At 42.8% G+C, this 43,174-nt stretch carries 47 protein-coding genes (1 of these 47 only partly in view); 1 reads left to right on the plus strand and 46 read right to left on the minus strand.

Annotated features, from left to right (window positions below; genetic code table 11):
• The 34 genes from fliD to flhA form a co-directional block, all read right to left on the minus strand.
• A protein-coding gene (gene fliD, locus G327_RS0102645; protein WP_019613216.1) for a flagellar filament capping protein FliD crosses the window boundary here: on the minus strand, positions 1-1,206 show its 5' portion. Its footprint begins 849 nt before the window's first position; only the first 1,206 of its 2,055 coding nucleotides appear in the window; it begins with the start codon at positions 1,204-1,206; its stop codon lies beyond the left edge, outside the window.
• Between the two features lie 247 nt (positions 1,207-1,453).
• Complete coding sequence (locus tag G327_RS23900; protein ID WP_019613217.1) at positions 1,454-1,837, minus strand: flagellar protein FlaG; 384 nt, start codon at positions 1,835-1,837, stop codon at positions 1,454-1,456.
• Between the two features lie 92 nt (positions 1,838-1,929).
• Positions 1,930-3,912, minus strand: a complete 1,983-nt coding sequence (locus G327_RS0102655) for a flagellin N-terminal helical domain-containing protein (RefSeq protein WP_019613218.1) — start codon at positions 3,910-3,912, stop codon at positions 1,930-1,932.
• A gap of 295 nt (positions 3,913-4,207) precedes the next feature.
• The gene (locus tag G327_RS0102660; protein ID WP_019613219.1) at positions 4,208-4,894 is read right to left on the minus strand and encodes a MaoC family dehydratase; all 687 of its coding nucleotides are present in this window, start codon (positions 4,892-4,894) and stop codon (positions 4,208-4,210) included.
• A gap of 69 nt (positions 4,895-4,963) precedes the next feature.
• Complete coding sequence (pyrF, locus tag G327_RS0102665; RefSeq protein ID WP_019613220.1) at positions 4,964-5,668, minus strand: orotidine-5'-phosphate decarboxylase; 705 nt, start codon at positions 5,666-5,668, stop codon at positions 4,964-4,966.
• Positions 5,669-5,725: 57 nt separating this feature from the next.
• Positions 5,726-6,898: a lipopolysaccharide assembly protein LapB gene (gene lapB, locus G327_RS0102670; RefSeq protein WP_026339154.1), complete on the minus strand. Its 1,173-nt coding sequence runs from the start codon at positions 6,896-6,898 to the stop codon at positions 5,726-5,728.
• A 6-nt stretch (positions 6,899-6,904) separates the two neighbouring features.
• A complete protein-coding gene (locus tag G327_RS0102675) occupies positions 6,905-7,192 on the minus strand; it encodes a LapA family protein (protein ID WP_019613222.1) in 288 nt (95 codons plus the stop codon).
• A 325-nt stretch (positions 7,193-7,517) separates the two neighbouring features.
• Positions 7,518-7,805, minus strand: a complete 288-nt coding sequence (locus tag G327_RS0102680) for an integration host factor subunit beta (protein WP_019613223.1) — start codon at positions 7,803-7,805, stop codon at positions 7,518-7,520.
• Between the two features lie 86 nt (positions 7,806-7,891).
• On the minus strand, positions 7,892-9,562 hold the full coding sequence (gene rpsA, locus G327_RS0102685) for a 30S ribosomal protein S1 (protein ID WP_019613224.1): 1,671 nt from the start codon (positions 9,560-9,562) through the stop codon (positions 7,892-7,894).
• Between the two features lie 104 nt (positions 9,563-9,666).
• Positions 9,667-10,353 (minus strand): (d)CMP kinase, encoded by a 687-nt coding sequence (cmk, locus tag G327_RS0102690; protein ID WP_019613225.1) that lies wholly within the window; start codon positions 10,351-10,353, stop codon positions 9,667-9,669.
• A 38-nt stretch (positions 10,354-10,391) separates the two neighbouring features.
• Positions 10,392-11,081: an MlaA family lipoprotein gene (locus G327_RS0102695; RefSeq protein ID WP_245542667.1), complete on the minus strand. Its 690-nt coding sequence runs from the start codon at positions 11,079-11,081 to the stop codon at positions 10,392-10,394.
• Positions 11,082-11,272: 191 nt separating this feature from the next.
• A complete protein-coding gene (gene ccmI / locus G327_RS0102700) occupies positions 11,273-12,565 on the minus strand; it encodes a c-type cytochrome biogenesis protein CcmI (protein WP_019613227.1) in 1,293 nt (430 codons plus the stop codon).
• Positions 12,562-13,074 carry a cytochrome c-type biogenesis protein gene (locus G327_RS0102705; RefSeq protein WP_019613228.1) on the minus strand — a complete coding sequence of 171 codons (513 nt, stop codon included), beginning with the start codon at positions 13,072-13,074 and terminating at the stop codon, positions 12,562-12,564. The genes ccmI and G327_RS0102705 overlap by 4 nt, the downstream gene beginning before the upstream one ends.
• A 3-nt stretch (positions 13,075-13,077) precedes the next feature.
• A complete protein-coding gene (locus tag G327_RS0102710; RefSeq protein WP_019613229.1) occupies positions 13,078-13,620 on the minus strand; it encodes a DsbE family thiol:disulfide interchange protein in 543 nt (180 codons plus the stop codon).
• A gap of 1 nt (position 13,621) precedes the next feature.
• Positions 13,622-15,595, minus strand: coding sequence for a heme lyase CcmF/NrfE family subunit (locus tag G327_RS0102715; protein WP_019613230.1), 1,974 nt, complete (start codon positions 15,593-15,595; stop codon positions 13,622-13,624).
• A gap of 12 nt (positions 15,596-15,607) precedes the next feature.
• A complete protein-coding gene (gene ccmE, locus G327_RS0102720) occupies positions 15,608-16,078 on the minus strand; it encodes a cytochrome c maturation protein CcmE (RefSeq protein WP_019613231.1) in 471 nt (156 codons plus the stop codon).
• Positions 16,075-16,281: a heme exporter protein CcmD gene (gene ccmD / locus G327_RS0102725; protein ID WP_019613232.1), complete on the minus strand. Its 207-nt coding sequence runs from the start codon at positions 16,279-16,281 to the stop codon at positions 16,075-16,077. Before ccmD ends, ccmE begins: the two co-directional genes overlap by 4 nt.
• The gene (locus G327_RS0102730) at positions 16,282-17,046 is read right to left on the minus strand and encodes a heme ABC transporter permease (protein ID WP_019613233.1); all 765 of its coding nucleotides are present in this window, start codon (positions 17,044-17,046) and stop codon (positions 16,282-16,284) included.
• A gap of 33 nt (positions 17,047-17,079) precedes the next feature.
• Positions 17,080-17,748, minus strand: a complete 669-nt coding sequence (ccmB, locus tag G327_RS0102735) for a heme exporter protein CcmB (protein WP_019613234.1) — start codon at positions 17,746-17,748, stop codon at positions 17,080-17,082.
• A complete protein-coding gene (ccmA, locus tag G327_RS0102740; RefSeq protein WP_019613235.1) occupies positions 17,741-18,376 on the minus strand; it encodes a cytochrome c biogenesis heme-transporting ATPase CcmA in 636 nt (211 codons plus the stop codon). The genes ccmB and ccmA overlap by 8 nt, the downstream gene beginning before the upstream one ends.
• A gap of 265 nt (positions 18,377-18,641) precedes the next feature.
• Positions 18,642-19,034 carry a DUF2802 domain-containing protein gene (locus G327_RS0102745; RefSeq protein ID WP_019613236.1) on the minus strand — a complete coding sequence of 131 codons (393 nt, stop codon included), beginning with the start codon at positions 19,032-19,034 and terminating at the stop codon, positions 18,642-18,644.
• A gap of 20 nt (positions 19,035-19,054) precedes the next feature.
• Positions 19,055-19,543, minus strand: a complete 489-nt coding sequence (locus tag G327_RS0102750) for a chemotaxis protein CheW (RefSeq protein ID WP_019613237.1) — start codon at positions 19,541-19,543, stop codon at positions 19,055-19,057.
• 75 nt (positions 19,544-19,618) lie between these two features.
• On the minus strand, positions 19,619-20,320 hold the full coding sequence (locus G327_RS0102755) for a chemotaxis protein CheW (RefSeq protein ID WP_019613238.1): 702 nt from the start codon (positions 20,318-20,320) through the stop codon (positions 19,619-19,621).
• The gene (locus G327_RS0102760; protein ID WP_019613239.1) at positions 20,321-21,094 is read right to left on the minus strand and encodes a ParA family protein; all 774 of its coding nucleotides are present in this window, start codon (positions 21,092-21,094) and stop codon (positions 20,321-20,323) included. It lies immediately after the preceding gene.
• 2 nt (positions 21,095-21,096) lie between these two features.
• Positions 21,097-22,023: a flagellar motor protein MotB gene (locus G327_RS0102765; protein ID WP_019613240.1), complete on the minus strand. Its 927-nt coding sequence runs from the start codon at positions 22,021-22,023 to the stop codon at positions 21,097-21,099.
• Positions 22,023-22,775 (minus strand): flagellar motor protein, encoded by a 753-nt coding sequence (locus tag G327_RS0102770; protein WP_019613241.1) that lies wholly within the window; start codon positions 22,773-22,775, stop codon positions 22,023-22,025. The genes G327_RS0102765 and G327_RS0102770 overlap by 1 nt, the downstream gene beginning before the upstream one ends.
• A complete protein-coding gene (locus tag G327_RS0102775) occupies positions 22,768-23,958 on the minus strand; it encodes a protein-glutamate methylesterase/protein-glutamine glutaminase (protein ID WP_019613242.1) in 1,191 nt (396 codons plus the stop codon). The genes G327_RS0102770 and G327_RS0102775 overlap by 8 nt, the downstream gene beginning before the upstream one ends.
• Before the next feature lie 18 nt (positions 23,959-23,976).
• Positions 23,977-26,244, minus strand: a complete 2,268-nt coding sequence (locus G327_RS0102780; protein ID WP_019613243.1) for a chemotaxis protein CheA — start codon at positions 26,242-26,244, stop codon at positions 23,977-23,979.
• Between the two features lie 11 nt (positions 26,245-26,255).
• The gene (locus tag G327_RS0102785) at positions 26,256-27,014 is read right to left on the minus strand and encodes a protein phosphatase CheZ (RefSeq protein ID WP_019613244.1); all 759 of its coding nucleotides are present in this window, start codon (positions 27,012-27,014) and stop codon (positions 26,256-26,258) included.
• Positions 27,015-27,026: 12 nt separating this feature from the next.
• The gene (gene cheY / locus G327_RS0102790; protein WP_026339155.1) at positions 27,027-27,410 is read right to left on the minus strand and encodes a chemotaxis response regulator CheY; all 384 of its coding nucleotides are present in this window, start codon (positions 27,408-27,410) and stop codon (positions 27,027-27,029) included.
• A 157-nt stretch (positions 27,411-27,567) separates the two neighbouring features.
• The gene (locus G327_RS0102795; protein WP_245542668.1) at positions 27,568-28,185 is read right to left on the minus strand and encodes an RNA polymerase sigma factor FliA; all 618 of its coding nucleotides are present in this window, start codon (positions 28,183-28,185) and stop codon (positions 27,568-27,570) included.
• An 87-nt stretch (positions 28,186-28,272) separates the two neighbouring features.
• The gene (locus G327_RS0102800) at positions 28,273-29,142 is read right to left on the minus strand and encodes a MinD/ParA family protein (protein ID WP_019613247.1); all 870 of its coding nucleotides are present in this window, start codon (positions 29,140-29,142) and stop codon (positions 28,273-28,275) included.
• Between the two features lie 46 nt (positions 29,143-29,188).
• On the minus strand, positions 29,189-30,652 hold the full coding sequence (gene flhF, locus G327_RS0102805) for a flagellar biosynthesis GTPase FlhF (RefSeq protein ID WP_019613248.1): 1,464 nt from the start codon (positions 30,650-30,652) through the stop codon (positions 29,189-29,191).
• 22 nt (positions 30,653-30,674) lie between these two features.
• Complete coding sequence (gene flhA, locus G327_RS0102810; RefSeq protein WP_281167213.1) at positions 30,675-32,729, minus strand: flagellar biosynthesis protein FlhA; 2,055 nt, start codon at positions 32,727-32,729, stop codon at positions 30,675-30,677.
• On the opposite strand from flhA, the gene G327_RS27015 reads away from it, so the two are divergent.
• Positions 32,665-32,835 carry a hypothetical protein gene (locus G327_RS27015; protein WP_019613250.1) on the plus strand — a complete coding sequence of 57 codons (171 nt, stop codon included), beginning with the start codon at positions 32,665-32,667 and terminating at the stop codon, positions 32,833-32,835. The two genes, flhA and G327_RS27015, sit on opposite strands and share 65 nt — an antisense overlap.
• Positions 32,836-32,942: 107 nt before the next feature.
• Here G327_RS27015 and flhB read toward each other — a convergent pair whose 3' ends face one another.
• The 12 genes from flhB to fliH all read right to left on the minus strand — a co-directional run bounded on the left by flhB (position 32,943) and on the right by fliH (position 42,921).
• Positions 32,943-34,082 (minus strand): flagellar biosynthesis protein FlhB, encoded by a 1,140-nt coding sequence (flhB, locus tag G327_RS0102820; protein WP_019613251.1) that lies wholly within the window; start codon positions 34,080-34,082, stop codon positions 32,943-32,945.
• 111 nt (positions 34,083-34,193) lie between these two features.
• Entirely contained in the window at positions 34,194-34,985 is a 792-nt protein-coding gene (gene fliR, locus G327_RS0102825; protein ID WP_019613252.1) for a flagellar biosynthetic protein FliR, read from the minus strand.
• Positions 34,985-35,254, minus strand: a complete 270-nt coding sequence (gene fliQ, locus G327_RS0102830) for a flagellar biosynthesis protein FliQ (protein WP_019613253.1) — start codon at positions 35,252-35,254, stop codon at positions 34,985-34,987. The genes fliR and fliQ overlap by 1 nt, the downstream gene beginning before the upstream one ends.
• A 9-nt stretch (positions 35,255-35,263) precedes the next feature.
• On the minus strand, positions 35,264-36,007 hold the full coding sequence (gene fliP, locus G327_RS0102835; protein ID WP_019613254.1) for a flagellar type III secretion system pore protein FliP: 744 nt from the start codon (positions 36,005-36,007) through the stop codon (positions 35,264-35,266).
• On the minus strand, positions 36,000-36,413 hold the full coding sequence (gene fliO, locus G327_RS0102840) for a flagellar biosynthetic protein FliO (protein ID WP_019613255.1): 414 nt from the start codon (positions 36,411-36,413) through the stop codon (positions 36,000-36,002). The genes fliP and fliO overlap by 8 nt, the downstream gene beginning before the upstream one ends.
• The gene (gene fliN / locus G327_RS0102845; RefSeq protein WP_019613256.1) at positions 36,410-36,808 is read right to left on the minus strand and encodes a flagellar motor switch protein FliN; all 399 of its coding nucleotides are present in this window, start codon (positions 36,806-36,808) and stop codon (positions 36,410-36,412) included. The genes fliO and fliN overlap by 4 nt, the downstream gene beginning before the upstream one ends.
• A 57-nt stretch (positions 36,809-36,865) precedes the next feature.
• Positions 36,866-37,894, minus strand: a complete 1,029-nt coding sequence (gene fliM / locus G327_RS0102850; protein WP_019613257.1) for a flagellar motor switch protein FliM — start codon at positions 37,892-37,894, stop codon at positions 36,866-36,868.
• A gap of 141 nt (positions 37,895-38,035) precedes the next feature.
• On the minus strand, positions 38,036-38,563 hold the full coding sequence (gene fliL / locus G327_RS0102855; RefSeq protein WP_019613258.1) for a flagellar basal body-associated protein FliL: 528 nt from the start codon (positions 38,561-38,563) through the stop codon (positions 38,036-38,038).
• An 87-nt stretch (positions 38,564-38,650) separates the two neighbouring features.
• Positions 38,651-40,021, minus strand: coding sequence for a flagellar hook-length control protein FliK (locus G327_RS0102860; RefSeq protein WP_019613259.1), 1,371 nt, complete (start codon positions 40,019-40,021; stop codon positions 38,651-38,653).
• A gap of 160 nt (positions 40,022-40,181) precedes the next feature.
• The gene (fliJ, locus tag G327_RS0102865; RefSeq protein WP_019613260.1) at positions 40,182-40,628 is read right to left on the minus strand and encodes a flagellar export protein FliJ; all 447 of its coding nucleotides are present in this window, start codon (positions 40,626-40,628) and stop codon (positions 40,182-40,184) included.
• Between the two features lie 78 nt (positions 40,629-40,706).
• Positions 40,707-42,038 carry a flagellar protein export ATPase FliI gene (gene fliI, locus G327_RS0102870; protein WP_019613261.1) on the minus strand — a complete coding sequence of 444 codons (1,332 nt, stop codon included), beginning with the start codon at positions 42,036-42,038 and terminating at the stop codon, positions 40,707-40,709.
• A complete protein-coding gene (gene fliH, locus G327_RS0102875; RefSeq protein ID WP_019613262.1) occupies positions 42,031-42,921 on the minus strand; it encodes a flagellar assembly protein FliH in 891 nt (296 codons plus the stop codon). The genes fliI and fliH overlap by 8 nt, the downstream gene beginning before the upstream one ends.
• Positions 42,922-43,174: the final 253 nt, after the last annotated feature.

Genomic DNA, 43,174 nt, shown 5'->3' on the forward strand with positions numbered 1-43,174 from the left:
GATAAATGAATCACTGGCGGCACCCGATGCAGTAAAGAAATCAGCCACTCCATCCATATCGCCTTTTAATACATCGGCAAATTTAGTCGCATCTAATTCCAGAGTGCCATCTCGATTAGTTAAAATACCCAGATCTGCAAAACTATGCACCGAACCTTCAATATGATCAACAGTTGTATTTAAAACGCCGCGCATCAGGCTCTCTATATTTCGCACCGTCGCATCACCGTTCAAAATACCGTTTGTCTGCCCCTGGCCGTTAAAGACAGTTAACTCGTTCATTTTTGTAATAGTGCTATTGTAATTATCTACAAATGCCTGAATCTGATCTTCTACTTTACTGGTATCTTTACTGATATTTAGTTTTACTGTTTTACCAACTTCTGTTTCACCATTAATGTTAAGCGTTACCCCTTCAATAACACTGCTGATCTCATTGCTGTCACGGGTAATAGTTATACCGTTCATAACAATTTCTGCATCTTGTGCTTCTGAGGTCTGCTCTAAATTTTTATCTGCAGCGCTATATACAAAGCGTGATAATCCCGATGTATCAGTATTATTACCGTCATCGTCCGTTACCGTTAACTCAACCGCATTCTGCTCTCCAGTCTCTTTGCTGGTCAGTACTAGGCGGTAGTTTGTTCCGTCATTAATAATTGAGGCGCTGACGCTATAATCCCCTTCATTAATCGCATCACGCATGCCGGTCAGTGAGTTATTGGTATTATCAATGGTTAACTTTTCAATGGGTTTATCAGCATCAACAGCAAAAGCAGTATTACCAACGCCGCTGTAACTGCCGTAACGCAGCTGTATTTCACCAGTACCAACAGGGTCATTGACACTGGAGAAAGAACTCGCTGAAGATGAGACAAGTGTATGGGATTGAGCACGCTGATTAACTTCAAACTCCCAGCTTCCTGTTTCTGCGCCAATACCTAATTTTGCATCAAGAATATCACTGTCACTAGTGGTTGAGCTGGCAGCTGAAAAAGTTGAACTCAGCGCGAGATCTTTATAGGAGGATTTAAAAGTAGATAGTTCACTGTTAAGCGTGCCGTAAGCTGAAATCTGTGCAGTAGCTTCAGCGGCAGATTTAGTCATTTTAGCCAGAGCCGGATCTTTTTCCGCGCCTACAATCGCTTGAACGATACTGTTGATATCAAGCCCGGAACCTAGACCCGTTGAGGTGATTGAAGACATAAACACTCCTTACTTACTTAACAGAAAACGATCAGCACTTAACTTATTAAATGCAGACAACATTTTACTGCAAGATTCAGACCATATAACATATTTTAATAACATAAAGGCGAATAATATAATTAAGGAATATTATTTAACTTTATCCTATCAAGTATAGTTACTTACACTATTCCCGGGGCTCACTTTAACCTTTTCATTATCTGAGAAGTGAAGGATAAAACCTCTGCCCCGCGCATTACAAAAATCATACTTTGGTATCAAACAAAATACCGGCAACATCATCCATTTTTTTAAGCAGTACCATTAAATCTTCCGACGGAATCTGGCGAATGACCTCCTCCGTTTCGACATCTGTTACCGATACAATATCTTTACCTAACTGTTCATCCACACTAAATGACAGATTACGCTGCATGCTCTGCATAAAGGCATTCATCTCTTCAACAACATGCTCAACCTCTTCCGGTACAGCCTGCTTCTTTTCCTGATCAGGTTTTACTTCCGCGGCCGGTTTTAATTCCGTAACACTTTTTTCCACCTCGACAGGTTTCACCGTTGGCTCTGAAGCTGTATTTTTTTCCATACCAGTCATGTTGGGCGATGCTGCAGTAACATTTAAATCAGACATATAACCTCCTATTTATTCAACCCGTTAATGGCAAAAAAGCCCCCTATTACTAGGGAGCTAAATTATTGCCTATTTTAACTAGCTACCCCAACTTAGCCAAGAAGAGAAAGTACACTTTGTGATGACGCATTTGCCTGCGCTAACATTGATGTACCCGCTTGTTGTAAGATCTGCGATTTACTCATTTTTGACGTTTCAGCCGCGAAATCCGCATCCTGAATTCGTGAGTTTGCCGCCGAGATGTTCTGCGATACATTCTCTAAGTTAGAAATAGTAGAGCCTAGACGGTTTTGAATCGCACCAAGGTTTGCTCGAGATTCAGTGATTTTATTCAGTGCATCATCGATACGGTCAATACTGTTTGACGCATTGGCGGCCGTAGTAACACTTAGACCAATACCTACGGCTGTATCACTACCGCCCATATCAGTAACACCCAGTTTAGCTAGTGCTGTATCTTTAAGCGCTTCGGTGTTTGCAGAACTGGTAACAATCACATCTTTACCGTTTTCACCAGTCAAGGTAACCGAACCAGCAGTGAACCCTGTCACGGCGGAAGTATCAACACCGCCTTGTGTAATATCGCCGTCGGTGGTTTCTAAAGTAATATCTTGACCTGATGATGAGGTTAATATCAATGAACCGGTATCTTCATTAGTTGATGCAACAACCCCTTGCACCCCTGAATTGTTGATTGCTCCAACTAACGCATCCATTGTTGCTTGACCAGACATTGCGGTTGTCATATCAATTGATACACCATTAATAATAACTCCAGTGTCCTCATTAGCCGCTGAGATAAGGATCTCCATCTCTACCGTAGTTGTTGCCGAAGCTGTTACCCCGGTTTCTCCAGAAATAGCATTGATGGCAAAGGCTTTATCAGCAGCCGTTGTACCTGTTACCGCGCCTAAATCAACACCGTTTACCTGGATACTATCATTTGCAGTAATGGCCGTACTGGCAACAGCCCCGCCTTTGACAACATCCGATCCGGTTGATTCATTAAAGCCCATCTGCTGCAGCTGTGTGGTACCCGTTGTACCAACAGTGCTGCCGGCAGCGCTCGCATCAACTAAACCAACTTCAATTGCACTTCCGTCAGCACTGGTTAATGATACATAACCTTGATAATCGCCTGCCACCATACCAGAGCCTGCAAGTACACCGTCAACATCAATCTGTTCACCGGTATCATTACTTAAAACTAAACCACCTTCACTGCTTAATGATGCGGTCACACCAGCAACATCACGGTTAATCGTATCAACTAAATCACTCGAACTAGATGTCGTTCCTAATGTTACGCCGTTAATCTCAAGGCCATTTGTAACACCAGAAATATCACCAGTCCCTTCTACCGTATTATAGGCAGAGGCTGTAACTCCGGTTAGGCCTGTTTGAACATTAATCATATCTTTTACAACGACCGCAGCATCACCGGCAGCTGTAACATCAGCACCGGTTAAAGCAACACCATTAACTGTTACAGATGCAGTTAAAATAGCTGTAGCGGTATTTGCACGCCCGCCGTTCAGATCACCCGTACCAGATACGGCATTCAGGTTAAGGTCTTTAGTGGTTACCGCATCAATCGAGAAAGACAGGGTTTCACCTGAGTTTGCACCGATCTGCAGTGTTGTTGATGAATTTGAACCGTCTAATAGTTTAGTCCCATTGAACTGTGTTGTGTCAGCGATACGGTCAAGCTCAGAGTAAAGCTGATCCACTTCTTTCTGGATTGACGCTCTGTTTGAAGAGGAGTTAGTATCATTGGCAGCCTGCACAGACAGTTCACGCATACGCTGCAGGATGTTAGTCATTTCATCCATTGAACCCTCTGCGGTTTGTGCCATTGATATACCGTCATTAGCGTTACGCACGCCCTGGTTGATACCTTTAATCTGCGACTGCATACCTGTTGAGATAGCAAGACCGGCAGCATCATCTTTTGCGCTGTTGATACGTAAGCCAGAAGATAAACGTTCCATAGCCTGGTTACTAACTGATTGTGATTTGTTTAACTGACGTTGTGCATTCAGCGACATTACGTTGGTGTTTACTACTGCAGCCATGATGTGCTCCTTGGTTATTTATTTTCTGACTTAAGTTTTCTAAAAACTTACGAATCAGTTTGATTAAGTATGTATCTCTTATCGACCGCTTAAAAAATAACTTTAAAACTTTTTTAATTTATTTAACGGTTCATTTCAAAACAGTCGAATGTTCAGACTTAATAAGGTTATCGACAGGTCAAAAAATAACTTTAGGAAAAATGGGGAATTAATTTAACTGCTTCAGCAGGGAGGCAATAAATGTTTCCGGCCTAAGCAGGCCGGAAGCAAAAAACGAGTGAAGAATCAGCTGGATTTAGAAATAAACCCGCACTACAGAAACAGCAACACAGCCGGGACGACGGGTATTTTTGATTTCAATGGAAATCTCTTTTTCAATCTCCAAACCGCGCTTAATCGGTGTCACTTTAATCAGGCGACTGTGTGCGCGCACCACACTGCCGGTTTTGACCGGATAGGGAAAGCGTACTTGGTTTAAGCCGTAATTAACCGTCATCTTAGCACTTGGATAGAGTGGTTTCTCCGGATTAACACTGTCGGTTAAACGCGGCAGCAGCGACAGCGTTAAAAAACCATGGGCGATAGTGGTTTTAAAAGGCGACTCTTTTTCGGCTTTTTCTACATCATTATGCAGCCACTGATGATCTTCAGTGACATCTGCAAAACGGTCAATGCGATCCTGTGTAATCTCCAGCCAGTCTCCCACATGCACCTCTTCCCCAATCTGTGCCCGCAGCTGCAGGAACAGTTCTCTTGCTTCAGGAGAAAGCTGTACCGGTTTTTGTGCCACGCTTATTGAGCGGCCGTCTTTTAAAATGGAGTACTCTTTAACCCAGGAAAGAAGCTGGCTTTTATTAGTATGTGCTTTTTTAATAAATAATGAGTAATAATCACGAATCGTCGGTGACATCCACTCTTTAAATTCAAAAGCAAATTTTTCCATAAATTCGACTTTATATTTATTAATATCGATTTTTTTCATTGAACAGTTCCAGCTTTTAAACCGCAGGAGAGCTCTTCCGGTTTAAAAGGTTTTTAACTTACAGGATGATTAATTCAGCGTTGCGTTTATTTCACTAAGCACTTGAGCAGGATCCGAAGCCTGGGTTATCGGACGGCCGATCACTAAATAATCCGCTCCGGCATTAACTGCCTGTTCAGGCGTCATAATACGACGCTGATCACCAGCATCTGAGCCTGCAGGGCGAATACCAGGGGTGATCAGCTTAAACTCATCTCCTAGCAAGGCTTTTAAGTCCTGCGCTTCATGAGCTGAACAGACGACACCGTCAAGGCCGCTGGATTGAGTTAAACTTGCCAGACGTTTAACCTGTTCAGCCGGTGACAATTCAATACCCAGCTCTTTTAAATCTGATTCATCCATACTGGTTAAAACAGTGACTGCTATTAGCAGCGGTGCTTTATCGCCGTAGGGCTCCAATACAGCTTTAGCGGCTTCCATCATACGGCGCCCGCCGCCGGCATGAACATTTACCATCCATACACCTAGATCAGCAGCTGCTTTAACAGCTTTGGCGACAGTATTAGGAATATCATGAAATTTAAGGTCTAAAAATACATCAAAGCCTTTCTCTACAAGTCTTTTTACGAAATCAGGTCCAAAATGAGTAAACATCTCTTTCCCTACTTTTAAGCGACAAGCTGCGGGATCAAGTTGACTGATAAAATCCAGCGCCTGCTGCTGATCTGCATAATCTAAGGCAATCACTACTTTGGGATCTACTAACTGGCTCATTTTTTTTCCTATTTTGATTCTATTTTTTAGTTCCCAGTCTTTGTCTAGGAGATTATATTATTCGCCGTCAAGACCGCGAATCGGTTTAATTCGTCCCCAGCTTTTACAGGAAGGACACTGCCAGAAAAGCTTTTTACTAGCATAGCCGCATTTCTGACAGCGGTACTGAGGACGAAGTGTAATCTGCTCTGATACTAATTTTTGTAAGAAAGACAAACTGTCTATCTCATTTTTCGACTCTGCCAGCTGCAGGTGATAAGTCATCAGATGGTTAAAACCTTTCATGGTCGGGTTACGACGCAGCTCCTGGAGCATAAAGGCCTGAGCTTTATCAACACTGCGGTATTGAGCAATCAGTTTTGACAGCAGGATAACGGTACTCGCTCCGGCCCCTAAACTGACAATACGGTACAGATAATTAATCAGCTCTTCTTCACTGCCGAGCTGATGATGGAGCTGTAATAATTTATCTAATATCACTTCACTAAAATCGATATCTAGTTCAGGGATCATCTGCAGTGTTTTTAACGCTTTTTCCGGTTTATTATTTATCTGGTAGTACTCAGCAAGCTCGATACTTGCCAGAATGCAGTTAGGGAAAACTGCTAGTGCTTTCTGATACAGCTTAACTTTCTGTTTTTCGTCGCTCGGGGTGGTTAACTGCTCAGCTAGGCTGCAGTACAAATAAGCAAGTGTTCTACGCTTAGCTTTGCCTTTAGACAGTTTGTTTAAGGTCTCGGTCACCGCAACGGCATCTTTCCACTCTTTAAGCTGCTGATAAATATTCAGCAAATTTTCCAATGCAACCGTTTGATATTCAGGTGACTCTTTTAACTGAATGAATATATCTTCGCTTCGGTCAAACAGTCCTGACTGGTAAAAATCTTTGCCTAACTGTAACAGCGCTAAATCTCTCTGTTCTCGCGTAAGTGTCGGTCTGGCAATTAAATTCTGATGGATACGAATAGCACGCTCTACCTCGCCGCGCTGGCGAAACAGATTGCCTAAGGCGAGATGGGTTTCGATGGTTTCGCTGTCAACTTCTAATAATGCAATAAAATGATCAACCGCTTTATCGGGCTGATCACCTAATAAAAAGTTTAAGCCCTGCACATAATCACGGCTTAATTTATTACCTTTTTTCTGATTTTTCTGATGAACGCTCCGCACTCCCATATACCAGCCGTAAAAGGCAGCAACGGGAAGTAAGAGAAAGAATATTTCCTGCACTAAGGGTTAGGCTTTTACTGGCAAAGTGCGCAGTTGATTAAGCTCTTTACGCTGTTTTTTATTCAGTTTACGCAGCTTTCTGTTTTTCATTTTTAATTTCATATAAAAAAATGTGCCGATCAGAGAAGACACCACAAAGCCGATTAAAAATATAACGGCAAACAGGGTAGAAAGACGCATCTCACTTTGAGCAACTAAATAATTAATATTAACTAACTCTTGGTTTTTAAGGCCAAGAATAACCGCAATCGCAAACAAAAAGATTGTCACAGACAGAGTGAAAAAAAGTTTCATAGCAGACCTTAAGAGTAAAAGATGAGTTAATCAGTTTATTATATATTAACCTGGGAATAAATCATTGATATGGGTAGTTTACAGATTTTGTCTAATAAAGGTAAGCAAAGTATATGCAGATATCGCCCCAGAGATAACAGACGCTCTTTTATTCAAAGCGATAGCCTATTCATCCAGCGGCTTACAACGCTATCCTACGGGCCTGCCAGCAGGCGACGAATCATTCATACTATATTTACAAACACACAGATACTGCCGGCCTGTTGTATAAACCGGTAAACAGCAGAAACAAAAAAGGTGCTTTTAAAGCACCTTTTTATTTCACTTATGCATTGGCAGCATTTACTCGCTCTCTCAATGCTTTGCCTGGTTTGAAGTGAGGAACATACTTACCACCCAATTCAACTTTATCTCCCGTTTTGGGATTACGTCCAACGCGTGGTCCGCGATAATGCAAAGAGAAACTGCCAAAACCTCTGACTTCAATACGCTCGCCTTCAGCAAGTGAATTGGTCATCAACATTAGTGTTTCTTTTACACTGTCTTCAACTTCTTTAACCGACAATTGAAAGTGCTTGCTGGTTAGTCTTTCAATCAGATCAGACTTAGTCATAACTTACCTCGTTTTCATAAATGAATGCAGTAAACCGACTCCAGTTAATGCTAATTAATGGCGACAGTAAACTGACGCCTTATTAATTACTTGCCTTTAGCTGCATTAAACGCGTCAAGCATTGCATTACCCATGCTTGCTTCATCTTGTTGTTTTAACGTATCAATTGCTTCTTTCTCGTCAGCTTCATCTTTCGCTTTAATAGAAAGGCTAATTACGCGGTTTTTACGATCAACACCAACGAATTTAGCTTCAACAGATTCACCAGCTTTTAACACTGTAGATGCATCTTCGATACGGTCACGAGAGATATCAGCAACGCGGATATAACCTTCAACAGTATCAGCAAGAGTAACAGTTGCACCTTTAGCATCAACTTCAGAAATAGTACCTACAACAATAGACCCTTTCTTGTTTTCTGCTAAGTAATTGTTGAACGGGTCAGCAGCAATTTGCTTGATACCTAGAGAGATACGTTCACGCTCTGGGTCAACTTGTAGTACAACAGCTTCGATTTCGTCGCCTTTTTTGTACTCTTGAACTGCTTTCTCGCCTTCAACATCCCAGCTGATATCAGAAAGATGTACTAGACCGTCGATGTTGCCGTCAAGACCGATGAAGATACCGAAATCTGTGATAGATTTGATCTTACCAGAAACTTTCTGACCTTTATCGTGAGTTGAAGAGAACTCTTCCCAAGGGTTAGCTTTACACTGTTTAAGGCCTAGAGAGATACGACGACGTTCTTCGTCGATATCAAGAACCATAACTTCAGCCATGTCACCAAGGTTAACAACTTTAGACGGGTGAATGTTTTTGTTAGTCCAGTCCATTTCTGAAACGTGTACTAAACCTTCAACGCCTTCTTCAATCTCAACAAAACAACCGTAATCAGTTAAGTTAGTCACTTTACCAGTTAAACGAGTTGATTCAGGGTAACGCTTAGCGATTGCTACCCATGGATCTTCACCAAGCTGCTTAAGACCTAGAGAAACACGAGTGCGCTCACGGTCAAATTTTAGAACTTTAACGTTGATTTCATCACCAACGTTTACGATTTCACTTGGGTGCTTAACGCGTTTCCAAGCCATATCTGTAATGTGTAGCAGGCCGTCTACACCACCTAGGTCTACGAAAGCACCGTAGTCAGTTAGGTTTTTAACGATACCTTTAACGTCTTGACCTTCTTGAAGATTTTCAAGCAGCTCTTCACGTTCTGCACTGTTTTCAGTTTCGATAACAGCACGACGAGACACAACAACGTTGTTACGTTTCTGGTCAAGTTTGATCACTTTGAATTCAATATCTTTGTTTTCAAGGTGAGCAGTGTCACGTACAGGACGTACGTCAACTAATGAGCCAGGTAAGAATGCACGAATACCGTTTAATTCAACAGTGAAACCACCTTTAACTTTACCGTTGATAACACCGATAACAGTTTCTTGGTCTTCGTATGCTTTCTCAAGCTGGATCCAAGCTTCATGACGTTTCGCTTTTTCACGAGAAAGTTTAGTTTCACCGAAACCATCTTCAACCGCGTCAAGTGCTACATCACATACATCGCCAACAGCAACTTCGATTTCGCCAGCAGCGTTCTTGAATTCTTCAGCTGGGATTGCAGCTTCAGATTTAAGACCAGCATCAACGAATACTAGGTTGTTACGAATTCCTACGATTGTACCTTTAACAATCGTACCCGGGCGAGTTTCTACCTGTTGAAGAGATTCTTCAAATAGTTCAGCAAAAGATTCCATCATCTATTTATTCACACTTATTTTATACAACCCAACACAATCCATTCGCGAGGGAGGCAAGAAAGATAACCACTTCATCCATAAAGTAGTGTTTTTACAGCAGGAGATTATTCCCCTGCCAAATTTAATTTCAGCTTAGTCAGTTCAAGAACCTGATTCACAACCTGATCAATTGTTAATGAAGTTGAGTCGATCACTAATGCGTCTTCTGCCGGCCTTAACGGCGCAACAGCTCGGTTTCGATCTCGAAAATCCCGCTCTTTGATTTCGCTTAAAATTTGCGCGATGCTAACATTAAAACCCTTATCTTGCAACTGATTAAAACGACGCTGCGCCCGTTCTTCCGCGCTGGCATCTAAAAATACTTTAACCGGAGCATCCGGGAAAACCACCGTGCCCATATCTCGACCGTCTGCAATTAAACCGGGAGCCTGGCGAAAAGCAATCTGTCTTTCTAATAACGCTTCTCTGACCAGCTCAATCGATGCTATCTGAGAAGCCGCCTGGCCGACAGTTTCTGTTCTTAATTTATCACCGACATTTTCACCCGCTAATAAAGTATCAACGCCTTGACCATTCGATTTAAAAGACACCTGCAGGTTCAACGCTAGTGCCGCCAGCCCTTTTTGATCATCTAAATCAATTTTTTCCTGAAGCGCGGCAAACGCTAATATTCGGTATAAAGCCCCGCTATCGAGTAAATTCCAATTTAGTTTTTTGGCCAGTATATGGCATACCGTGCCTTTACCAGATCCGCTTGGACCATCGATAGTAATTAAATTAATGTTAGACACATACCCTCCTAAGGTAAATAAAAAAAGGTGTTAAAGCGTTAATCAATTTCATCCATAAAGTCCTCTAAATTAGAGTCAAACTCTTCTTCTTTTATGACTGTTTTTTCTTCTATAAACAGATTCATATCTTCGCTGTTTGCATGAAATTTAAATGCTTCATACTGGATATAGGCTTCCTTAACAAACATATAAGGATCCAGTGACTGTTCGAGCAGCGCTTCCTGACCTAATAAACTTGCCCGTTTCTCTAACCCGTCAACGCCCCACAGGGTCAGTGTCTGCCAGAAAGTTAAGTAGCTTCCGGGAAAATACAAAGCATCTACAAAGTCACCGACCAACTTTCGAGTACTTCTAGGCCCCATTACAGGAACCATTAAATAGGGACCGTTAGGTACATACCAGCGGCCGAGGACGTTACTGAAACTTTCCCGGCGGCGCTCAATACCACCTTTAGCCGCAACATCGAATAACCCCAATAATCCAACGGTCGAATTGACAGAAAATCGTAAAAATGCATCCGCGGAGTGTTTAAATTCCAGCTGGATTAAATTATTAACCATGGTTGAAGGTTCTTCTAAATTCAACACAAAATTATTAACAGCCTCACGCCCTCCCATGGGTACCCAGTCAACATAACTTGTGGTTACCGGACGATATATATAATTATCTAAGATCTGGTAATTGAAATCCCATATTACCCGGTTAACCGGTTCAAGAGGATCGCTCATGTGATACTCGCGCCCGCCGTTAGCTGTCTGAGCGGACAAAGTGTTTGAAAACAGCAGAAAAATAATAAAACAAGGTAATCGCATCTGTAAGTATATCGGCCTGAATGTAAAGATAGATAAAGCAAGCATAAACAAAAAACAAAAAAAACACACGCTCAATGATTATTCAGCGTGTGTTTTTTTGGGGAGTTTTATAATTGTTGAGAAATGAACAGTTTAATATCTGTATCCTGACCCGCTTTAATGATCGGGCTCTCACCCTGCCAGCGCTCTGATTTGCTGTTAATATTTCCGTCAGATGAAATACGAGCTTTAATAATAAACTCAGGATAGTCGCTTAACTTAACACCTTCCATCATAGAGTTAGCATCAGAGAGCTCAACCGTAACAGGGAAGCCGCTTATGTTCATTTTTAGAGCAGCAATAGGCATAGCCGGGCCGCCGGTTGACTGCGCATAGACAAATAAGAATCCGTTTTCAGGGACCGCTATTTTTTGATCGACGGATATCTGTACCTGATAAGCTTCACCAACCGCCTGGATGGTTTTCTCAGTTTTGTGCACTGTGGCTGTCTTATGCCCTTGAACTTTATCTCCTTCGACAACAGCACCATTTATCTGCTTCAGAGCATAAGCAATACTGTCCTGCAGAATAGCAGCCTGTTCAGATTCTGGTTCAACCAGAGTCTGCATCTTTTTCCAGCGCTCGACTGCAGAGACATAATCCTGCTTCTCAAGTGCCATAAAAGCATACATTGACCAGGCTTCCAGCTCATTAGGATAATCCTGAAGGACTTTTGCCAGCATAGTCTCAGCTTGATTTTGAGAGTAATCATCTCCCATCTGCATTTTTAACTGAATATAAACAAGACGAATATCAAGAGATTCCGGATCTAGCTGATGCGCTTTTTTGACTGCGCTTAAACCTAACTCTCCATCTTTGAATACCATCGCTAAACGGCTGTACAGCAGCCATCCGTCAGCATCATTGTCATTCGCAGCCAGCTGCGTACGCAGCCCAAGCATCATGTCTCGTAAATCCTGCTCGCTCGGCTGGCTGCTGCGGTCATTAAATAATTTATTCTGCAGTGCAGGGTAACGCTGTAACACATTTTCCCAGTCTGTAGTCTTCTGATATGCCCCAACAGACAAGTACATGCTGATACTGCCGAAAATAAGAACAACTAGACCAGGGATCCATATCCAGCTGCTTTTTTTAACAGCACTCTTCATCTGCTGCTCATTTACATCATCAAGCAGATTGTGCTGCAGTTCAGTAATAATTTTATCTTTATCAGCCACCAGCCCCTGTTCTTCATCCTGCTCCAGTTCTGCTAAACGAACTTCATATAATGATTTATTAAGCTGGTTTCTACTCGCTGCATTTTCCTGCGTTTTGTTTTTTTTCCGTACAAAAGGAAAAACAAAAACGGCACCTGCAATAATAAGCATCAGTACAGCCGCTAACCAAAACTGTAAAATCATTGTTTTTTCCCCTGTTTAGTTTTTATTTTTACCGAGGTCTTACTGCCAAGTATCTGCTGCAAACGCTCTGACTCCTGTGAATCTAAATAATCGTCCTGTTTCTTCTGGCTTTTTAATTGTGTGTATAAAAAGTAAAAGCCAATAAAAATAAAAATAAGCGGACCTAGCCATAAGAAAATTGTCGCCGGCGTCAATGGTGGATCGTAACGAACAAAGTTGCCGAAACGTGCAACCATATAGTCAACAACCTGCTGCTCACTATTTCCCTGTTTGACTAACTCATAAGTTTTATTACGTAAATCCTGAGCTAGAGGCGCGTTTGAGTCAGAAATATTCTGATTCTGACATTTAGGACAGCGAAGCTGTTTAGTCAGGTCATGAAAAACCTGTTCCTGCTCAACATTATCAAATGCAAATGCTTCAATCGCACTGTTAGCCGCAGTGCTGGTCAGAGAGAGCAATAAAATACCAATAGGGATCAAGTAATAACGAAATGAACTTAGCTGCATTATCTACTCCATCTCGTTAAAAATTGGTAATACGGTCTCGTACCAGTTTTTTTCATTCAGATCACCAACATGACGATACTGAATGATGCCTTTGCTATCGATTAAATACGTTTCAGGTGCACCGTAAACTCCGAGATCAAGCCCAAGCATACCGTCTTTGTCAAACAGACTGATCTGATAAGGATCTTTGAGATCGGTTAACCATTTTATCGCTTTAGTACGATTATCTTTATAATTCATACCAACAATATACATACCCTGGCCGGCTAATTTATTTAAAAATTTATGCTCGGCATAACATGTAGGGCACCAGGTAGCCCACACATTAAGCAGCATCTTTTGACCTTCAAAGATTGAAGCGTCATATTGTTTCTGCGGGTCATAAATATCCTGCAAAGTAAACTCAGGCACCTTTTGTCCAATCAGTGCAGAGTCAAGTTTTCTTGGATCACTGCCTTTCAAAAGAGGTGTAGCTAAAAACAATGCCAGGATGATGAACGCGGCAAAAGGCAATAATAGTGTTAAAATTTTACGTTTATCTGCCATTTTATTTTACTCCCTGCACTTCAGCCGAATCATTCTCGGTTGTATTTTTAACACGATAACGACGATCCATCATCATCAGCATGCCGGCAAAGCCCATCATTAACGGACCAAACCAGATCCAGCGAATAAACGGTTTATAATAAATTCGTACAGCCCATGCGCCGTCAGGCAGTACCTCGCCCATTGCAATATATAAATCCCGTGTAACTCCGGCATCAATAGCAGGTTCAGTCATCGGCATTCTCTGTACGGTGTAAATGCGTTTTTCAGCTTTCATCGTGGCAACAAATTTATCATCTTTTAACACCGTAAAAACGCCCGCGGTAGCGGTAAAATTCGGACCGTCTGCATTTTCCAACGCATCAAAATGAAAATCGTAATGTTCAAAAGCAATACTTTCACCAACCGCTAGTTTAACATCTCGTTCGATTGAAAAATTCTGCGTCATGGTTACACCAATGATCATCACCGCAAAACCTGCATGACCGATGCTCATCGCCCAATGGCTGTAACCTAACTTACTCAGACCTTTTAAAAGCGTAAAACGAAAAGTTGCACGTAAATAGAGTTCGTAACAGGTGGTCACCAATATCCAGAAACCGAGGAATACACCTAATAATGCCATCCAAGTAAACTTAGATGAGTACAGGAATATAAATAAAACGGCTATAGCAGTACTGATAACCAGCGATAATGATAACGGCTTCAACAGCTCATTAATTTTTTGACGTTTCCAGCGAACCAAAGGTCCCACACCTATAAACAGTGCAAATGGAACAATCAGGATACTAAACATTTTGTTGAAAAACGGTTCGCCGATAGAAATACTGCCTAAGCCTATTTCCTTATGTACCAGTGGTAAAAGCGTGCCCAGTAAAACCACAATCAGTGCCGCAATTAACAATATATTGTTAATCAATAACATACTTTCACGTGAGAGCAGATCATAACGGCCACGGCTTTTAACTTTTGATGCTTGAACCGCATATAGCAGTAATGAACCACCAATCACTAAAACTAGAAATGCCAGTATAAACAAACCACGAGAAGGATCACTGGCAAAGGCATGTACTGATACTAAAATGCCGGAACGAACTAAAAAGGTCCCTAATAAACTCAAAGAAAATGCACTAATTGCCAGTAACACTGTCCAGGATTTGAAAACACCGCGCTTTTCACTAACGGCTAATGAATGGATCAATGCAGTACCGGCAATCCAGGGCATAAAAGAAGCATTCTCAACAGGATCCCAGAACCACCAGCCGCCCCAGCCTAATTCATAATAAGCCCACCAGCTGCCCAGTGCGATACCTAACGTTAGAAATACCCAGGCGGCCATTGTCCACGGACGAGACCACTTAGCCCAAGCACTGTCTAACCGCCCTTCCATCAATGCGGCAATAGCAAAAGCAAAAGCAACAGAAAAACCAACATACCCCATATACAGCATTGGCGGGTGCAGTATCAAACCAACATCCTGCAGCAGCGGGTTAAGGTCTCGCCCATCAACAGGGAAATAAGGCAAAGTACGTAAAAACGGATTCGAAGTTAATAAAACAAACAGGTAAAAACCTAATGATAAAAGCCCCAGTATAGCGAGTACTCGAGCGATTGACTCAACCGGTAAACGCTTACTCATTACCGCAACCGCAGAGCTCCACAATGACAGTAAAAACGCCCATAAAAGCAGTGAACCTTCATGCGCTCCCCAGACTGCAGATAAACGATAATACCAGGGTAGTGCCGAGTTCGAGTTTGTCGCGACATAAACCACAGTAAAGTCATTCGCGATAAACAAATAAGATAAAATAAGAAGCGAAACAGTAACAAATACAAACTGCAGATTAGTCAGTATTTTTGCAGATTCAATGGCACTTTGATTACGGGCGTAAATACCATAAAGCGGATAAACTGTTTGTAATAGCGACAACATACAGGCTATTGCTAATGAGAGTTGACCAATTTCAGCGAGCATTAAATTGTCCTTTTATATTTTCTTTTCAGTTTTTAAATGATCCATACCTTCCAAAGCATCAGCAACTTCTGGAGGCATATATTCTTCGTCGTGTTTCGCAAGTACTTCAAAAGCATTTATCTGCGTGGCGCTGGTCAGTTCCCCCTGCGCAACAATGCCCTGACCTTCTCGAAACAGATCCGGTAAAATACCGTCGAAGAAAACGGTCACAATGCCGCCGCCGTTATCAATAAGATCAAAACTTACTTTTAGACTTTCAGGATCCCGTTTTACAGTACCGGCTAAAACCATACCGCCGATACGCAAACGCTGACCAACTTCAGGTTTGATTCCCGTTTCATTCTTACCCTTCACTATTTCTGTGGGAGTATAAAATAGATCAATATTCTGCTGTAAGGCAAAGAGAACCAGACCAACAGCGAGTGATAAACCAAGCACTAATGAAGAAGTAATTATTAAGCGTTTTTTACGTCTAGGGTTCATAACGTTCCTTCCATATTACTTGCATTTTTAATACGCTGCTCTCGAGCAATACGTTGTTTAACTGTTTTTAAAACCATTTTTCTTTTATGCATTGTATTGATAATTAACACAATCAGAGAAAGTATAGAAATACCGTATGCCAGCCAGACATAAAAGCCATAACCACCCATGGCAAAGAAATCTGCGATTGAAGTAAACGCCATTTATTTTTCTCCAGTTAATTTTTTCATATTAATATCGCTAATTAGTGCTGTTACCCAAGGGCGATGGTTTTCTCTCGCTAATATTTCATTTCTAAAACGCATCAAAGTTAGCGTGCCTAAAAACGCCCCAAAAGCAACGATCATGATAATCAGAGGCCAGAGCATTTCTGGTGCCATCGACGGTTTCTCAAATTTACTGATAGTTGCGCCCTGGTGTAACGTATTCCACCAGACCACCGAATAATGAATAATCGGTAAATTTATAACACCGACTAAAGTTAAAATAGAAGCAGCCCGTCCTGCTAACACTTTATCTGAAAAAGCGTTATAGAGAGCGATAATACCAAGATAAACAAACAGTAGAATTAACTCTGAGGTTAATCGAGCATCCCAGACCCACCACGCCCCCCACATAGGTTTTCCCCATGCAGCACCAGTGAATAATGCAATAAAAGTAAATACCGCTCCTACTGGCGCTGTTGCCGCCACAGTCATTTCTGCCATTCTAATCTGCCAGACTAATGCAATAAAAGCGGCTATTGCCATGCTGGAATAAGCGACCATTGCCATCATAGCAGCCGGCACGTGGATATATATAATACGGAAGCTGTCTCCCTGTTGGTAATCAGCAGGAGCAAATACTAACCCCCACACGGAGCCCACCAAAAATGTAATGATTGTTAGTACTGTGAACCAGGGTAATAACTTACCGGCCAGCTGGTAACTTCTTTCGGGTTTCGCATAGGGATGTAACCATTTCCACATAATTTTTCTCTATATATTTTAATATCGTCTGTTTTAACTGACACTAACCCGTAATGAAGCGGCGATAGCAAATGGTGATAAAGTAATCGAAGCAACCAGCATTGCACCAAGCAGCGCTAACAGCCCTGAATATGACTGTCCGTAAGCAGCTGCATCAATGGCCATTGTTGAAAATATTAGAATCGGAATACTCAGGGGAAGCATAATTAAACTTAATAATATTCCTCCTTTTCTTAATCCAACCGTTAGGGCAACACCAATCGCTCCTAATAAACTCAAAATAGGTGTACCAATTAATAATGTTAAAAACAGTGCCCAGTAGGTCTCAACATCAAGCGCCAGAAAGGTCGCAAGTAGAGGAGATACTAATAAAACAGGCAGGCCGGTAAGCAGCCAGTGAGCAAAAACTTTAGCGCTTACTAACCACGGAAGAGGATACCGGGTTAGCATCAATTGCTCAAGAGAACCATCGATGAAATCATCTTTAAACAAGCGCTCAAAAGATAACAGCGCGGCTAATAAAGCAGCAACCCAGATAATACCGGGCGCAATTCGCTTCAGCAGCGCAGGATCTGTACCAATCCCCAGTGGAAAAAGAGTAACAACAATAATAAAAAACCAGATTGGATTCAGAATATCACTTTGGCGGCGAAAAGCGCCTTTTAATTCTTTACTGACAACCTGTGAAAATGCCTTAAACATATAAGTCATCCGCCGTTTTTGTCAGTGTTATTTTTGCCAGAAGATTTGAATCAATATTTAAATCCTGATGCGTGGTAAGCACAACGATACCACCGTTTTGAGCATGTTTAATAAACAGCTCTTCTAAAACAGCAACACCTGATTTATCAATAGCAGTAAAGGGTTCATCGAGTATCCATAATGGACAGTCATTAAGCCATAACCGAGCCAATGCAACGCGGCGCAGCTGTCCGGCTGAAAGTTGAGATGCGGTAATATCCTCGTAACCGGCTAAACCAACTTTTGCTAAGACCTGCCACAGATCAGCATTTCTATGACTCGGATGCACCTGTTGGAAAAACTGCAGATTCTCTAAGGCTGTTAGTTCGGGTTTTACACCTGATTTATGGCCAAGATATAGAAGCTCCTGGTAAAAAGACTCGCGATCATCAGATGTTAAGTTTCCGTTCCACAGCACTTGTCCTGAATATGGACTCGATAACCCAACTAGAAGGCGAAAAAGGCTGGTTTTACCGACGCCGTTAGGCCCTTCAACTTGTACAATTTCTCCCGGATTAACAGTAAAACTAAGATCTTTGAATAATATTCGATCCTCACGGACACAAGTTAATTTTTCGCAGTGAAGCATTAATACAACCTAACAAAATAAAACGATTAGAGAGAACGAATACAGCCGCCGATACTGAAGGCTATTTTAAGAGTTTTGAATCCTAGCACAGATAATTAAGCTAAGTAATAAAGATAAAGCATTAATATGAGCAGGTTATGATTCTCTCAAAAGACTCGAATAATAAGGGAGATAAAAAATGCAGGGCTGGCTAGTAATATATCCGGGCAGATAAAACCCGGATTAGGAATTAAACAAGGTCAGGCACAAGGTGAGCGGCAGTTTGTTACTTGCGGTGCAGATTAAGCAGCAGTTCTGCTTCAGCTCTCGGCAGCTCACACTCTGTCATTAACTCTTCAATGGAAGCGCCTAATTCCACCATTTTTACAGCACGCGTGTAAAGCCGGTTTTCTGGCGCCTGTGCGACCAGATTCAATTGATTTTCTTGAGTTTTTTTAATAACAGAATCTAACTGTTGAATCTTTTTTCCCATACCCACTGCGCCGGAATGAATCTCAGTGAATTGTCGTTTATTGGTGTCATTACTTGCTAGTAATGATTTAACAAGCACTTCTAATGCATGGGTTTTCTTAATTAGTTTGTTTATTAAATAAAGACAGATAACAAAAAAAACAAAGGCTAGCACTAAGGCCAGCCAGGGGATATATTGTAAATACATTCACTACCCAAAAATTAGATTTATAAAAGGCTTAACTCATCCCACTCATCATCACTGAGGAGCTTGTTCAAATCAACTAAAATAAGCAAACCATCGTCACGGTTAGTTACCCCTTGAATAAACTGAGAGCTTTCTTCAGTTCCCACATGAGGAGCCACTTCCATCTCTGATTTTTTCAAGTAAACAACTTCAGCAACGCTGTCAACTAAAATACCAATCACCTGCTTTTCTGCTTCGATAATAACAATACGACTGTTATCTGTAATATCAGCAGGCATTAAACCAAAACGAGAACGGGTATCAATGACGGTAACAACGTTACCTCGTAAATTGATAATACCTAATACATAATCAGGGGCACCTGGTACAGCGGCAATTTCAGTGTAACGCAAAATCTCCTGCACCTGCATTACATTGATACCATAAGTTTCATTTTCTAACTGAAAAGTCACCCTTTGGAAGATTTCGTCATCGGAAGAGCTGTCTGATGTTTTTCCGTCTCTATTCATAATATTCTCTGTTCAATTGGGTTGGTTAATAGGTCATGAGTTTATATTAGTTGCTAATCAAAATTTTTCCAGTGCTTAATGTCCGTGAATATTCATTCCGCTATTCAACAGCTTAACTAATTCTTCAGCATGGATTAAAGCGCACATTTTTTCTTTAACCATACCGGCCAGCCATGGCCTTTTTCCTTCTACTGTCCGCCATTTTACCTGCGAACTGTTTAATGTTTCTGTGCCTAATAATTTCTCACAAGACAGCCCCCACCCGGTCGAACCGAGTAAAATATAATGGCTGTAGTTTAATGTTTCCGCAGAAGAACCGGTATTTATCCATTTTGCAGTGTCAACAATATTAAATAATGACTGGTTATGAGTCATTACCCCGGAGAACCAGGCTGGCTTGCCTAATAAAAAATTGAGTGAAGAATCCAGGTGATGAATTCCGCCTAAATCGGTTAAAGGAACTGCAAAAGTTAATCCTGCCAATTCAAAAAATAAAACCTGAAACTCGTTTTCAACTACTAAATTCTCCCATCGTGGAGTTTGAACGGGATTTGTTTCAACAGCTTCGGATAACTGTTGTGCAGTTAAAGTTTCTACTTCTTTTTCACTTTCCGAAAAAACCAGCGTTTCCGGTAAAACAGGCACAGCAGAGCGTAAACTCTCTAACTGCTCATGAACATCATCCGTTAGTGTTTCAGACATCACTTTTTGCGGCGTTTCCTCACGCAGCATAGACGTAAAGTAACTTTCCATTGCCTCATCATTATTATTTTTCATTTAGTACTGCTCTGCTTGTAACAAGTAATTAAGTAAAGTTTCGTATGCAAAAACACCTCGACAGTTACGCGAATAAAAGGAAACGGGTAAGTGTTCCAGGCTTGCATCTCTAAATTTTGTATCCACCGGAATGACACCACTCCAAACTTTGTCTGAGTACCTGTTTTTTAGTACTCCTAAAGTATTTAATGAAGCACGCGTTCTTTTGTCATACATGGTTGGAATAATACAGTAATCAAAGTCAGAATCTCGAGAGTGCTGCATTATCTCCAGCGTTTTTATCATTCGCTCTAGGCCTTTGGATGCTAAAAACTCTGTCTGCACCGGCACCAGTATTTTATCACAGGCGGCTAAAGCATTAACCATCATTACTCCAAGTACCGGCGGACAGTCAATAAGCACAAAATCAAAATCATCTTCCACTAATTTTAACTGTTTATTTAAAAACAGTCCCATGCCCTCTTTATTACCTAATACCCGGTCCAGGGTAGCTAACGCCATAGAAGCAGGAATTAATGAGATGTTATTCATCTCTGTCGGTAAAATAACCTGCTCTAACTCAGATTTTTTCTGAGCAGGCTCCTGAAAAAGATCATATAAACTAACAGGGAGCTGATCCGAGTCGTACTGCAGATAACTGGTTAAAGAAGCATGCGGATCCGTATCAATGAGCAACACTCGAAAACCTCGTTCAACCAGCAGTCCTGCTAATGAAATCACAGTTGTTGTTTTACCCACGCCCCCTTTTTGATTTGCAACAGTCCAAACTAACAACTTTATTCCTGCCTTGTAGTAATTATTAAGCGATTATCTGGTAAATAAATTTCCTGCATCTCTTCACTATCTGCTTTAGGAAGGGCTGGAGGTGTAACGTTATTTTTATCCGCATTTTTAGAATTAACAGCAGGTTCAACAAAAGCATATTTAGAAACCGCAATCACAACCCGGCGACTTCTTGCATTATCCACATTACCCGCAGCATCGGTTAGTGGATAATATTCACCGTAAGCTTCCACCACCATTCTCTGACCGACAATGCCAAGTTCATTTAAAGCATGCAGTACACTAAATGCCCGAGCCCCTGAAAGCTCCCAGTTCGAAGCATATATTTCGTTAGATATTGTATCCAGGTCGGTATAACCACGGATACGGAGCATATTATCTACCGGCTTTAATACAGCGGCTAGTTTACGCGTCAGTTCAGCAGAAGAAGCTAAAAGGCTATGACTTCCGGCTGCAAACAGTAACTGCCCCCCCATCTCAATAGTTAGCCAGTCACCATCAAGATCTAACTGTACCACCTCATTGTTCAGTTCAGATAAGAATAACGTTTCCAGCTCAAGTTTTAATTGACTCAGCTCCCAACCTGCTTTTAATGTATCAACATCTGAAAGTTCGTTATTTGCCTGATTAACCATTCCCTCGGATAACATTGCCGGACCGGAGTCTTCAATAATGCTGTTGCTGTTAGCAGTTAAAATACCTTCACGATCCGAACTGAAAACAGACTGGTTAAGCAGTTGAGTCGCATCTTGAATACTTTGAACAACCTCTTTATATTTATCTTCTTTGCTTGCTGACACGGCGAACAGCACAACAAAAACAGCAAACATTAAGGTCATATAATCTGCGTAAGAAACGGTCCAGCGGTGCAGATCGTTGCCGCTGTGCATCTTCAGCCGGGAGCGGGGGCGAACACGCATTAAAAGGATGCCCGGTCAATATAGCCGTGTAAACGACGATCCAGAAGCAGACCGTTATCACCATGAGCAATTGCAAGCAGACCGATTAAAGTCATCTCTTTGAAGAGAGCTGTATATTGATAATGCAGCCGGATTTTATTAGCGATCGGCAGATATATAAAGTTGGCAAAGCCCACACCATAAATGGTAGCGACAAAAGCAACTGCAATACCTGCACCTAATTTATCGGGCTGGTCGAGGAAACTCATGGCCTGAATCAGACCTAATACAGCACCAATAATACCTATTGTCGGACTGTATCCTCCCATTGACTCATACAGCTGAGCACTGCGTTCATGATGTTCACTGTCTAAGTCAATGTCCTGCTGCAGGATATCCTGCAAAGCTATCTGATCACAGCCGTCAACCAGCATTGCCAGACCTTTGCGAGTAAAAGGATCAAGGTTTTCATTACTTTCATTTTCTAAACTTAACAGACCATGCTGACGCGATTTATAGGACCAGCTCTGAATTTTTTTTGACTGTTCAGCAAGGGAGTGTGAAGGTCTGTAAAAGACTTTAGGAAGCAGCTTTAATGCATGGATAAGCTGCTTACTTGAAGTTTGTACCAGTACCGCTCCTAATGTCCCTCCAAATACAATTAAAAAAGCAGGTAAATCAAACAGACCTTTTATTGATGAGCCATGATAAACTTGTGCAAATAGCAAACTTGAAATAATGATAAAAAAGCCTAAAAAACCAAGCTTATTCATGCTTCAGTTCTACCTTGATTCGCTTTGCCACCTGCTCTAATGGTAAAGACTCAGTCGCAATCCCGGCTTTCGTTACCGCTTGAGGCATACCGTAAACAACACAGCTTGCTTCATCCTGCGCCCAGATTTCCGAGCCTCTCTCCTTCAGCATCCGGGCACCGTCTCGACCATCAGCCCCCATACCGGTCAATACAACCGCAAGTACCTTATTACTGTATAATTTCGATAATGAAGCAAAAGTAATATCAACACTGGGTTTGTAATTTAACTTTTCACTGCCTTCATGGATTCTTATTCTTGCCTGACCGGCACGTCCGTCAAGCAGCATCTGTTTACCGCCAGGCGCTAAATACGCACAACCGGGTTTTAAAACATCGCCGTCAGCAGCTTCTTTTACACTGATCTGACATATCCCGTTGAGACGGTCGGCAAAAGCTTTCGTAAAGGTTCCCGGCATATGCTGAATTAAGACTATCGGCAGTTTAAAGTTACGCGGAAGCTCTGATAAAATAGTCTGTAAAGCAACAGGCCCACCTGTTGATGTACCGATAGCTAAAATGTCATAGGATTTACCTGATGCTTTAAAATGCTTTTTAGGCGCAGGCGTACCAGCTGCAGTTTTAATAGCCGAAGGAGTACTGCTAGAAACAGCCGGTCGTGCTGAACGAGTTGTTTCTGTTGACTTTTTTAATGCCGATAAAGCAGGGCTTGTTCTTAACGGGCTGGAAGCAGGTTTAGCGGCCTCCCTTACTGGTGTTACCGGCCTAGTTGAGACTCGCGGCACACGGCGGTTGGCAATAGCGATAATCCGCTGCTGCAGTAATGCAATCGCCTCCTCTTTATCTCGTGCAATATCTTCAAATTTTTTCGGTAAGAAGTCTGATGCTCCCGCTTCCAGGGCATCTAAAGTTGCACTAGCTCCCTGATGGGTTAATGAAGAAAACATCAGGATAGGAAGAGGGTTAGCCGCCATGATTTTTTTCACTGCGGTAATGCCGTCCATCACCGGCATTTCAATATCCATAGTGACTACATCAGGCTTGACTTTGGCAACCATATCTACTGCTTCTTGTCCGTTATTTGCTGTTGCAATAACTTCTAATGAAGGTGATTTGTTGATAATTTCACTTACTCGACGACGGAAAAAACTCGAATCATCAACAACTAATACTTTTATTGCCATTTAAAATCCTATTTATTTTTATGCGTAATGTTTTAATAAGCTTGGTAAATCCAGGATAAGCGCGATTCCACCATCACTAGTAATGGTAGCTCCTGCCATGCCGGGAGTACCTGACAACAGTTTATCCAGTGCTTTAATAACGACTTCTTCCTGACCGAGCAGTGCATCAACAACAAATGCTATCTGCTGCACACCTAACTGTACAATGACCACATGCCCGACTCCCTGACCTTTTTCAATCGGCTCAGCATTCGGAGCCAGCCAGTCGCGAAGATAAAACAGCGGAATAGCACGATCACGTATAACAATGGTCAGCTGACCATGAACAATGTTTGTTTTACATAAATCCAGATGGAAAATTTCATTTACATTGGTTAAAGGTAAAGCAAATGTCTGCTCTGCAACAACAATCATCAGGGTCGGTAAAATAGCCAAAGTCAGCGGTACTTTTATTTCTAAGCGCGTTCCTTTACCTAATTTTGAATCAATTGAGATAGTACCGTTTAATTTAGTTATTCCGGTTTTAACCACATCCATGCCGACGCCGCGGCCGGAGATATCCGATATTTCAACTTTTGTCGAGAAACCAGGGGCAAATATAAGAGAGTAGGCTTCTTTGTCGGACATTCTATCCGCCCCATCCTGATCTAAGATACCTTTATCCATTGCAATCTGTTTTAACTTATCAGCATCCATACCGGCACCGTCATCTTCGATAACCAGCAGTATGTGATCACCTTCCTGCGAAGCAGATAATAATATTCGCCCTTCTTTCTCTTTACCATTCTGCATACGAACATTCGGCATTTCGATACCATGATCAACTGAGTTTCGCACTAAATGCACAAGCGGATCTGCCAGTGCTTCCACTAAGTTTTTATCTAAATCGGTTTCTTCACCGACCAAATCAAGACGAATATTCTTACCTAAAGTACGCGCTAAATCTCGAACCACACGCGGAAATTTGCCAAATACTTTTTTAATCGGCTGCATTCGTGTTTTCATTACCGAGCCCTGCAGATCACCGGTAACAATGTCTAGATTGGCAACCGCACGGGATATTTCTTCATCTTCGGAGGTTGATTCAAGGCTGACTAAACGGTTGCGTACCAGTACCAGTTCCCCGACCATATTCATGATTTCATCAAGGATACTTGTATCAACCCGCACTGTCGGCTCAGCAGCCGGTGGCGGTGCTTTTTTCTGTGCAGGGGCTTTAGCAGGTGCAGGAGGCTTAGGAGCAGCAGCTTTAGGTGCGGCCTCTTTGGGAGCAGGCGTTTTAACTTCAGGAACAACAGCTGCTTTCACCGATACCGGAGATTTCTCGATTACCGGTGCAGGCGGTTCAACCGGTGCGGGCGTTTTTTCTACACTTGTCTGCGCACTGTTTCCTGCACCGTGTAGCTCATCAAGTAATGATTCAAATTCATCATCGGTTATTTCATCACCCGCAACGGACGTTTTTACAGGTTCAGGGCTTGCTGCGGGAATACCACCGTGAGCGCCTTTACCATGCAGTTCATCGAGTAAAGACTCGAATTCATCATCATTAATATCAGTGCTTGAAGGAGCTGCAGTATTATCTGTACTTACACTTGCTTTTTCAGAAGAAGCGGCCGGCGCCAGACTATGTTTGCCCACACCATGCAGTTCATCAAGCAGTGACTCAAATTCATCTTCAGAAATATCCGCATTTTCAGGGGCGGCGGCAGGTGCAGCTACTGTCGAGCCTGACTGCTGATGCAGTTCATCTAATAAAGCATCAAACTCAGCTTCATCAATTTCATCAATAGAGTTTCCAGCAGGGGAGACTGGTTCAGGCGTTACCGCTTCAGGAGCAGGTGTTTCAGGTACCGGCTCAGGTTCTGCCGTGGCCTGCGGCACTTCATCTTCCGATGCAGGCTTACTTAGGCGATGCAGCTGTTGTAAAATATCAGCCGGAGCAGCCGTTACAGCATCTCCGGTCTGAACAGCTTCAAACTGTTCATTAATAACATCTAATGCGCCTAATATAGTGTCCATCAGTGCAGCATCAACTTCACGATGCCCCTGGCGTAAGCCGTCAAACACATTCTCGGCACCATGGCAGGTTTCAACCAGTTCAGTCAAAGATAAAAAACCGGCCCCGCCTTTTACAGTATGAAATCCACGGAAAATGGCATTGAGTAATTCAGTGTCGTTTGGATTATTCTCCAACTCGACCAGCTGCTCTGATAGTAATTCTAAAATTTCTCCAGCTTCTACCAGAAAGTCCTGGAGGATCTCTTCATCTACTTCGAATGTCATTTTCCGTTTCCTTAAAATCCTAAGCTAGAGAGCAAATCATCAACATCATCTTGTCCATTCACAACATCATCCCGCTCTTCTGCGTTTATGATAGGACCCTCAGCTCTAATATTTTTATCCGTACTATCTGCAGCAGTTTCATCGCCGGAATATTTCTCTCCGGGGTGACAGACTGTTAAGATCACGACTAATTTTGATTCAATTTCCTGCACTAATTCGATAACGCGTCGAATCATCTGACCGGTTAAATCTTGAAAATCCTGCGCCATAAGAATATCTGTAAGAGAAGATCTTAAATTTAATGCGCCGGTTGTTGATTCTTTAATCATCGCATCAATCTGATGGCATAAAATTTTAAATTCACCTAATGCTAAATCTCTAGTCATAAGCCCCTGCCAGCTTGGGGTTACAGACTCAAGATCTTCAATAAGTTTGTCGGCAATAGGCAGGCAGCTGTCAACCGCATCCATGGTTTTATTGGCCGCATTATCTGTCATCTCAATAACATAATTTAAACGTTCTCTAGCATCAGGAATATCCTGACCAGCCAGATCCAGTAATCGAGTGTCATTTTGAAAGCTCAGCAATGCATCATGCAGTTCTCGTGTTAATTCACCAACCTTGTAAAAAACAGCACTATCATCCTCTGATGCTGGCTTACCTGCACTCTCAACAATTTCATTTGCGGCATTTATCTCATCAGCTTCTAAATGAGCGACTAGTGCTTTTGCTTGAGAGAGTGACAGTAACGGCGTTAATTCATGTGCCATACCCATCCCCTTTTAACCTAATCGTTCAAAAACCTTATCCAGTTTTTCTTTTAGCGTACCGGCTGTAAAAGGTTTAACGATATAGCCGTTTACACCAGCCTGAGCCGCTTCAATAATCTGCTCTCTTTTCGCTTCTGCTGTTACCATTAAAACAGGCAGATGTTTTAATTTAGGGTCTTTGCGGATCTCTTTCAGAAGATCAATTCCCTGCATAATCGGCATATTCCAATCTGTTACAACGAATTCAAAATCCCCTTCTTTCAGCATCGGTAAAGCAGTATTGCCGTCATCAGCTTCAAAAGTGTTTGTAAAACCAAGATCCCGCAGCAGGTTCTTGATTATCCGTCTCATTGTTGAAAAATCATCAACAATTAATACCTTCATATTTCTGTCCAAAACGTTCCCCTAAGTAAAAATTTATTTTTTTAATTTATTTACTTAAAACAAATCATAAGTAAATAATTAAAAAATATACAATAATAAACCACTATTTACAGCCTTCTTAGCTCAACTGTGACTCATATCTTGTCAATTTATCAATATTGTTTATATTCTAGGCTGCATCTGCTTTAGCTTTCAAGCGGTGCAGTGCCTGACTGTGAATTTGACTAATCCTCGATTCGCTTACATCAAGTATTAAACCAATCTCTTTTAAATTCAATTCTTCATCATAATATAATGACAGTACTAAAGCCTCACGCTCAGGCAGCTGTTTTATCATAGACACAAGTTTGTTTGAAAATTCATTTTCACTTACTTCATGAAAAACTGCATCATGACTGACCGGTTCGCCTGATAAGCCGTCTTCTGAGCCAGAGAGATCTTCGTATGCAACAAGCTTCGCACAGTTCACATCACGCAGCATCTGCTGGTATTCAGGCAATGTGACATTGAGCTGCCTGGCAATCTCAACCTCTTTAGCATCACAGCCGGTACGCTTTTCAACCTCTGCGATTGCCCCGGCAATACTGCGGCTGTTCTTGTGCACTGAACGAGGTACCCAGTCACCTCTGCGCATTTCATCTAACATCGCACCACGAATACGAATTCCGGCAAAGGTTTCAAAGCTTGCACCTTTGGTGCTGTCAAAGTTTCGCGCGGCTTCCAGAAGCCCGATCATACCGGACTGTACCAAGTCATCAATCAGCACACTCGCCGGTAACCTAGCCATTAAATGATAGGCTATTTTTTGAACTAATTCAGAGTGTTTCTCAATTAGATCAGAGGTGTTATTGTAATAGCCCTGCGCTTTTATCACTTATGAAAACTCACTCATTGCATCAATATCATTAAGAAGCAGCTTCTCAATGAAAAATTCAAGATGCCCGCCCGGCTGATGCGGTATCGGCCAGTCACAAGCACGGTTTGCCAGCGCTTTAAATGCAAGAGATGCAGGTGTCTTTGGAAATGCCTGTACAACAACTTTCTGTTTTCGTACTGCCTGACGAACATTACCGTCAAAGGGAATACAGGCAACCAGCTCTAAAGAAGCATCTAAAAAACGATCTGTCACACGGGTAAGTTTAGTAAATAAATCTTGTCCTTCACGTAAACTACGCACCATATTCGCAACAATTTTAAAGCGGTAGACACCGTTCTGTTTACTTAATATCTTGATCAGCGCATAGGCATCTGTAATGGAGGTCGGTTCATCACATACCACCATTAATACATCTTGAGCTGCCTGAGCGAAGCTGACAACCATGTTTGAAATACCGGCAGCCGTATCAATCAGAAGCATATCAATCGGCGTCTGCAGTGAGCTGAAAGCCTGGATCAGACCGGCGTGTTCAATATCGCTTAACTCAACCATAGACTGAGTACCCGATGTAGCAGGGATGATCATGACACCGTCAGGACCGGTGACAATCACCTCATCCAGGGTACATTCACCAGACAAAACATGAGATAGATTTTTAGTGACGCGAATACCTAATAAAACATCCACATTAGCTAAGCCTAAATCGGCATCAAGCACTAACACCCGTTTACCTCTCTGCGCGAGTGAAACGGCCATATTCAAAGTCACATTAGTTTTTCCCACACCGCCTTTCCCGCCGGTAACGGCAATTACTTTCACTTGATTATTTTTCATTCTTCTTAAGCCGCTTGCTTGATCTGAAATCATTATATTACTCATTATATAAAATTGTTAATTCACCGTGATAAAAAGCTTATTCGCCGTCAAAGCTGCTATGCCACTGGTGCTGTTCTTGTTCAAAAATATTGTTCATCATATCTAATGTGCCGCCGATTAAATTTTCAGTTTTGGCAATTTCGATATCTTCAGGCACCCGCTGCCCGGTTGTTACATAACAAATCGGTAAAGCATGCTGCATCGTGACACTCAGTACTTCACCTAATCCGATACTTTCATCAACTTTAGTTAATATACAGCCTGACAGTGCAATTCGTTTAAAGTGCGCAATGGCCTCTTCAACAACTCTACGTTGTGATGTCGATGAAATTACCAAATAGCTTTGAATATTAACACGACTGTTACGCATTAATGTCTCTAACTGTTCTGACAGTCTGACATCCCGCTGCCCCATTCCGGCTGTATCAATCAGCACTAAACGCTTTTCTCTAAACTGGTAGAGAATCTCTGAAAGCTCATCAGCATCTTTGGCAACACGTACAGAACAGCCCATGATTTTACCATAGGTGGCCAGTTGTTCATGCGCGCCGATCCGGTAAGTATCTGTTGTAATTAATGCGACCTGATCTGCCCCGTACTTCATGCCGAACTGGGCGGCAAGTTTAGCGATTGTCGTGGTTTTACCAACCCCTGTCGGCCCCAGCAGAGCGATGGCCCCGCCCTTGGCTAGAATTTCATTGCTGCCGATATAAATTTTATCCTGCAATAACGCCTGTATATACTGCTGAACTTCAGTGGAAGAAGCATCTTCCGGAATATAACTCGCCAGCTGATCCGCGACATCATCTGAAAATCCTGCTTTGCTGAGCCATTTAATAACCATGGCTCTAATCGGCTCTTTACGTTCCATTTCCTGCCACATTAAGCCAGATACCTGGTGCTCTAACAACTTGCGTAAAGAAGCAACCTCTGCACCGATTTTAGCGATTTCTTTATTATCATTGCTGCGGCCGACGGGAGCACTGCGGCGTGAAGGAGCACTGTTTTGTTTTATTTCATTCTGAGATGCCCAGCTTTGCTGTTCCGCAAGCGTTTTCGGCTGGTTTACTCTCGAAGCGCCTTTCGTCTCAGGTAATGAAAATGCAGGCAGATCTGAGCGAACCTGTTTTTTCTGTACCTTATTTTTAGCCTGCTGCGCATTAACTTTACCAAAAAATGAATTCAGTGATTTAGCAAAATCCTCACCACTGTCCTTGGCACCGTTACGCGTACTTTTCTGCAGTTTAAGAGGTGTGTTTGACTTTTTATTTCCCTGCGAAGATAACTGCACATTATCATCCTGCAGAGCACCAAACAGGTCATCTTTGGGTGGATTTTTTTCTGCCGATGCCTGCTCCGCCTGGTAGTCAACAGCCGCTACAATTTCAATCCCGCCGACCACTTTTTTATTCGACATTATAACCGCGTCAGGTCCTAACACCTCTTTTACTTCGGTCATTGCTGTACGCATATCTTTTGCAAAAAAACGTTTAATTTTCATCGATTATACCCAAAACACCCAGTTACTGCCCAATAGAGCTAATTATTTTTATCTGTTTATCATCAGGAATTTCCTGATAAGAGAGTACATGCAGACTCGGAATTGTATGTTTAACAAATTTAGCTAACGTACCGCGCAATACACCTGAGGTTAATAATACAGCAGCCTGCCCTAATAATTCCTGCTGCTGTGACGCTTCAACCAGTGAGTTTTGAATTCTTTCAGCAAGCCCGGGCTCAATACCAGCACCGTCACTTCCACCCGCCTGCATCGACTGGTGCAATATTTGTTCCAACTCATTAGAAAGGGTGATAACAGGTAGTTCTGGTTCATTGCCTATAATTTCCTGGACTATCATACGTTTTAATGAAATACGACAGGCGGCAGTTAATACTTCTGCATCCTGGCTGCGCGGCCCGTAATCGACTAAAGTCTGCACAATCGAGCGAATATCCCTAACGGCCACATTCTCATTTAACAAACTCTGCAGTACTTTTACAACCGTACTCAACGAAAGAATTTCCGGTACTAAACCTTCAACAAGTTTGGGGTGCTTCTTAGCTAATAAATCCAGTAAGTTCTGCGCCTCTTCATGTCCTAATAACTGCGCGGCATGGTTACTTAAAATTTGACTCAAATGTGTTGCTACAACCGTTGCCGTGTCTACAACAGTATAGCCTAACGCCTGAGCCTGCTCCCGCTGCACCTCTTCTATCCACACCGCCTCAAGACCAAAAGCCGGATCTATTCCGGCAACGCCGTCAATAGGGCCGAAAACCTGCCCGGGATTAATGGCCATCTCTTTATCATGATAAATATCTGCAAATCCGCAGCTCACGCCCATCAGTGAAATATTGTAATTATTGGGTGCTAAATCCAGGTTATCGCGAATATGCACAGGCGGGATCAAAAAACCCATCTCCTGAGACAGTTTTTTCCGCACCCCTTTGATGCGCGCTAATAGTTCCCCGCCCTGGCTTTTATCAACCAGAGGGATTAAACGATAACCCACTTCTAAGCCTATTGTATCGACACTCCGCACATCATCCCAGCCGAGCTCTTTAACCTCAGCCTGCTCACCAGCAGCCGCAACCGCCGTTTCCTGTGCCAGCTCATCGGAAGATGCCTGTTTTTTGACACGATTAAGCTGCCAGTACGCACCACCGGCCGCTATCCCGCCTAAAGTTAAAAAAGCCAGGTGAGGCATGCCCGGCACAATACCCATCACAAATAAAATTCCGGCGGTGATCATCAAAGCTTTTGGATCGTCAAACATTTGACCCAGCACACGTCCGCCCATATCAGCTTCTGTATTTTCACGGGTCACGGTAATCGCGGCGGCAATCGACAGCAGCAGCGAGGGGATCTGCGCAACTAAACCGTCACCTATGGTTAAAATAGTGTAAATTTCAGCAGCCTGTGCAAAGGGCAGATCAAACTGCACCATACCGATAATAAAACCGCCGATAATATTGATAAACAGGATCATAATGCCGGCAATAGCATCACCTTTTACAAATTTACTGGCGCCATCCATAGAACCGTAAAAATCCGCTTCCATGGTCACTTCTTCACGGCGTTTGCGCGCCTGATCCTGATCGATTAAACCGGCGTTCAGATCCGCATCAATCGCCATCTGTTTACCGGGCATTGCATCTAGAGTGAAGCGGGCACTAACTTCGGATATTCGTCCGGCACCTTTTGTAACAACGACGAAGTTAATAATCATTAAAATAAGGAATACAATTAAACCAACGGCCAGATTACCGCCGATAACAACCGATCCGAATGCTTCAATTACTTGTCCGGCGGCGGCTCCCCCTTGATGCCCTTCAAGTAATACAATACGGGTAGAAGCAACATTAAGCGCCAGACGTAACAGAGTTGCGATTAATAACACAGTTGGAAAGGCGGCAAAGTCCAGGGGCTTTTTGGTATAGATAGAGACAAGCAGAACAACCAGAGCCAGGGCAATATTGAATGTGAATAACATATCTAAGAGCAGCGTCGGCATGGGTAAAATAACCATACCTAAAGCCGCCAAAACCATAATAGGCGTACCAAGTCCGCCGGCTATTCTAGCTTTATTTGCCCATATTGAGGTGAATACCGTTTTAATGTTAATTCCCTATAATTATCAGATGATCCCTATAACAGCAGATGATGCCACAAAAGATGCATAGTAACTATGCCATTATGCAACAGCCGTACCGGAGGTGTACGGATTTAATGACAATAACTTGAACAGCTTCTAAATAAAAAGAAACCGAAAACTAAGAACGTCTATATATTAATCGTTATATTTAAACGCTTCTGGAATCTGCAGATCATCAGGTAGTTTTTTCGGACGGCCAGAGCGTCCTTTACGGAACTGATCCAGCTGATAAATATATGCGAGCACCTGTGCAATCGCTACAAACAACTCTTCTGGAACCTCTTCATTAATTTCAGTGGTATGATAAATAGCACGGCATAAAGGCGGGGTCTGCATCACCGGCACTTCATATTCACGTGCCACTTCCCGTATTTTAAGCGCCATAAAATCAACACCTTTAGCAACAACATAGGGAGCCCGTTCTCCGTCCTGTTCGTATTTTAATGCCACAGAATAGTGAGTCGGATTGGTCACAATAACATCGGCATCGGGCACATCCCCCATCATTTTACGCTGCGACGCTTCATACTGGAGCTGTCTAATACGCTGTTTTACTTCCGGTTTTCCTTCAGAGTTACGAAATTCATCTTTGACCTCCTGCTTGGTCATTTTCATTTCCTGAGTATGCTTATAGATCTGATAGGGCACATCAACAGCAACAATTAACAGCATAGAACAGCACAAGAGAATAAACATCCAGGAGATCATATCTAACGCTTCAAACACGCTGCCGGGTAAAGGTGTAACCGACAGATGCAGGATCCGCTCAAAAGTCGTGCCCAAAATCCACCATACCATGCCGATTACAACCAGTACTTTTAATATGGACTTTAATAATTCAACCCAGGCCTGCAGACCTAACATACGTTTTAAGCCCGCAGCAGGACTTAAACGATTCCACTTAGGCATCATTGCCTTGGTACTGAATAACATACCGCCTAATAATGAACTGCCTAAAATAGAGATAACAAAAAGCATAAACAAGATGGTGAACATCGGCAGTGCTAAGCCGGTAAAGCTGCCGCTTAAATGAAGCCACATATGCTCAGGGTTGAATAGAACAGTACGCTCAAAAGTAAATGCGCGCTTCATCATGACAGACAGCTCATATGCCAGCCTGTCACCAAAAACCAGGAAGGAGAGCGCAGCCGAAATCAAAACCGACGCCGTTGCTAACTCTTTAGAGCGGGCAACCTGGCCCTTTTCTTTGGACTTTCGAAGCCGCTCGGGGGTGGCTTCTTCGGAACGTTCCGTTCCGTTTTCATTTTCAGCCATGAACTAGACTCCGGTTGCTGATATTAACTGCAGAGACACAAATTATAGATAAGCTAATTATAGGAAAATTAATCAATAACTATGCCATTATTGGGCAGAAGAAATGAATATTTAAGGTGCTCCACAGGCATTATTTAATAATTCACACATTAAACCGATACCGCGCAGCCATTGGTTATTAAAATGAACAGGCACATTTACCAGGGTTATCCATAAAACAAATAACCCAAATACCATGCTGATGGAAAAACCTAAACTGAATATATTCAACTGCGGCGCAGCCTTAGTCATAATACCAAAAGATAAATTAACCAGCAGCATTGCCACCATAGAAGCGATCGAAAAAGCCAGAGCAGCGCGAAACATCAAAGAAAACCAGCCCGCCAGTTTCTCATAATCGACGGCTAATAATCCGTCCATTGAAACCGGCAGCGTATCAAAGCTTCTGACCATCATCTCAATCATTAACAGGTGACCATCTGCGCCTAAAAACAGCAGCGTCACCAGCAGTACATAAAACTGACCAACAACAGGTGAAGACTGACCATTCATCGGATCTGCCATTGAAGCAAAACCTAGGCTAGTCTGCATTGCAATCACCTGCCCGGCAACCACAAAGGTCTGTACAACAAAAACAGAGACGGTGCCGATAGCAATGCCGATCAGCACCTGCTGCAGGATCACAAATGCACTGGCCAGCGAAAACAGCTCAATATCTAATGTAATGGGGGGAAGAACAGGCACCACTGCGGCTGTAACTGCAAAAGAATAAAACAAGCGGATCCGTGCAGGTGTGGTACGAGAGCCGACAGCAACCATCACCATCAGCATGCCGGCAATACGACAGAAAGCCCAAAAATAAGCAGCTAGCCAGTCAAGTAAAAACTCCGCAGAAAAGTGCATCAGCCTACTACCTGCGGTATCTGTTCAATCATGGAAAAAAAGAATTCCATAAGCTTATTAAAGCCCCAGTGCGCGCCGAATGCTAATGCAGTTAAGGTCATCATTAAACGCGGTAAAAAACTCAGTGTTTGTTCATTAATTGATGTGGCGGCCTGAAAAATAGCAACCACTAAACCGATTAATAAGCTTGGTACTATCGCAGCCGACACCAGCATCAGTACAGTCCACAGGGCTTGACGGAAAATGTTTACAAAAACTTCCGGTTCCATAACTCCTCCCTACAAACCAAAGCTGTTAGCTAAACTGCCCATAATTAAATTCCAGCCGTCAACCAGCACAAACAGCATTAACTTAAAGGGCAGCGATACAATCATAGGGGATAGCATCATCATACCCATTGCCATTAATATACTCGCCACCACTAAATCGATAATCAAAAACGGGATAAAGATCATAAACCCTATCTGGAAAGCCGTTTTAAGTTCGCTGGTTACAAAAGCTGGAATCAGCACGGTAATCGGCACCTCTGCCGGAGTATCGACCTGTATATTAGCTATTTCCAGAAAAGTCTCTAAATCTTTTAATCTAGTTTGAGCCAGCATAAACTCCATCATCGGCTTCTTGCCTTTTTCCAGCGCCTGGGTGATGGTCATTTCTTCATTCAAATAGGGCTGCAGGGCAGTTTCATTCACCCGGTCAAATACCGGCGCCATAATAAAAAACGTTAAAAAAAGCGCGATGCCGTTAATCACCTGATTCGACGGCGTCTGCTGCAGCCCCGTAGCCTGCCGTAAAATAGACATCACCACCACGATACGGGTAAAAGATGTCATTAAAATCAGCATAGCCGGTAAAAAGCTCAGCGCCGTCATAAACGCCAGAACCTGCAGTGTCACACTATATTCCTGATCTCCACCAGAGTTAGTTGTCACTGTGACAGCAGACAAAGCACCAGACTCGGCAAACAGATGCGGCGAGACAAGCAGTAAAACAGCACCAATAGCCAGAAATATTCTATTCATGATTTTTATTACTTATTTTAGATAATAATACGGCAAACGGGTTAACCACAGCCTCGTTATCCGGCTCATTTTCTGTTGTTACAGGTTTTTCAAACTTATCAAGTAAAGTGATATTCTGCTCAGTGACACCTAATAGATAGTGCTGACCGTTTATTTCAATCATCTGTACCCGGCCTTTACTGGTCAAAGGCTGCGTTGCCACCACTTTAATCGCCGATTTTCCTTGGCCATTTTTTAACAGGTTGGTTTTTTTCATCAGATAAGCAAAAACAAAAATACAGACAATCACTAATAATAATGACGCAAGCATGCTGCCTAGTGCTAAATCAGGACGGCTGGCTGTTTCTTGCACGCCAAAACTAAGCACAGGAAAAAAAGCACCGACAAGTATAAAAAAACGTATCATTTAAGTTTTTTAATCCGTTCAGTCTGGCTGATAACATCCGTTAAACGAATACCGAATTTATCATTTACCACCACCACCTCGCCATGCGCAATCAAAGTACCGTTCACTAAAACATCAAGCGGCTCTCCGGCAATACGATCCAGTTCCACAACGGATCCCTGATTTAACTGCAGCAGGTTACGAATATTTATTTTACTGCGCCCGACTTCCATGGAAATTGTGACAGGAATATCTAAAATACTGTCTAATCGAGCATGCTCTTCTGCACTTAACGTTGAAGATGTATCCTGAAGTTCATCGAGCTCAACATTATTGACGTTATCTCCCTGTCCCGCATCACCAGATTCCTCAAGTGCAGCGGCCCACTCATCAGCCATATCTTGTTCAGTGCTCATAATTTTTCCCTATCAATTTCTTTTTTAATAATATTCAATAAATCTGCAGGTCCTTAATTACTCTGCATCACTCATATCTTTTAAATTACCCAGCTGCAGCTGGGTGTTCTGTATTTCAGGCCGATCAATGCGCTCAGTGATTTTCAATGCTAAGTTTTCATTTGACTTGCCTAACGTTCCCCTGAATGTCGGTAAACCTTCAACGGAGACAAGCAGAGACTCGGGCATATCTACCGGAATAATATCCCCGACTTTGAAATCCATCATGTCACGCAGCGGCAGCACTGTTTCCAGCAGCTTAGCGGTAAAGTCGACATCTACGTCCATAATTTCATCCTGCAGAGCCTGGCTCCAGCGCTGGTCGGTATCCTCTTTATCACTCTGTACGCCGGCATCCAGTAATTCCCGGATCGGCTCCAGCATTGAGTACGGCATAGCGATGTGGAAATCACCTCCCCCGCCGTCAAGCTCAATATGGAACGAGTTAACCACAATCACTTCTGTCGGACTGACAATGTTTGCCATCGCCGGATTTACTTCCGAGTCTAAATATTCAAATTCAGCATCCATTACCGGCGCCCAGGCATCATGATAATCTTCAAATATTATTTTCAGAAGCATTTGAATAATACGACGTTCAGTAGGGGTAAATTCGCGCCCCTCAATTTTGGCATGATAACGTCCGTCCCCGCCAAAAAAATTCTCCACTAAAATGAAAACTAAACGTGCTTCCATGGTGATCAATGCAGTCCCTTTTAACGGGCGAAAACGGACCATGTTTAAACTGGTTGGAACAAATAAGGTATGAACGTACTCGCCAAATTTAAGCATCTGCACCCCGTTAATGGAGACTTCCGCGGTATGGCGCAGCATATTAAATAAACTGATTCTTAAATGGCGGGCAAAACGCTCATTAACCAGCTCAAGTGTCGGCATCCGCCCACGAACGATCCGGTCCTGCGATGAAAAGTCAAAGTGGACAAGGGAATCATCTCCCTCGTCACCACCTTCAACGACATCCTCTTCAACATCATCAACACCATGTAGAAGCGCGTCAATCTCGTCTTGAGATAATAAATCTGCCATGAAAAACCCTACTGCTGTAAAAAATTACTGTAAAAAGCGACTGAAAAATAAGGAATAATCTGCGGCTTTGTTTTTATATCTGATCTTTACTTCATTAAATCTTTGCCGTTGATCCGGAATATATCCAGCGGCGGCAGATAATTACTGTAAAACAAAACCGGTGAATAATACTGAATCTATTAATTCTTTATTCTCCAGCTTAGTGGTTGCTTCGTTTAATGCTTTTAATGCATAAACTCGGAGAAGTTCTTTACCAGCCGGATCCCGCAGCTGCTGAACAGTCGCCGCACCGAAAACGCGTACCAGCGCACCTTCTAATAAAGGAATATGTTTTTTAGCTAAGGCTTCATTTGCGCTGCCCCGTACCATCAGCTGAACCTTAATCTGTACTAGACGATCACGTTTTCCATCCATTACATTAAAAACAAAAGGTCTAGGCATCGCAACGTAGGTTGCTGCTAGACTTTCAACAACTTGTTCTTCTGAGCTTCCTCCTTCAGTCTGCTCTGCAGCGGCCTCTTCTTCACCGCTGAACAGAAAAAAGTAAGCAGCACCGCCTGCAGCTAACAACAACACAACGGCGGCGACAATGATTATCAGCTTTTTTTTACCGCCTCCTGCAGGAGTTCCTTCTTCTAATGAAAGCTCTTCATTTTCTTCTTCAGCCATCTGTTTATTCCCTGTTATTATTATTTGCCAATGTCAGCGCTGATTTTAATGCATCTTTTCTACGAATCCAGTAACAATTAATCTCCTTTAGGCATAATAATCAATTCCTTGAGCTGGAAGCGGTATTTTTGAAGGAATCCACTGACTGTTGTCACCTGTTTCCTGCTGCAGAAGCTCGCTGCCGGCAGCTCCGCCTGTATTAATCACGCCGTCTTTCGCCTGTTGATTTTGGCTCTGCTGCTGATTATTCTGCTCTACACTAGTATCTCCGAGGCTGATCCCCTGCTGTGCAAGCTGTTCACGTAATCTTGGTAGATTCTGTTCGATAAGATCCCGGCTTTGTCCAACTTGAGTCTGAATATGCAGCTGCACTTGATCCTGCTGTACTTGTAACTTGATATGCATTGAACCTAATTCGGCAGGATCCAGACGTATCTGAATTTCCTGCTTACCCTGGCCGATCATCATCATAATACGCTCCCCTAACAGAGCAGATGCATGTTTAGAATGCAGCTCTAAAGGTTTTTGTAAAGCGGATTGTGCTTCTTGAGTATTATGATTAATTAGCTTATCAAGACTAGAAACGTTACTAGCGGCTGCTCGTAACGGACTGTTCTCAACCGAATTAGTAAGAAAGTTTCGCTCGGCATCATTTTTATGCATAAATGCAAACGGTTCGCTTTTATCTATTGAACGAGCAGACATTTCTGCACTTAACAAATCATCAGTTGAATTTTTCTGCATAGACTTACCGGCATCCTCTGCACTCGAAAATACCGCTTTCAGCTGCTCCTTATCCTCTTTCCCAGCCCCTTTTTTTACCTCATTCGACAGCTCTGAGCTTTCAGAAGCTGCCTGCACCGCTTTTTGCGCGGCTGTTATTTTTGTATCTATTTTTTGAGCGGCTTCAATCTGTGCCAGAATAGGGTTACTGTTTTTATCTGCATTATTCACTGCAGTACCGGCCAAAACTCCCCCCGGAATAGCTTCCTGGCTATCGGCAGGGTTCTTCATATCACCAGCCAAGGTGATTTTATCTTCAGCAGAAACAGCTGTTAAATTACCTGCTTCTAAATCACTCTGCAGCGTTTCACGGCTCTGCTGCAGCACATTCCCAGAGGCGGCGCTTTGATCTGTCTCGACAGCAGCGTCCAGCTGAGGCAGCTCTTCAGATAACTGCTCTTCATTGTTGATTTCTGCACTATCATCCTGCGGCATCTCATCATTAGGCTTCACTTCTTCTAATAACTCATCCGCTGCAAGTTCAGTCTCAATTTCACCTTCACTATTGCCCTGCCCCTCAATGACCGAGTCAAGAAGCAGAGAGAAAGCCTCGCCCGATTTATCTTTTTCAATCGGCGGCAAATCGCTCTCTGTTTCGCTCTCAACAGCAGCAGCCGATGAACTTTCATTCGACGGCGCGGCAGAGGGACCGCTTAATAATATTGATTGCATCATAAATTTAGCTCTCTCTAAACAAAACCAGTGACAATTTTGTAACACAGAATAATAAAATGGATATTTCTACCGCTTTTGCGGCTGAAAATAACCGCTAATCAAATTAAAAAGATCTACATTAATCTTAAGCAATTTGCAGACCAAATCTATAATCACCAGATTAAATGCTGGATCTTTTTTGGAAAAACTGGAAAGTAGCAAATTCATCAAGCAGCTGCTGTTCCTTCCTATCTGCAATTTTTGCTTTCTGCAGTGCTTTTTTTTCCAGGAGCATCGCCATCGCTTTGCAGCTCACCTGACTATCCAGCCACTGCTTTTTAGCCGTATGCACATCATATTCAAATTTAACCAATCCCTGCTGCTGCTTGCTCAAGCCTTGATCTATCTGCACAATAAACTGCTGATACTTTCCAAGTTCAGATATTGATAATCCTTGGGAGCCCTTTTCGCTTAACTGGGTAATATACTGACGGCGATACTGCTGTAGATTTTGTAACTGTTGACGGTATTCAAATAGGCTCTGCTGCGCTTTTTGATATGCCCGTAATGCTTGCTCTACCTGTTTTTCGCGTTGCTCATAGACAAGCTGCAGTGCATTTCCTGACATCTCAAACTCCTTTTACATTTAGCTGGCAGCAATACGCCTGGTTCTCTCTGCGGCAGAGGGATCTTAGTTAAGAAGCTGTTAGCTATTTACAAATTCCTGCGTTAACGTCGCAAGCTGCGTCAAACAATCGTTGTAACTAATGCTTTCTTTCATTCCCTGTTGCAAGAAATGATCCAGCCTTGGTCTAATCACAATCGCTTTATCAATTCGCGGATCACTTCCTCTGGCATAGGCGCCGATGGTGATCAGCTCTTTATTTTCCTGATATAAGGAGTAGGCCTGTTTTAACACTCGAGCCAGTGTCTGATGCTCATCGGATGTCACCATGGGCATAACACGACTGATCGATTTACCGACATCAATAGCAGGAAAATGCCCTGAATCCGCTAGTTCCCGCGATAAAACAATATGCCCGTCTAATATTGCTCTGGATGCGTCGGCAATCGGATCCTGCAGATCATCTCCTTCTGTTAATACGGTAAAAAAGGCACTGATCGATCCCTGATTTTCATTACCGTTACCAGCACGTTCAACTAAAGCGGGTAATTTTGCAAAAACCGACGGCGGATAACCTTTTGTTGCAGGAGGCTCACCGATTGCTAATGCAATTTCACGCTGCGCCTGCGCAAAACGGGTTAATGAGTCCATTAACAATAAAACATTCAACCCCTGATCGCGGAAATATTCTGCAATCGTTAAGGCTGTTTCGCAGCCTTTTAAACGCATTAACGGAGAAGCATCCGCAGGTGCGGCAATGACAACAGCCCGCTTACGCCCTTCTTCTCCTAATATCTCTTCAATGAACTCTTTAACTTCCCGGCCACGCTCACCTATCAAGCCAACAACAACCACATCGGCATTTGTGCCTCGGGTCATCATACCCAGCAGTACACTTTTACCGACACCGGAGCCTGCAAAAAGTCCCATACGCTGGCCCTGACCAACGGTCAGTAATGCATTAATCGCTTTAATTCCAACATCAAGAGGATCTTTAATCGCTTTACGGCTTAAGGGATTAATGCGCGGGTTATTATACTGACTGGTATGAGCGGTAATAATTTCGCCTTTACCGTCCAGCGGACTGCCAAGCCCGTCAACAACACGCCCCAACAGCTCCATACCGACGGGGATCCCCTGTGCTTTAAGCTGTGGAATGACCCGAGCACCGGGCAGCACACCTGTTAAACGCTCACTGGGCATTAAAAATAGACGTTCACCAGAAAACCCGACTACCTCGGCATCAATAAATCCGTCATTGGTTTCAACATGACAAAGACTACCGACCGCAGCGCTGCAGCCTATCGCCTCCAGCGTTAACCCCACCACACGCACTAGTTTGCCCGATACGGTTGGATGAGTAACTGACTCACCAGTCTGGTATTGTGCAAGGCGCTGGGCAAGTTTATTCATTTATAACTTCTTTATCTGAATCTGCTGTTTCTGCAGGAGCTGCCTGCTCAGCTGCTGGCACAGTATTTTCCACTGGATGATCATTAAGTAAACTTGAATCGTCATTTTTCTGCGGAAGCTGTGTATGGTTATCTTGAAAGAAATGTTTCAGTACCTGTTCGATACGGGTTGAAAAGGCGTAGTCGACACTGGATGTCTGAGTATGTATCTGACAGTCACCACGTGCTAAGGCGGGCTCAGGCTGCAGGTCCCAACCGCGCTGTAAACAAACCTCTGCTGAATATGCGTCCTGCACAAAAACGAGATCATCGGGATGTAATAGGATTTTTAGTGTCTGCTCAGAAACAGGCAGAGCTTCAACTGCCTGTTTTAAAGCCTGCAGAATTATCTGCGGATTGCTTTGTACTTCACAACGGGTAATCTGTTCAGCCAGCATGGTTGCCAGGCGGATAAGCTGATATTCAACATTATCATCTAATTTTTCAAGAGGGTTATGTAAGCGTTCAATTAACAACTGCCAGCGGCTGATCTGTTTATCGATCTGTGCCTGCCCTTCATTCAGCCCCTGCACAGTCCCTTGTTCAAGCCCCTGCTGATGGCCCTCACTTAAACCTTGAGTCTTGCCATCCTCTAGCCCCTGCGCAAAACCGGCGTCTTTACCCTCTTTAAAACCGTCTTCATAGGCAGACTGACGAATAGCCTCAATATCATCCAGCGTTAAAGGCTGCGGTTGTTCTTCAACGTCTTCTTCAACGATCTCTTTTTCGCGATGATACCAGTTTGCCGGTTTTCCGAATAAAGTTGTTTCCTGCGCTTCCTCTGTTTCACTTTCATCAAGTTCCGGCAAAGACCAGTGTCTATAATCGCTGTTTTTGTCTACCATGCACTGTATGTCCTTTTACCAGTTTGAGTACTATCCGAATTCGCATCCGCCGCCAGGCACCATTTCACCTGCATAGGATAAACGACGAGCGGAATTTTAAATAGACAGTCTAATTCTATAAGAATTCATCACAGCAGCCGCCAAGCATAATCTCTCCGGCATCGGACAGACGACGAGCGGAATTTTAAATAGACTGTCTAATTCTATAAGAATTCATCACCGCCGCCGCCAAGCATAATCTCTCCAGCATCGG

This window comes from Psychromonas ossibalaenae ATCC BAA-1528 (assembly GCF_000381745.1).
In the GTDB taxonomy this organism is placed as follows: domain Bacteria; phylum Pseudomonadota; class Gammaproteobacteria; order Enterobacterales; family Psychromonadaceae; genus Psychromonas; species Psychromonas ossibalaenae.

Excerpts from the sequence above, each read along its gene's own strand:
- G327_RS23900 (WP_019613217.1), bottom strand. The coding sequence starts at position 1,837 with ATGTCTGATTTAAATGTTACTGCAGCATCGCCCAACATGACTGGTATG.
- G327_RS0102655 (WP_019613218.1), bottom strand. The coding sequence starts at position 3,912 with ATGGCTGCAGTAGTAAACACCAACGTAATGTCGCTGAATGCACAACGT.
- G327_RS0102660 (WP_019613219.1), bottom strand. The coding sequence starts at position 4,894 with ATGAAAAAAATCGATATTAATAAATATAAAGTCGAATTTATGGAAAAA.
- pyrF (WP_019613220.1), bottom strand. The coding sequence starts at position 5,668 with ATGAGCCAGTTAGTAGATCCCAAAGTAGTGATTGCCTTAGATTATGCA.
- G327_RS0102675 (WP_019613222.1), bottom strand. The coding sequence starts at position 7,192 with ATGAAACTTTTTTTCACTCTGTCTGTGACAATCTTTTTGTTTGCGATT.
- G327_RS0102680 (WP_019613223.1), bottom strand. The coding sequence starts at position 7,805 with ATGACTAAGTCTGATCTGATTGAAAGACTAACCAGCAAGCACTTTCAA.
- rpsA (WP_019613224.1), bottom strand. The coding sequence starts at position 9,562 with ATGATGGAATCTTTTGCTGAACTATTTGAAGAATCTCTTCAACAGGTA.
- G327_RS0102695 (WP_245542667.1), bottom strand. The coding sequence starts at position 11,081 with ATGAGCGATCCTCTTGAACCGGTTAACCGGGTAATATGGGATTTCAAT.
- ccmI (WP_019613227.1), bottom strand. The coding sequence starts at position 12,565 with ATGATTTTACAGTTTTGGTTAGCGGCTGTACTGATGCTTATTATTGCA.
- G327_RS0102705 (WP_019613228.1), bottom strand. The coding sequence starts at position 13,074 with ATGCAGCTAAGTTCATTTCGTTATTACTTGATCCCTATTGGTATTTTA.
- G327_RS0102710 (WP_019613229.1), bottom strand. The coding sequence starts at position 13,620 with ATGGCAGATAAACGTAAAATTTTAACACTATTATTGCCTTTTGCCGCG.
- G327_RS0102715 (WP_019613230.1), bottom strand. The coding sequence starts at position 15,595 with ATGCTCGCTGAAATTGGTCAACTCTCATTAGCAATAGCCTGTATGTTG.
- ccmE (WP_019613231.1), bottom strand. The coding sequence starts at position 16,078 with ATGAACCCTAGACGTAAAAAACGCTTAATAATTACTTCTTCATTAGTG.
- ccmD (WP_019613232.1), bottom strand. The coding sequence starts at position 16,281 with ATGGCGTTTACTTCAATCGCAGATTTCTTTGCCATGGGTGGTTATGGC.
- G327_RS0102730 (WP_019613233.1), bottom strand. The coding sequence starts at position 17,046 with ATGTGGAAATGGTTACATCCCTATGCGAAACCCGAAAGAAGTTACCAG.
- ccmB (WP_019613234.1), bottom strand. The coding sequence starts at position 17,748 with ATGTTTAAGGCATTTTCACAGGTTGTCAGTAAAGAATTAAAAGGCGCT.
- ccmA (WP_019613235.1), bottom strand. The coding sequence starts at position 18,376 with ATGCTTCACTGCGAAAAATTAACTTGTGTCCGTGAGGATCGAATATTA.
- G327_RS0102745 (WP_019613236.1), bottom strand. The coding sequence starts at position 19,034 with ATGTATTTACAATATATCCCCTGGCTGGCCTTAGTGCTAGCCTTTGTT.
- G327_RS0102750 (WP_019613237.1), bottom strand. The coding sequence starts at position 19,543 with ATGAATAGAGACGGAAAAACATCAGACAGCTCTTCCGATGACGAAATC.
- G327_RS0102755 (WP_019613238.1), bottom strand. The coding sequence starts at position 20,320 with ATGAAAAATAATAATGATGAGGCAATGGAAAGTTACTTTACGTCTATG.
- G327_RS0102765 (WP_019613240.1), bottom strand. The coding sequence starts at position 22,023 with ATGCGTGTTCGCCCCCGCTCCCGGCTGAAGATGCACAGCGGCAACGAT.
- G327_RS0102770 (WP_019613241.1), bottom strand. The coding sequence starts at position 22,775 with ATGAATAAGCTTGGTTTTTTAGGCTTTTTTATCATTATTTCAAGTTTG.
- G327_RS0102775 (WP_019613242.1), bottom strand. The coding sequence starts at position 23,958 with ATGGCAATAAAAGTATTAGTTGTTGATGATTCGAGTTTTTTCCGTCGT.
- G327_RS0102780 (WP_019613243.1), bottom strand. The coding sequence starts at position 26,244 with ATGACATTCGAAGTAGATGAAGAGATCCTCCAGGACTTTCTGGTAGAA.
- G327_RS0102785 (WP_019613244.1), bottom strand. The coding sequence starts at position 27,014 with ATGGCACATGAATTAACGCCGTTACTGTCACTCTCTCAAGCAAAAGCA.
- G327_RS0102795 (WP_245542668.1), bottom strand. The coding sequence starts at position 28,185 with ATGGCTAGGTTACCGGCGAGTGTGCTGATTGATGACTTGGTACAGTCC.
- G327_RS0102800 (WP_019613247.1), bottom strand. The coding sequence starts at position 29,142 with ATGATTTCAGATCAAGCAAGCGGCTTAAGAAGAATGAAAAATAATCAA.
- flhF (WP_019613248.1), bottom strand. The coding sequence starts at position 30,652 with ATGAAAATTAAACGTTTTTTTGCAAAAGATATGCGTACAGCAATGACC.
- G327_RS27015 (WP_019613250.1), top strand. The coding sequence starts at position 32,665 with ATGGGTAAAATAACCATACCTAAAGCCGCCAAAACCATAATAGGCGTA.
- flhB (WP_019613251.1), bottom strand. The coding sequence starts at position 34,082 with ATGGCTGAAAATGAAAACGGAACGGAACGTTCCGAAGAAGCCACCCCC.
- fliR (WP_019613252.1), bottom strand. The coding sequence starts at position 34,985 with ATGCACTTTTCTGCGGAGTTTTTACTTGACTGGCTAGCTGCTTATTTT.
- fliQ (WP_019613253.1), bottom strand. The coding sequence starts at position 35,254 with ATGGAACCGGAAGTTTTTGTAAACATTTTCCGTCAAGCCCTGTGGACT.
- fliP (WP_019613254.1), bottom strand. The coding sequence starts at position 36,007 with ATGAATAGAATATTTCTGGCTATTGGTGCTGTTTTACTGCTTGTCTCG.
- fliO (WP_019613255.1), bottom strand. The coding sequence starts at position 36,413 with ATGATACGTTTTTTTATACTTGTCGGTGCTTTTTTTCCTGTGCTTAGT.
- fliN (WP_019613256.1), bottom strand. The coding sequence starts at position 36,808 with ATGAGCACTGAACAAGATATGGCTGATGAGTGGGCCGCTGCACTTGAG.
- fliM (WP_019613257.1), bottom strand. The coding sequence starts at position 37,894 with ATGGCAGATTTATTATCTCAAGACGAGATTGACGCGCTTCTACATGGT.
- fliL (WP_019613258.1), bottom strand. The coding sequence starts at position 38,563 with ATGGCTGAAGAAGAAAATGAAGAGCTTTCATTAGAAGAAGGAACTCCT.
- G327_RS0102860 (WP_019613259.1), bottom strand. The coding sequence starts at position 40,021 with ATGATGCAATCAATATTATTAAGCGGTCCCTCTGCCGCGCCGTCGAAT.
- fliJ (WP_019613260.1), bottom strand. The coding sequence starts at position 40,628 with ATGTCAGGAAATGCACTGCAGCTTGTCTATGAGCAACGCGAAAAACAG.
- fliI (WP_019613261.1), bottom strand. The coding sequence starts at position 42,038 with ATGAATAAACTTGCCCAGCGCCTTGCACAATACCAGACTGGTGAGTCA.
- fliH (WP_019613262.1), bottom strand. The coding sequence starts at position 42,921 with ATGGTAGACAAAAACAGCGATTATAGACACTGGTCTTTGCCGGAACTT.